47 protein-coding genes and 1 pseudogene (1 of these 48 running past the window's edge) are annotated in these 57,671 nt (G+C 61.6%); 20 read left to right on the top strand and 28 right to left on the bottom strand.

The genetic code is table 11. The features are described from left to right. The 11 genes from prc to rmf all read left to right on the top strand — a co-directional run. Positions 1 to 914: the final stretch of a carboxy terminal-processing peptidase gene (gene prc, locus AB5Y72_RS14375; RefSeq protein WP_042076241.1), read on the top strand. It extends 1,102 nt beyond the left edge of the window; the window shows 914 of its 2,016 coding nt (coding positions 1,103-2,016); its start codon lies beyond the left edge, outside the window; its stop codon occupies positions 912 to 914. Between the two features lie 138 nt (positions 915 to 1,052). Continuing rightward, positions 1,053 to 3,674, top strand: a complete 2,622-nt coding sequence (pepN, locus tag AB5Y72_RS14370; protein WP_368199101.1) for an aminopeptidase N — start codon at positions 1,053 to 1,055, stop codon at positions 3,672 to 3,674. A gap of 72 nt (positions 3,675 to 3,746) precedes the next feature. Continuing rightward, positions 3,747 to 3,968, top strand: coding sequence for a DUF2835 family protein (locus AB5Y72_RS14365; RefSeq protein ID WP_325782680.1), 222 nt, complete (start codon positions 3,747 to 3,749; stop codon positions 3,966 to 3,968). Between the two features lie 274 nt (positions 3,969 to 4,242). Further along, positions 4,243 to 9,084, top strand: a complete 4,842-nt coding sequence (locus tag AB5Y72_RS14360; protein WP_368199100.1) for an NAD-glutamate dehydrogenase — start codon at positions 4,243 to 4,245, stop codon at positions 9,082 to 9,084. A 59-nt stretch (positions 9,085 to 9,143) separates the two neighbouring features. After that, complete coding sequence (gene pyrD, locus AB5Y72_RS14355) at positions 9,144 to 10,154, top strand: quinone-dependent dihydroorotate dehydrogenase (protein WP_042076248.1); 1,011 nt, start codon at positions 9,144 to 9,146, stop codon at positions 10,152 to 10,154. 85 nt (positions 10,155 to 10,239) lie between these two features. Further along, complete coding sequence (locus tag AB5Y72_RS14350) at positions 10,240 to 10,776, top strand: cell division protein ZapC (protein WP_042076249.1); 537 nt, start codon at positions 10,240 to 10,242, stop codon at positions 10,774 to 10,776. Between the two features lie 273 nt (positions 10,777 to 11,049). Then, positions 11,050 to 13,218, top strand: coding sequence for a bifunctional 23S rRNA (guanine(2069)-N(7))-methyltransferase RlmK/23S rRNA (guanine(2445)-N(2))-methyltransferase RlmL (gene rlmKL, locus AB5Y72_RS14345; protein ID WP_209792365.1), 2,169 nt, complete (start codon positions 11,050 to 11,052; stop codon positions 13,216 to 13,218). Then, on the top strand, positions 13,218 to 13,445 hold the full coding sequence (locus AB5Y72_RS14340; RefSeq protein ID WP_325782682.1) for a glutaredoxin family protein: 228 nt from the start codon (positions 13,218 to 13,220) through the stop codon (positions 13,443 to 13,445). Before rlmKL ends, AB5Y72_RS14340 begins: the two co-directional genes overlap by 1 nt. A gap of 72 nt (positions 13,446 to 13,517) precedes the next feature. Then, positions 13,518 to 15,428 (top strand): ABC transporter ATP-binding protein, encoded by a 1,911-nt coding sequence (locus AB5Y72_RS14335; protein WP_325782683.1) that lies wholly within the window; start codon positions 13,518 to 13,520, stop codon positions 15,426 to 15,428. An 8-nt stretch (positions 15,429 to 15,436) separates the two neighbouring features. Then, complete coding sequence (locus tag AB5Y72_RS14330; protein ID WP_325782684.1) at positions 15,437 to 17,080, top strand: DUF3466 family protein; 1,644 nt, start codon at positions 15,437 to 15,439, stop codon at positions 17,078 to 17,080. A 160-nt stretch (positions 17,081 to 17,240) separates the two neighbouring features. Next, a complete protein-coding gene (gene rmf, locus AB5Y72_RS14325; protein WP_010674759.1) occupies positions 17,241 to 17,417 on the top strand; it encodes a ribosome modulation factor in 177 nt (58 codons plus the stop codon). An 87-nt stretch (positions 17,418 to 17,504) separates the two neighbouring features. On the opposite strand, the gene fabA is transcribed toward rmf, so the two are convergent. The 4 genes from fabA to AB5Y72_RS14305 form a co-directional block, all read right to left on the bottom strand. Next, entirely contained in the window at positions 17,505 to 18,065 is a 561-nt protein-coding gene (gene fabA / locus AB5Y72_RS14320; RefSeq protein WP_042076258.1) for a 3-hydroxyacyl-[acyl-carrier-protein] dehydratase FabA, read from the bottom strand. Between the two features lie 78 nt (positions 18,066 to 18,143). Next, the gene (locus AB5Y72_RS14315) at positions 18,144 to 20,120 is read right to left on the bottom strand and encodes a Lon protease family protein (RefSeq protein WP_325782685.1); all 1,977 of its coding nucleotides are present in this window, start codon (positions 20,118 to 20,120) and stop codon (positions 18,144 to 18,146) included. A gap of 234 nt (positions 20,121 to 20,354) precedes the next feature. Continuing rightward, a complete protein-coding gene (locus AB5Y72_RS14310) occupies positions 20,355 to 21,632 on the bottom strand; it encodes a site-specific integrase (protein WP_325782692.1) in 1,278 nt (425 codons plus the stop codon). Positions 21,633 to 21,925: 293 nt separating this feature from the next. Further along, positions 21,926 to 22,231 carry a YebG family protein gene (locus AB5Y72_RS14305; protein WP_325782693.1) on the bottom strand — a complete coding sequence of 102 codons (306 nt, stop codon included), beginning with the start codon at positions 22,229 to 22,231 and terminating at the stop codon, positions 21,926 to 21,928. A gap of 252 nt (positions 22,232 to 22,483) precedes the next feature. Here AB5Y72_RS14305 and AB5Y72_RS14300 point away from each other — a divergent pair, with 252 nt between their 5' ends. The 4 genes from AB5Y72_RS14300 (at position 22,484) to rsmF (ending at position 27,892) form a co-directional block, all read left to right on the top strand. After that, positions 22,484 to 23,128: a paraquat-inducible protein A gene (locus AB5Y72_RS14300; protein ID WP_209792353.1), complete on the top strand. Its 645-nt coding sequence runs from the start codon at positions 22,484 to 22,486 to the stop codon at positions 23,126 to 23,128. Beyond that, positions 23,106 to 23,714, top strand: coding sequence for a paraquat-inducible protein A (locus tag AB5Y72_RS14295; RefSeq protein WP_325782694.1), 609 nt, complete (start codon positions 23,106 to 23,108; stop codon positions 23,712 to 23,714). The genes AB5Y72_RS14300 and AB5Y72_RS14295 overlap by 23 nt, the downstream gene beginning before the upstream one ends. 52 nt (positions 23,715 to 23,766) lie before the next feature. Continuing rightward, positions 23,767 to 26,319, top strand: a complete 2,553-nt coding sequence (locus tag AB5Y72_RS14290) for an MlaD family protein (protein WP_325782695.1) — start codon at positions 23,767 to 23,769, stop codon at positions 26,317 to 26,319. A gap of 142 nt (positions 26,320 to 26,461) precedes the next feature. After that, on the top strand, positions 26,462 to 27,892 hold the full coding sequence (gene rsmF, locus AB5Y72_RS14285) for a 16S rRNA (cytosine(1407)-C(5))-methyltransferase RsmF (RefSeq protein ID WP_325782711.1): 1,431 nt from the start codon (positions 26,462 to 26,464) through the stop codon (positions 27,890 to 27,892). 211 nt (positions 27,893 to 28,103) lie between these two features. On the opposite strand, the gene AB5Y72_RS14280 is transcribed toward rsmF, so the two are convergent. The 16 genes from AB5Y72_RS14280 to AB5Y72_RS14205 form a co-directional block, all read right to left on the bottom strand. Then, a complete protein-coding gene (locus AB5Y72_RS14280; RefSeq protein WP_325782696.1) occupies positions 28,104 to 28,361 on the bottom strand; it encodes a RepB family protein in 258 nt (85 codons plus the stop codon). Between the two features lie 171 nt (positions 28,362 to 28,532). Further along, positions 28,533 to 29,537, bottom strand: coding sequence for a site-specific integrase (locus AB5Y72_RS14275; RefSeq protein WP_368199120.1), 1,005 nt, complete (start codon positions 29,535 to 29,537; stop codon positions 28,533 to 28,535). A 324-nt stretch (positions 29,538 to 29,861) separates the two neighbouring features. Beyond that, on the bottom strand, positions 29,862 to 30,641 hold the full coding sequence (locus AB5Y72_RS14270; protein WP_042076296.1) for a TatD family hydrolase: 780 nt from the start codon (positions 30,639 to 30,641) through the stop codon (positions 29,862 to 29,864). 12 nt (positions 30,642 to 30,653) lie between these two features. Beyond that, the gene (gene holB / locus AB5Y72_RS14265) at positions 30,654 to 31,601 is read right to left on the bottom strand and encodes a DNA polymerase III subunit delta' (protein WP_325782697.1); all 948 of its coding nucleotides are present in this window, start codon (positions 31,599 to 31,601) and stop codon (positions 30,654 to 30,656) included. After that, on the bottom strand, positions 31,586 to 32,227 hold the full coding sequence (tmk, locus tag AB5Y72_RS14260; RefSeq protein ID WP_325782698.1) for a dTMP kinase: 642 nt from the start codon (positions 32,225 to 32,227) through the stop codon (positions 31,586 to 31,588). Before tmk ends, holB begins: the two co-directional genes overlap by 16 nt. Continuing rightward, positions 32,227 to 33,228: an endolytic transglycosylase MltG gene (mltG, locus tag AB5Y72_RS14255; RefSeq protein ID WP_042076299.1), complete on the bottom strand. Its 1,002-nt coding sequence runs from the start codon at positions 33,226 to 33,228 to the stop codon at positions 32,227 to 32,229. The genes tmk and mltG overlap by 1 nt, the downstream gene beginning before the upstream one ends. Continuing rightward, positions 33,218 to 34,072, bottom strand: coding sequence for an aminodeoxychorismate lyase (pabC, locus tag AB5Y72_RS14250; protein WP_042076301.1), 855 nt, complete (start codon positions 34,070 to 34,072; stop codon positions 33,218 to 33,220). Before pabC ends, mltG begins: the two co-directional genes overlap by 11 nt. 17 nt (positions 34,073 to 34,089) lie before the next feature. Then, positions 34,090 to 35,331, bottom strand: coding sequence for a beta-ketoacyl-ACP synthase II (gene fabF / locus AB5Y72_RS14245; protein WP_042076303.1), 1,242 nt, complete (start codon positions 35,329 to 35,331; stop codon positions 34,090 to 34,092). An 81-nt stretch (positions 35,332 to 35,412) separates the two neighbouring features. Beyond that, positions 35,413 to 35,649, bottom strand: a complete 237-nt coding sequence (acpP, locus tag AB5Y72_RS14240; protein ID WP_005300909.1) for an acyl carrier protein — start codon at positions 35,647 to 35,649, stop codon at positions 35,413 to 35,415. Positions 35,650 to 35,806: 157 nt separating this feature from the next. Next, positions 35,807 to 36,541 carry a 3-oxoacyl-ACP reductase FabG gene (gene fabG / locus AB5Y72_RS14235; protein WP_325782699.1) on the bottom strand — a complete coding sequence of 245 codons (735 nt, stop codon included), beginning with the start codon at positions 36,539 to 36,541 and terminating at the stop codon, positions 35,807 to 35,809. Positions 36,542 to 36,554: 13 nt separating this feature from the next. After that, positions 36,555 to 37,490 (bottom strand): ACP S-malonyltransferase, encoded by a 936-nt coding sequence (fabD, locus tag AB5Y72_RS14230; protein WP_325782700.1) that lies wholly within the window; start codon positions 37,488 to 37,490, stop codon positions 36,555 to 36,557. Between the two features lie 65 nt (positions 37,491 to 37,555). Beyond that, entirely contained in the window at positions 37,556 to 38,515 is a 960-nt protein-coding gene (locus tag AB5Y72_RS14225; RefSeq protein ID WP_042076307.1) for a beta-ketoacyl-ACP synthase III, read from the bottom strand. A 9-nt stretch (positions 38,516 to 38,524) separates the two neighbouring features. Beyond that, positions 38,525 to 39,541, bottom strand: coding sequence for a phosphate acyltransferase PlsX (gene plsX, locus AB5Y72_RS14220; RefSeq protein WP_325782701.1), 1,017 nt, complete (start codon positions 39,539 to 39,541; stop codon positions 38,525 to 38,527). 9 nt (positions 39,542 to 39,550) lie between these two features. Then, the gene (gene rpmF / locus AB5Y72_RS14215; RefSeq protein ID WP_005300935.1) at positions 39,551 to 39,718 is read right to left on the bottom strand and encodes a 50S ribosomal protein L32; all 168 of its coding nucleotides are present in this window, start codon (positions 39,716 to 39,718) and stop codon (positions 39,551 to 39,553) included. A gap of 20 nt (positions 39,719 to 39,738) precedes the next feature. Then, positions 39,739 to 40,260, bottom strand: coding sequence for a 23S rRNA accumulation protein YceD (gene yceD, locus AB5Y72_RS14210; RefSeq protein ID WP_029314532.1), 522 nt, complete (start codon positions 40,258 to 40,260; stop codon positions 39,739 to 39,741). A 185-nt stretch (positions 40,261 to 40,445) separates the two neighbouring features. Continuing rightward, positions 40,446 to 41,105 (bottom strand): START domain-containing protein, encoded by a 660-nt coding sequence (locus tag AB5Y72_RS14205; RefSeq protein WP_318163301.1) that lies wholly within the window; start codon positions 41,103 to 41,105, stop codon positions 40,446 to 40,448. Positions 41,106 to 41,279: 174 nt separating this feature from the next. Between AB5Y72_RS14205 and AB5Y72_RS14200 the strand changes: the two genes are divergently transcribed. After that, positions 41,280 to 41,861 carry a nucleoside triphosphate pyrophosphatase gene (locus AB5Y72_RS14200; protein WP_325782702.1) on the top strand — a complete coding sequence of 194 codons (582 nt, stop codon included), beginning with the start codon at positions 41,280 to 41,282 and terminating at the stop codon, positions 41,859 to 41,861. 58 nt (positions 41,862 to 41,919) lie between these two features. Here AB5Y72_RS14200 and rluC read toward each other — a convergent pair whose 3' ends face one another. Next, a complete protein-coding gene (gene rluC, locus AB5Y72_RS14195) occupies positions 41,920 to 42,864 on the bottom strand; it encodes a 23S rRNA pseudouridine(955/2504/2580) synthase RluC (RefSeq protein ID WP_216990266.1) in 945 nt (314 codons plus the stop codon). A gap of 414 nt (positions 42,865 to 43,278) precedes the next feature. On the opposite strand from rluC, the gene rne reads away from it, so the two are divergent. Continuing rightward, positions 43,279 to 46,440, top strand: a complete 3,162-nt coding sequence (rne, locus tag AB5Y72_RS14190) for a ribonuclease E (protein WP_325782703.1) — start codon at positions 43,279 to 43,281, stop codon at positions 46,438 to 46,440. 563 nt (positions 46,441 to 47,003) lie between these two features. On the opposite strand, the gene AB5Y72_RS14185 is transcribed toward rne, so the two are convergent. Next, positions 47,004 to 47,267 (bottom strand): hypothetical protein, encoded by a 264-nt coding sequence (locus tag AB5Y72_RS14185; RefSeq protein ID WP_325782704.1) that lies wholly within the window; start codon positions 47,265 to 47,267, stop codon positions 47,004 to 47,006. On the opposite strand from AB5Y72_RS14185, the pseudogene AB5Y72_RS14180 reads away from it, so the two are divergent. Further along, positions 47,266 to 48,230: pseudogene (locus AB5Y72_RS14180) on the top strand (IS1595 family transposase). The gene AB5Y72_RS14185 and the pseudogene AB5Y72_RS14180 overlap by 2 nt on opposite strands. Positions 48,231 to 48,280: 50 nt before the next feature. Here the strand turns inward: AB5Y72_RS14180 and AB5Y72_RS14175 are convergent. The 4 genes from AB5Y72_RS14175 to apbC form a co-directional block, all read right to left on the bottom strand. After that, the gene (locus AB5Y72_RS14175) at positions 48,281 to 49,753 is read right to left on the bottom strand and encodes an inorganic phosphate transporter (protein WP_042076316.1); all 1,473 of its coding nucleotides are present in this window, start codon (positions 49,751 to 49,753) and stop codon (positions 48,281 to 48,283) included. A 305-nt stretch (positions 49,754 to 50,058) separates the two neighbouring features. Further along, on the bottom strand, positions 50,059 to 50,640 hold the full coding sequence (dcd, locus tag AB5Y72_RS14170; RefSeq protein WP_010674732.1) for a dCTP deaminase: 582 nt from the start codon (positions 50,638 to 50,640) through the stop codon (positions 50,059 to 50,061). Between the two features lie 63 nt (positions 50,641 to 50,703). Further along, positions 50,704 to 51,348: a uridine kinase gene (gene udk, locus AB5Y72_RS14165; protein WP_042076317.1), complete on the bottom strand. Its 645-nt coding sequence runs from the start codon at positions 51,346 to 51,348 to the stop codon at positions 50,704 to 50,706. A 108-nt stretch (positions 51,349 to 51,456) separates the two neighbouring features. Then, positions 51,457 to 52,539, bottom strand: coding sequence for an iron-sulfur cluster carrier protein ApbC (apbC, locus tag AB5Y72_RS14160; RefSeq protein WP_042076319.1), 1,083 nt, complete (start codon positions 52,537 to 52,539; stop codon positions 51,457 to 51,459). A 185-nt stretch (positions 52,540 to 52,724) separates the two neighbouring features. Between apbC and metG the strand changes: the two genes are divergently transcribed. Then, the gene (gene metG, locus AB5Y72_RS14155; protein ID WP_042076320.1) at positions 52,725 to 54,758 is read left to right on the top strand and encodes a methionine--tRNA ligase; all 2,034 of its coding nucleotides are present in this window, start codon (positions 52,725 to 52,727) and stop codon (positions 54,756 to 54,758) included. An 88-nt stretch (positions 54,759 to 54,846) separates the two neighbouring features. On the opposite strand, the gene AB5Y72_RS14150 is transcribed toward metG, so the two are convergent. Further along, complete coding sequence (locus tag AB5Y72_RS14150) at positions 54,847 to 55,587, bottom strand: CHAD domain-containing protein (protein ID WP_042076322.1); 741 nt, start codon at positions 55,585 to 55,587, stop codon at positions 54,847 to 54,849. A gap of 9 nt (positions 55,588 to 55,596) precedes the next feature. Beyond that, positions 55,597 to 55,869 carry an acylphosphatase gene (locus AB5Y72_RS14145; protein ID WP_042076323.1) on the bottom strand — a complete coding sequence of 91 codons (273 nt, stop codon included), beginning with the start codon at positions 55,867 to 55,869 and terminating at the stop codon, positions 55,597 to 55,599. A gap of 85 nt (positions 55,870 to 55,954) precedes the next feature. Here AB5Y72_RS14145 and AB5Y72_RS14140 point away from each other — a divergent pair, with 85 nt between their 5' ends. After that, entirely contained in the window at positions 55,955 to 57,385 is a 1,431-nt protein-coding gene (locus AB5Y72_RS14140) for a methyl-accepting chemotaxis protein (RefSeq protein WP_325782707.1), read from the top strand. The last annotated feature ends 286 nt before the right edge of the window (positions 57,386 to 57,671 follow it).

The following is a 57,671-nucleotide window of genomic DNA, read 5'->3' as shown; positions in this document are numbered from 1 at the left end:
TCTACGTCAACCTGCACGACGACGTGATCAAGGAGCTCTCCAGCCTCAACAAGCAGAAGATCGACGGTCTCATCGTGGATCTGCGCGGCAATGGCGGCGGTGCCCTGACGGAAGCCTCGGCCCTGAGCGGTCTCTTCTTCACGAGCGGTCCCGTGGTACAGATCCGTGATCACATGGGTCGCATCACCGTCAACGGCGACGACGACGGCAACGTCTATTACGGCGGCCCCATGTCGGTGATGATCGACCGCTACAGCGCCTCGGCCTCCGAGATCTTCGCCGCCGCCATGCAGGACTACGGCCGCGCCCTGATCCTCGGCGAGAACTCGTTCGGCAAGGGCACTGTGCAGCAGCATCGCAGCCTGGCCAAGGTCTACGACTTCTACGAGCAGCCGCTCGGTCACGTGCAGTACACCATCGCCAAGTTCTACCGCATCGACGGCGGCAGTACCCAGAACAAGGGGGTGGCACCGGACATCGCCTTCCCCACGGCGGTGGCACCGGACGAGACGGGGGAGAGCCGCGAGTTCAACGCCCTGCCCTGGGACAAGATCGCCTCGGCCAGCTACGAGCGGTTGGGTGACTTCTCCCGCCTGCTGCCCAGGTTGAAAACGGCCCACGAGGCGCGGATCGCCAAGGATCCCGAGTTCGCCTACGTGCTGCAGGACATCAAGGAGTATCAGGTGGACAAGGACAAGAAGTCGGTCTCCCTGAATGAAGCCGTGCGGCTGGACGAGCAGGCCACGCAGGACGAGAAGGCGCTGGTGCGAGCCAACGAGCGACTGGCCCGTCTTGGCAAGCCGGCGGTGAAGAGCCTGGATGAGCTGCCCACCGACTTCGAGGCGCCCGACGAGTATCAGGTCGAAGCGGCGAACATCACCGCGGATCTGGCGACCCTCAGCAAACAGGGCTGATCCTCGGCAGCGGTATCCGCAGTCTACAAGGGCGACGTTGGTCGCCCTTTCTTTTGCCTGAATGCAAACTATTTGACCCTGCCGATCCGTTGTGACAGCCTCTGACACGTCGATAACAAAGCGTGGAAGCACACAATAATGACCGATCACTCCCAGGCCATGACGGCCAAATACCGCCAGGACTACCGGGCGCCCCTCTACTGGTGCGACAGCATCGATCTCGATTTCCAGTTGCAGGAGCCCCTGACCCGGGTCACCGCCATCTCCCGACTGCGTCGCAGCGGCGATCACAACGAGCCCCTGGTGCTGGACGGCGAGGGACTCACCCTCGTCAGCGTTAGCGTGGACGGCGTGCCCTATCAGCAATACGAGCAGGGAGAGCGCAGCCTGACCCTGTTCAACCTGCCGGCCGAGTGCGTGCTGACCTTGGTCACCGACATCGATCCCGCCGCCAACACGGCGCTGGAGGGGCTCTACAAGTCCGGCGACGCCTACTGCACCCAGTGCGAGGCGGAGGGCTTTCGTCGCATCACCTATTACATGGACAGGCCGGACATCCTGGCCCGTTACAGCACCCGCATCAGCGCCGACAAGGCCAAGTACCCCTATCTTCTCTCCAACGGCAACAAGGTGGCGAGCGGCGATCTGGAGGGTGGCCGCCACTTCGTGCAGTGGCAGGATCCCTTCCCCAAGCCCAGCTACCTGTTTGCCCTGGTTGCCGGTGACTTCGACGTGGAGCGCAACCAATACGTCACCCGGAGTGGTCGCAAGGTTGCTCTCGAGATCTTCGTGGACAAGGGCAACCTGGACCGCGCCGGTTTCGCCATGGAGAGCCTCATCAAGTCCATGCGCTGGGACGAGCAGCGCTTCGGCCTCGAGTATGACCTCGACATCTACATGATCGTGGCGGTGGACTTCTTCAACATGGGCGCCATGGAGAACAAGGGGCTCAACATCTTCAACTCCAAGTTCGTGCTGGCCAACCCGGCCACCGCCACCGACGCCGACTACCACGGCATCGAGCGGGTCATCGCCCACGAATACTTCCACAACTGGACCGGCAACCGTGTCACCTGTCGCGACTGGTTCCAGCTCAGCCTGAAAGAGGGGCTGACGGTGTTCCGGGATCAGGAGTTCTCCTCCGATCTGGGTTCGCGCGGCGTCAACCGCATCAACAACGTGCGCACCGTGCGCGGCCCGCAGTTTGCCGAAGACGCGGGCCCCATGGCGCACCCCATCCGCCCGGATGTGGTGATCGAGATGAACAACTTCTACACCCTGACCGTCTACGAGAAGGGCTCGGAAGTGATCCGCATGATGCACACCCTGCTGGGCGAGGCCGCCTTCCAGGCAGGGATGAAGCTCTATTTCGAGCGCCACGATGGCTCGGCCGCCACCTGTGACGACTTCGTGCAGGCGATGGAAGACGCCTCCGGGGTGGATCTCGGCCGCTTCCGCCGCTGGTACAGCCAGTCCGGCACCCCTGAGCTGACCGTGACCGACGAGTACGATGCCGCCAGCGGCGTCTACCGCCTCCATGTGCGTCAGCACACCCCGCCGACCCAGGATCAGCCGCAAAAGCTGCCGCTGCACATTCCCCTCGATATTGAGCTGTACGACGAGCAGGGGACCGTGATCCCGCTGCAGTATCAGGGCAAGGCCATCGGCCAGGTGCTGAACGTGCTGGAAGCACAGCAGACTTTCGAATTCGATCGGGTGCCGGTCAGGCCGGTGCCCTCTCTGCTGCGGGACTTCTCCGCCCCGGTCAAGCTGCACTATGACTACAGTGACGAGGCGCTCGCCTTCCTGATGCGCCATGCCCGCAACGAGTTTGCCCGCTGGGACGCGGCCCAGATGCTGGTCAACAAGGCGGTGATCGCCGGGGTGGCCCGGGTGCAGCAGGGGCAGGAGGTGCAACTCTCCGGGGCGCTGCTCGGTGCCTTCGTCGCCATCTTCGACGACGCCGCGCTGGACCCGGCCCTCAAGGCGGAGATCCTGGCGCTGCCGGGGGAGGCGACCCTGGCCGAGCTGTTCGAGGTGGCGGACATCGACGCCATCCATCGGGTGCGCAATGCCATCCATGACCAACTGGCCGAGGCCTTCGGTGCCCGGCTGGCCAGCACCTATGAGGGGCAGCGCCTGACGGGCTATCGGGTGACCCATGCCGACACCGCCAAGCGTGCCCTCAAGGCCGTGGTGCTCGGCTATCTGGCGGCCCTGGCTCCAGAGCAGGCCGATGCCCTGGTGCGGGAGCAGTACCAGGGGGCCGACAATATGACCGACACCCTGGCGGCCTTGCAGGTGGCCAACGCTCATCTGCTGCCGTGTCGCGCCGCACTGATGGCCGACTTCGAGGGCAAGTGGGCCCACGACGGCCTGGTGCTGGACAACTGGCTGCGTCTGGTGGGCAGCAAGCCCGCCGCCGATGTGCTCGGCGACGTGAAGCAGGCGATGGCGCACCCCACCTTCAGCATCCGCAACCCGAACCGGCTGCGGGCGCTCATCGGCAGTTTCGCCACGAACCAGGTACAGTTCCACGCCGTGGACGGCAGCGGTTACCGCTTCCTGACCGACCTCTTGAGCGAGCTCAACGAGGTGAACCCCCAGGTGGCGTCCCGTCTGATCACCCCGCTCATCCAGTTCAAGCGGCTCGACGAGGGTCGCAAGGCGCTCATTCGCACCGAGCTGACCCGTCTGGCCAGGCTGGACGGGCTGGCGCGGGATCTGTTCGAGAAGGTGAGCAAGGCGCTGGCACAGTAAGCCCATCGGCAGCGGGCAGGGGAGCCAGGCTCTCCTGCCCGTTTTTCATGACTATTCCCGGGAGGAGGGAACATGCGGCAATACACCTTTCGGCTGGCCCTCGGGCGCGACGAGATCATGCTGATGTACCAGGGGCACGTCAGGCGGCTGGTGGTGCGCACCGAGCAGGGGCTGACCCTGGAGCTGGGGTTGGAGAAGCTGCGCGGCTTCGTGTCGGACTGCGGTGTATACGGCTACTTTCGGCTGAAAACCCAGGACGATCATCGCTTCATTTCTCTGGAACGCATAAATTAACAAAAGTTGAACATTATTCCGGGTAAATATCTGCTTTAAGTCACTATCTATCCGGTAAATTCCTCAGCATCCAGTGTGATTTTCTAAAATTTGCCAACTTGGCAAAATTTATCACAACCTAAGCCGTGATCTGTCCCTTGTTTTTAACATCTCGTTATCACCTTTGCTCGCCTTCCTCGATCCAAGCCATTACACTTCGCTGCAACTCTGTACCGGTGGGCATCCTGGGTGGATGTCGCCGTGTCTGTGATGTCGTCCGATAAGGAAACTAGCAATGGCATTGAAAGACGCCCCTACCTCAGTTCTGCTCGAAAACGTTCTCAGCCTGGTCCATCAGAAATTGCCCAAAAACAGCGCTTCCCTGGTCGAATGCTTCGTCGCCAAGTTCTACGGCAACATGGCGAGCACCGATCTGCACGATCGCAATGACAGCGATCTCTATGGCGCCGCCCTCAGCCTGTGGAATGCGCTCAACCTGCGCACCGGCACCGATCCCTACATCCGGGTCTACAACCCCGAGCTGACTCGCCACGGATGGCAGTCTCCCCATACCATCGTCGAGATCATCCTGCAGGATTCCCCCTTCCTGGTTGACTCCATCCGCATGGCCCTCAAGCGTCGCGGCATCACGGCGCACATGATGCTGCACCAGCCGCTGCACCTGATCCGCAGCGAGGGGGGCAAGATTGGCGCCATCCTGGATCTGGGCAACACGGCGTCCCAGACCTCGGTGGAGACCGCCTTCCTCATCGAGATCGATCACCTGACCGAGGAGGAGGAGATGGAGGCCCTGACCGCCGAGCTCAACTCGGTGGCACGGGAAGTGGCCCTGGCGGTGGGGGACTGGCAGCCCATGCTGGCGCGCCTGAACGAGATCATCGAGGAGCTGCCCAAGCGCAAGCACCCGGTCAGCCAGGCCGAGGTGGACTCCTGCGTCGCCTTCCTCAAATGGGTCGCCGCCCACAACTTCACCCTGATGGGATATCGTCGTTACGACGTCAAGGCGGTGGAGGGGGATCACGAGATCCTGCCCCGGCCCGAGTCCAGCCTGGGCCTGATGAAGAACTCCATCAAGGACGAGGGGCAGCGCCTGGGCATCATGCCGGCCAGCGCCCGCCACGCGGCCCTGAGCTCCTCCTTGCTGATCCTCACCAAGTCCAACAGCAAGTCCAGGGTGCACCGTCCGGCCTACGTGGACTACATCGGCATCAAGCGTTTCGATGAGCACGGCAAGGTGGTGGGGGAGGATCGCTTCATCGGTCTGTATGCCTCCTCCATCTACAACACCAGTGCCACCCAGATCCCCCTCATCAGTCACCGCCTCGAGCGCATCATGGCCGCCTCCGGCTTTGAAACGGGCTCCCACGCCTACAAGGCGCTGCTGAACGTGCTGGAAACCTACCCGCGCGACGAGCTGATCCAGGCCCGGGAAGAGGAGCTGCTGGCCACCGGTCTCGGGGTGCTGGAGATGCAGGAGCGCGACATGCTGCGCCTGTTCGTGCGCCGGGATGTCTACGGCCGTTTCTTCTCCTGCATGGTCTACGTCACCAAGGAGCGCTACAACACGGCGCTGCGCATCAAGACCCAGCAGATACTGCAGAAATATTTCGGCAGCAGCGAGGAGGTGGAGTTCAACGTCTACTTCACCGAGGGCGTGCTGGCACGGACCCACTACATAGTGCGGGTCAACAACAACAACGTGGATGTGGATGTGAACGAAGTACAGAACAACCTGATCGAAGCCGCCCGCAGCTGGGATGACCGCCTGGACTCCGTGCTGCTCTCCCACTATGGCGAGGCCCGTGGCAACGAGCTGCGCCGTCGCTTCAGCACCGCCTTCCCTCGCGCCTACAAGGAAGACGTGCTGCCGGGCTCCGCCGTCGCCGACATCATGGCCCTCGACGGCCTGAGCGAGGCCGAGCCGCTGGGCATGCTGTTCTATCGCGCCCAGGAGGAGGAGAACGATCGCCGGGTACGCCTCAAGCTGTTCCACCGCGCCGAACCCATCCACCTCTCCGACGTCCTGCCCATGCTGGAAAACATGGGGCTGCGCGTCATCGGCGAGACGCCGTACCAGGTGCGCACCCCCACCGGCGAGGTGTTCTGGATCCTGGACTTCTCCATGCTGCTGCGCGGCGATCAACCGTTCGATCTGGAGCAGAGTCAGCAGCGCTTCCAGCAGGCCTTCGCCGCCATCTGGAACAAGCAACTGGAAGATGACGGCTTCAACCGTCTGGTGCTGGGGGCCGGTCTCAGCGGCCGCCAGGTCTCGGTGCTGCGTGCCTATGCCAAATACATGCGCCAGACCGGTGTCTCCTTCAGCCAGTCCTACATCGAGGAGACCCTGACCCGTTATCCGGATATCGCCGAGCTGCTGTTCACCCTGTTCGAGCAGCGCCTGGACCCTGCCGGCAAGCAAGACGCCAAGGTACAGGCCAAGCTGCACGAGCAGCTCGCCGCCAAGCTCGATCAGGTGGCGAACCTGGACGACGATCGCATCATCCGCCGTTATGTGGAGATGATCGACGCCACCCTGCGCACCAACTACTACCAGCTGGACAAGGAGGGCAAGATCAAGCCCTACATCTCCTTCAAGCTGGCGCCTTCCAGCATCACCGACATGCCGCTGCCGCTGCCGAAGTTCGAGATCTTCGTCTACTCCCCGCGGGTGGAAGGGGTGCACCTGCGCTGGGGCAAGGTGGCCCGTGGCGGCCTGCGCTGGTCCGATCGCAAGGAGGACTTCCGTACCGAGGTGCTGGGTCTGGTGAAGGCGCAGCAGGTGAAGAACACCGTCATCGTGCCGGTGGGCGCCAAGGGCGGCTTCTACTGCAAGCAGATGCCGGCGGGCGCACCCCGTGCCGTCATCCAGGAGGAGGGCAAGGCCTGCTACCGCCTGTTCATCCGCGGCCTGCTGGACGTCACCGACAACATCATCAAGGGTGAGGTGATCCCGCCGAAATCCGTGGTTCGCCACGACGAGGATGACTACTACCTGGTGGTGGCCGCCGACAAGGGTACCGCCACCTTCTCCGACATCGCCAACGAAATCAGCCTGGAATACGGCCACTGGCTCGGCGATGCATTCGCCTCCGGCGGCTCGGTCGGCTACGACCACAAGAAGATGGGCATCACCGCCCGCGGTGCCTGGGAGTCGGTCAAGCGTCACTTCCGCGAGATCGGCGTCAACTGCCAGACCACGGACTTCACCTGCGTCGGCATCGGCGACATGGCGGGGGACGTGTTCGGCAACGGCATGCTGCTCTCCGAGCACACCCGGCTGGTGGGCGCCTTCAACCACATGCACATCTTCGTCGACCCGACCCCGGATGCGGCCAGAAGCTTCGTCGAGCGCCAGCGCCTGTTCGAACTGCCGGGCTCGAGCTGGGATGACTACAACCGTGAGCTGATATCGCAAGGGGGCGGCATCTTCCTGCGTTCCGCCAAGTCCATCAAGCTGAGCCCCGAGATGCAGACCCTGCTCGGCACCGACAAGGCCAGCATGGCGCCGAACGAGTTGATCAAGGCCCTGCTCTGCCTCAACGTGGACCTGCTGTGGAACGGCGGCATCGGCACCTATGTGAAGAGCGCTCGCGAGAGCGACGCCGACGTCGGGGATCGCAGCAACGACGTGCTGCGGGTCAACGGCCGCGATCTGCGTGCCCGCATCGTGGGCGAGGGGGGCAACCTCGGCTTCACCCAGCTGGGCCGGGTGGAGTACGCCAGCCAGGGCGGTCGCATCAACACCGACTTCACCGACAACGTGGGCGGGGTGGACTGCTCCGACAACGAGGTGAACATCAAGATCCTGCTCAACCAGCTGGTGGCAGCCGGCGATCTGACCCTCAAGCAGCGCAACCAGATGCTCTACGAGATGACGGATGCGGTGGCGCAGGTGGTCATCACCAACGCCTACCGCCAGTCCCAGTCCATCTCGGTCACCGCCTTCCGCGGCGCCGAGCAACTCAAGGAGCAGCAGCGCTTCATCCAGGGGCTGGAGCGCGAAGGCAAGCTGGACCGTGCCCTGGAGTTCCTGCCCTCCGACGAGGAGCTCTCCGAGCGGATGGCGGCGGGGCAGGGGCTGACCCGTCCCGAGCTCGCCGTGCTGGTGGCCTACGGCAAGATGGTACTGAAAGAGCAGCTCAACTGCCCGGAAGTGACCGAGGAGCCCTTCCTCGCCAACATGCTGGTCACCAGCTTCCCGGCCCAGCTGCAGCAGCAGTTCGGGGCCCAGCTTGCCCAGCACCCGCTGCGGGGCGAGATCATTGCCACTCGCGTTGCCAACATGCTGGTCAACGACATGGGGCTCAACTTCGCCAGCCGGATGAAGGACGAGACCGGCGCCTCGGTGGCGGAAGTGGCCTGCTGCTTCGCCATGGCCCGGGAGGTGTTTGGCCTCGGTACCCTGTGGCGCGACATCGAAGCCTGCGACAACCTGGTGGACGCCAACACCCAGCTCGAGCTGATGTTCTACAGCCGTCGCATCGTGCGCCGGGCCACCCGCTGGTTCCTGCGTGCCCGCAACCGCAGCTGGAGCATCGGCGAAAACATCGCCTTCTTCCGTCCGGCCTTCGAGACCCTGGGGGAGCACCTCTACGAGGTGATGGACGAGAGCGAAGTGGCCGAGCACAGACAGGCGGTCGCCGCCCTGATGGCCAAGCAGGTGCCGGAGGCCATCGCCCGTCAGGTGGCGCACATGAGCAGTCTCTTCTCCTGCCTGGATCTGGCGCAGATCGCTGCGGAGCACAAGACCGACATCCTGCGCGCCGCCAACGTCTACTACCGTCTCGGTGCCAAGCTGGATCTGCACTGGTTCCTCGAGCAGATCAACCATCAGCCGGTGGGCAACCACTGGCAGGCGATGGCGCGGGCCTCCTTCCGCGAGGATCTGGACTGGCAGCAGCGCAGCCTCACTTCCGTGGTACTGGAAGGGTGCAAAGAGCAGGGGGAATGCGCTACCATACTGGCCGACTGGATTTCGGAGCATGAGCAGCTCTTGTCCCGTTGGACCCACATGTTGGCCGACTTCAAGACCACCAGCACCCACGAGTTCGCCAAGTTCTCCGTGGCCTTGCGAGAGTTGAACCTGCTCCAGTTGAATTGCCGAACTTCGATATAACGTTTATTGGCATCATCAAAGCCCCGGCCAGTCGCCGGGGCTTTTTTTAAGGAGCAAGCATGCTGTACCCCCTCGCCAGGCATTTCCTGTTCAAGCTCAATCCGGAACAGGCCCACGATCTCTCCATCAAATATTTGCCCCGCCTTCTCGGTACACCGCTCGATTGTTTCTTCCGCCATTCACTGCCCCAACGCCCCGTCACCTGCATGGGGCTTAATTTTGCCAATCCGGTCGGTCTGGCGGCCGGGCTGGACAAGGATGGCGAGTGCATCGATGCCTTTGGGGCCATGGGATTTGGCTTTATTGAAGTCGGTACCGTGACCCCCAGACCCCAGAGCGGCAATGACAAGCCGCGCCTGTTCCGGGTTATTCCGGCAGAGGGGATCATCAACCGGATGGGATTCAACAACAAGGGGGTCGATCACCTGGTCGCCCGGGTACGGGAAGCCAAATATCAGGGCGTCATCGGCATCAATATCGGCAAGAACAAGGATACACCCATCGAGCAGGGCAAGGACGATTACCTGATCTGCATGGACAAGGTGTATGACCATGCCGGTTATATTGCGGTCAATATCTCCTCGCCAAACACCCCGGGTCTGCGTCAATTGCAATACGGCGATGCATTGGATGAATTGCTGGCCGCACTGAAACAGCGCCAACAGGAGCTGGCGGAAAAATATAAAAAGTATGTGCCGCTGGCCGTTAAAATTGCCCCCGACTTGAGCCAGGATGAAATTAACCAGGTGGCGGCCTCCCTGATCAAAAACGGCATCGATGGGGTCATCGCCACCAATACCACCCTCGAGCGCGACATGATTTACGACATGCCCCACGCCGGCGAGGCGGGGGGCCTCAGCGGCCGTCCGCTCCAGCATAAGAGCACCGAAGTGATCCGTCAGCTGGCCAAGGCCCTCGATGGTGCACTGCCCATCATAGGGGTAGGGGGCATCGACAGCGCCATGGCGGCCCGGGAGAAACTGGCGGCGGGTGCCACCCTGGTCCAGATTTACAGCGGCTTTATTTATAAGGGGCCGAGCCTGGTGAAAGAGATCGTCACCAATATATAAAAAATAACCGGCGGCCCTTATTTAACGTTGCTCAAATTCTCGACATGGAATAAAGTCGAGGGACGGCTTAGATAAGGGCTCCACCATGTGCATCCAACCCAATGACAATTGGCAGTGGCATTATGACGCTCAGGATGATCGTCTGATGCTGGATTTATCCGATCGCATGATATTTGCCACCGAATATAAAGGTCGGCAACTTGTCCCCAGCTCCTTCACAACCCAGCCTTTTTGCGTGGACGATGCCGCCCTCTATTACCAGTTGATGGACAAAGCCGCCGAACTTGATTGGAGTGTGCCCCATCAGGTGCAGCTGGTACTCAATGCCATCGCCGTCAGCCGCTTTTATAAACCCTTGATGCCACAAAGCTGGTTCTTTCATGAACAGCAGACTCACTTTATTCCGGATATGGGCGCCCTGGTGTGGATGGAGACTCCCCATGGCCGGGGGGAATTCATGGTCATCGAAGCCGGCGAGCAGGCCAGCGTCTGTCTGAATCTGACCGAGGAACTGGTGCTGACCACCAGCAAGACGCTGCCACGGTTTGCCGTGATCAAGGTGATGAATAACCGGATGCAATCCAGAGTCCGGGTGCAGGCACAATATCGCCACGTCAGCTGACCTCGAATATTGCGAGCGTAGCAGGTTGAAATATGAGCAGGCCTGCAGCCATCCTGTCCCGTTATTTGCCGCCGTACTGCCAATCTGTGTGATTTTTGCCCCCGGCGGGCAGACCTTCGATATCGTTCCCTTGAAATAAGGAGGCATCGCCCGTTCATTCCGGAGATCCTGCTGCCTGCGAGGGGGGGAGGGCGACCTCATGCCGTACCCGGCGCCGTTAATATTCGTGTGATGCCCAAGGTTCGGGTGCCGAGCGCGGGCCGATAAGGTATAATGCGGCACTATTTTTATGGCATCCCCGTGAGCGTGATGAAAGAATTTTTTGCAACCTGCCCCAAGGGGCTGGAAAACCTGCTGGCCGTCGAGCTGACCAATCTGGGCGCGGAGCAGGTCCGTGAGACCGTGGCCGGCGTCCACTTCAAGGGCGAACTGGCCATCGGCTACAAGGCCTGCCTGTGGAGCCGCTTCGCCTCCCGCATCGTGCTGGTGCTCTCCGAATTCCAGATGAACGACGATCTGGATCTCTATCTGGGAGCCCACACCATCCCCTGGGAAGAGCACTTCTCCGGCACCGCCACCATAGCGGTGGACTTTACCGGGACCAATGCTTCCATCCGCAATACCCAGTACGGGGCGCTCAAGATCAAGGATGCCATCGTCGATCGCTTCACCAAGCGCGGCCACGTGCGCCCGGACGTGGACAAGAAGTCCCCGGACATCCGTATCATGGCGCATCTGGGCAAGGGCAAGGCCAATATCACGCTGGACCTGTCCGGTCCCGCCTTGCACCAGCGTTTCTATCGCCAGGGCACCGGTGAGGCGCCGCTCAAGGAGAACCTGGCCGCGGCCATGATCGCCCGCAGCGGCTGGGCCGGCGAGCCCATGATGGATCCCATGTGCGGCTCCGGTACCCTGCTCATCGAAGCAGCCTTCATCGCCGCCGACATGGCGCCGGCCCTGCGCCGCGAGCGCTTCGGCTTCGATCGCTGGCTGCAGCACGATGGCGAACTGTGGCAGAGCCTGATGATGGAGGCCCAGGTGCGGGCCAAACGCGGCATGCAGCGCTGCGAGGTGAAGCTGTTCGGCTGTGATGCGGACTCCCGCGTGCTGGCGAAGGCCCGTGACAATGCGAAAGCCGCCGGCGTGGCCCACCTCATCACCTTCAAGCAGGCCGACGTCACCGCCTTGGAGAACCCGCTGCCCATGCCGGCCGAAGGGGAGGCGCGCCAAGTGGGCATGCTCATCTCCAACCCGCCCTATGGCGAGCGTCTTGGCGAGTTCCCGGCGCTGCTGGAAGTGCACCAGGCGCTCGGCGATGCCCTGCGCCGCAGCTTCCAGGGCTGGCGAGTCACCATCCTCTCCGCCTCGCCCGAGCTGCTGAGCTGCCTGCGCCTGCGCGCCGACAAGCAGTACCGCCTGTTCAACGGGGCGCTCGAGTGCCAGCTGCGCAACTACCAGATCGCGCTGGACTCCGTCGCCTCCCAGAAAGAGGTGGCCCAGGACTTCGCGAACCGCCTGCGAAAGAACCTCAAGGCCCTGGAGAAGTGGGCCAGCAAGGAAAACCTCGACTGCTATCGCCTCTATGACGCGGACTTGCCGGAATACAACGCCGCCATCGACCGCTACCGGGATTATCTGGTGGTGCAGGAGTATGCCGCGCCCAAGGACATTCCCGCCCAGAAGACCCGTCAGCGTCTGCTCGACATGGTGCAGGCCGCCATCAAGGTGACCGGCATGGACGGCGAGAAGGTGATCCTGAAGGTGCGCGAGCGTCAGGAGGGCAAGCAGCAGTACCAGAAGCTCTCCGAAGAGCAGCACCGGATGGAGGTGCAGGAGTACGGGGCGCGGCTTTGGGTCAACCTCTACGACTATCTGGACACCGGCCTATTCCTCGATCACCGTCAGACCCGCCGCATGCTGGGCCAGATGGCCAGGGGCAAGCGCTTCCTGAACCTGTTCGCCTACACCGGCAGCGCCACGGTGCACGCGGGGCTGGGCGGCGCCCGCGAGACCACCACGGTGGACATGTCGCGCACCTACCTGAACTGGGCGCAGGACAACATGCGCCTGAACTCGCTGGTGGGCCGTGAGCACAAGTTCGTCCAGGCGGACTGCCTGAAGTGGCTCTCCGAGGCGGATGAGCAGTACGACCTCATCTTCATCGATCCGCCCACCTTCTCCAACTCCAAGCGGATGGACGAGAGCTTCGACGTACAGCGGGATCACCTGCTGCTGATGCAGCACCTCAAACGCCTGCTGGCAGCCGATGGCACCCTGGTCTTCTCCAACAACAAACGCCACTTCAAGATGGATCTGGCCGGACTCGAGGCCATCGGTCTCAAGGCCCAAAACATCACCGGCAAGACCCGGCCCAAGGATTTCGAGCGTAACCAGCATATCCACAACTGCTGGATCATCACCCACGCCGAGGCGCAGGGCTGATGCTGACCCTGTTTCACACCGACGGCTGCCACCTGTGCGAGCAGGCCTGGGCGCTGGTGGTGCAGGCCGGGCTGGCGGGGCAGACCCGCCGCTGCGACATCCTGGACGATGACGCCTGGCTCGCGGCCTACCGGGTGCGGATCCCGGTGCTCTGCGATGAGGCCGGCCGCGAACTGGGCTGGCCCTTCACCCTGACGGAGCTCCAGGCGTGGCAGGCCCAGGGGTGATACCGATTTGACGATGAAACGGGGGCAGATCCAGTCTGCCGCCCGTTTTTTCATAAGCAACAAGGAACAAACATGGCTCTTTTGACATTGCACGGCGCCTCCCTGTCGTTCAGTGACTTCCCGCTGCTGGATCAGGCCGAGCTCACCATAGAGCGGGGCGAGCGCCTCTGCCTGGTGGGGCGCAACGGGGCGGGCAAGTCCACCCTGATGAAGGTCATCGCCGGCGAACTGCCGCTGGACGACGGTCGCCTGGTGTTGCAGCAGGACTTGAAAGTGACCCGTCTCGAGCAGGATCCCCCCGCCTCGAGCGAGCTCACCGTGTTCGATTACGCCGCCGAAGGGCTAGCCGGGGTGGGGGAGCTGCTCAAGCAGTATCACCATGTCTCCATGGCGCTGGCGAGCGACCCCTCCGATGCCAACATTCGCACCATGAGCCAGTTGCAGGAGCAGCTTGACTATCAGAACGGCTGGCAGTTCGAGACCCGCATCAACCAGGTGCTGACCCTGCTCGATCTCGACCCCGACGTGACCCTCGACAGCCTCTCCGGCGGCTGGCTGCGCAAGGTGGCCCTGGCCCGCGCCCTGGCCTGCGATCCGGATCTGCTGCTGCTGGACGAGCCGACCAACCACCTGGACATCGACGCAATCAACTGGCTGGAAGAGTTTCTCAAGGACTTTCGCGGCGCCATCGTCTTCATCTCCCACGACCGGGAGTTCATCCACAAGCTGGCGACCCGGATCATCGATCTCGATCGCGGCGTGATCACCTCCTGGCCCGGCAACTATGACGACTACCTGCAGGGCAAGGAGGAGTGGCTGCGGGTCGAGGAGCTGAAAAACGCCGAGTTCGACCGCAAGCTGGCCCAGGAGGAGGTGTGGGTGCGCCAGGGGATCAAGGCCCGCCGCACCCGCAACGAGGGGCGGGTGCGCGCCCTCAAGGCGATGCGCATGGAGCGAACCCAGCGCCGCGAGCTGCAGGGCAAGGCCAAGCTGCAGCTGGACGAGGCGGGCCGCTCCGGCAAGCTGGTGTTCGAGACCGAGGGACTGGGTCTGGACTTTGGCGATCGCACCCTGTTCCAGGGGCTGGATTTGCAGGTGCTGCGCGGGGACAAGATAGCCCTGGTCGGCCCCAATGGCTGCGGCAAGTCGACCCTGATCAAGCTGCTGCTGGGCCAGCTCGAGGCGAGCCGCGGGTCGGTGCGCCAGGGAACCAACCTGGAGGTGGCCTATTTCGATCAGTACCGCGAGCAGCTCGATCCCGAGAAGACGGTGGTGGACAACGTGGGGGAGGGCAAGCAGGAGGTGATGGTGCGCGGGCGTTCCCGCCACATCCTCGGCTACCTGCAGGACTTCCTGTTCGAGCCCAAGCGGGCGCGTACCCCGGTGAAGGCCTTGTCAGGGGGCGAGAAAAACCGTCTACTGTTGGCCAAGCTCTTCCTCAAACCCAGTAACTTGTTGATTCTCGATGAACCAACCAACGACCTGGATGTCGAAACGCTGGAATTGCTGGAGGAGCTGCTCACCGATTACCCGGGTACCCTGCTGCTGGTCAGCCACGATCGCCGTTTCATCGACAATACGGTGACCGGTTGCTGGCTGTTTGAAGGGGATGGGCGGATCAGCGATTATGTCGGGGGCTATGCCGACATGATGGCCACCCGCGCCCAGCAGGCTTCCCTGCTGGCGGCCAAGGCGGCGTCGGTCAAGGTGGCAGAGCCTGTCGCGCAGGCGGCAGAGCCGGCGAAAAAAACGCGCAAACTCTCTTACAAGTTGCAATTGGAGCTGGATAATCTGCCTGCCCGGCTGGAGCAGCTGGAAGCCGAGCTCGATGCCCTGCAGGCCGAGATCAACCACCCCGGTTTCTTCTCCCTGCCCGCGGAGCAGACCCAGCCCAGACTGGATGCATTGAATGCGGCAGAAGCCGCATTGGAACACGCCTTCTCCCGCTGGGAGGAGTTGGAAGCGTTGAAACATCAAGACTAAGGAAGTAGATGAAAAAGCAATTATCCATGCTGGCCATCCTGGTCGGCGCCAGCCTCAACGCGCAGGCGGCACAAAGCTCCTTTTTCACCATCGTCGATGACGAAGTCAAAGGCTATGCTAGCGCGATCAGCGCAGATGGCAGCAGCCTCGTCGGGATCAACACCAAGAACAACATGGCCGAGTACTTCTCGACCGTGCGCTCTGCCGACTTCCTGGTCGATCGTTTCCGTTTCGAGCAGGGCTGCTTCCTGTCTAGCTCCGTCTGCGACTCCTTCTGGGATGACAATGCCGGTTTTGCCTACCAGTGGCGCCGTGACTTCCTCGACAAGGTCGATCAGCGCAACAACCTGGGTTACGTGCAACAGAGCGAGACCGACGGCCTGGTGACCGCGCTGGGGGAGGTGCCGGCGGATCGAGTGGGTTACAAGATGGATGGCAAGCTGCGCACCGCTTTTGCCATCGTCAATGACGGCAATCCGGTCGCACTGAAGGATGCGGCCAGCACCCATGGTGTGAGCGTACCGGCGGCCATCAAGAAGCTGGACAACGGCCAGTATCTGGTGACCGGCACCGCCGCTACCGACAAGTATCGCCACAAGGTGGGCGGCGATTTCTACAAGTGGTGCTTCGAGGGCAACGACGATGAGTACGGTGACTTCCGGTACTGCCCAGGTGCCGATACCCAGGCCAGCTTCTGGCTGCTCAATGGCTCCGGCGGCCTCAGCAAGCTGATGCAGGCACCCGACTATGCCCATCGACGGGATGAGGTGCTGCAGACGGCCTCCGCGCTCGGCGCGGCCGAATACAACGGCACCCTCTATGGCGTGGGTTACAGCTCCACCGGCGAGGTGGGGTCGGGGGACCTGGATGGCCGCAACCTGGCCAGCTACTGGGCTCTGGATCTGAACGCCGGCACAGTGGGCGCCACCAAGGTCATTCCGCTGCCGGATGGCGAGCCGGGCAAGGACGACGGCGTGCTGCAACATAGCTGGGCAGTGGCGGTCAACGACAACGGCTACGTGATAGGCAACCAGCGCTACCGCATCAACAAGGGTCAGAACCGCCCGGTGGAGATGTTCCTGTTCAATCTGGGCAAGCCCGGCACGGCGGCCACTCTTCCCCTGCAGGACAAGCCGCTCTCCGGCTCCGGCTCCGAGGCGGCGGCCATCAATGACCACAACATGGTGGTCGGCTGGCGCGACTCCCGTCATCAGACCCAGCCGGTGGTCAACGGCACCAACCGCATGCAGGAGGCCTTCCTGCTCAACGCGGCTGCCCCGAGCAACAGCTGGTATCTGAACGACCTGATCTGCGGCCTGAACGATGCGGGTGCCAAGCAGTGCGCCCAGAACGGTTACTACTACCACATCGCCTATGCCAGCGGCATCAGCAGCGATGGCACCATAGCCGCGACCGCCTACCGCTACGCCAGCGAGAGCGATCTGAACAACCGCACCAATGCGACCGTGGTGGCCGTCAAGCTGACGCCGGCGGTGGCGGACTACCAGGGCAACACGCCGGCCAGCTATGTGGTCAGCAATGCCCCGGTCAACAACCAGACCGGTCAGGATGGTGAAGGTGGCGGTGGCAGCCTGTTCTGGTTGACTCTGCTGGCCTTGCCCTTTGCCTGGCTGCGTCGTTACCAGCGATAAAAATGTGTCATGAAAAATTAATGCGCTTCAGTATCTTGTGTCACAACCCCTGAATAGCATGGAAATTTTTGTTTGACCCTGCCTCCCCCCTGGGGTAAAGATGAAGGCGACCGGTGAAAAACTGGTCGCTTTTTTTGTTCCACGAAGAGGGTCGTAGATGATGAAGAGACAGAAACGGGACCGTCTGGAGAGAGCTCGCGCTCGTGGTTATCAGGCTGGCGTAGTCGGCAAACAGAAAGAAGCGTGTCCGTATCAATGCCTGGATGCCAGAGGGCACTGGCTTGGTGGTTGGCGCGACGCCATGGAAGGGCGAGGCTCAGGCCTCTTCATGAAGTAACCGATACTTCATCACTCATTTCAAACAGGAAAGGGGCCTTGGCGGCCCCTTTACGTTATCCCTCTGGCACTGAACCAGAGCGGAAGATCAGAATGCGGTGGTGTCTTTGAACAGACCCACTTTCAGGTCGGTCGCGCTGTAGATGGGACGACCGTCCACTTCCACCACGCCGTCGGCAATGCCCATGACCAGCTTGCGATTGATGACGCGCTTGAAGGTGATCTTGTAGGTGACCTTCTTGGCGGTCGGCAGGATCTGACCGGTGAACTTGACTTCACCGACACCCAGCGCACGGCCTTTGCCAGGGCCGCCTTTCCAGCCCAGGAAGAAACCGACCAGTTGCCACATGGCATCCAGCCCCAGGCAGCCCGGCATGACGGGATCACCGGGGAAGTGGCAATCGAAGAACCAGAGGTCCGGGGTGATGTCGAGCTCGGCCAGGATTTCGCCCTTGCCATGCTCGCCGCCGTGGTCATTGATCTTGACGATGCGATCCATCATCAGCATGTTGGGGGCGGGCAGCTGGCTGTTACCCTCACCAAATAATTCGCCACGGCTGCAGGCAAGCAGCTCTTCACGGGTAAAGGACTCTTTGCCTTGTTCGCACAGGGAGAGGCGGGGATTAGTGGTGTCGTTGTCTAGGGTCACGCTGTTTATCCTTCATATGGGTCAAAGCCGGGCCAATTTAGCGTACAGTTGTTCGCCAAACAACTCCGATCACTTCATTCAATGGCCGAATAGCCGGTCGAGCAGGCGCCGCAGCAGGCCGCTCTTGGCGGTCGTGCCATTGAGCTCATCCAGCCGCTCCTGGATGCGGCCAAACAGGGTATCCGGCATGTCGGGTTCACCCGCGACGCAACCGGTCAGCAGTTCGATGGCCTCTTCCACGTGATCCACCGGATGGATATGGAACTGGCCAGCCTCGACGGCGGCGATCACCTCGTCGGAGAGATTGAGCTGCTGAGCGTTGGTGCCGGGCAGCAAGATACCTTGCTTGCCGGTGAGACCGTGGATCTTGCACACCCGGAAGAAGCCTTCGATCTTCTCGTTCACGCCGCCCACCGCCTGCACGTTGCCAAACTGATCGACCGCACCGGTGACGGCAAAGTGCTGATAGATGGGCTGGCGGGCGAGGGCGGAGAGCAGGGCACACAGACCAGTCAGGGAGGCGCTGTCGCCATCGATCTCGTGGTAGGACTGCTCGAACACCAGGTTGGCCGAGAGGGGGGAGGGGTTCTCGGCACCGAACTTGTTGGAGAGGTAGCCGTGGATGATCATCATCGCCTTGGCGTGGATGTGGCCGGCGAGTTCCGCCTTGCGCTCGATGTCCGCCACGTCCCCGTCCCCCAGGTGAACGGTGGCGGTCAGGCGCACCGGCTCGCCGAAGTCGTAGGGGTGACCCGCGACCTGGATGACGGAGAGGCCGTTGATCTGGCCGACCTCCTCACCGTCGGTCTGCAGCAGGATCTGGCCGTCGATGACCCCCTGATCCGATTGCTCCACCAGGTAGTTGAGACGGTAATCCTGCTCCTCCAGGGCGAGCATGATGTGCTCATCGGTCACGCTGCCTGCTTCCAGCTCGCGGGCCAGGCTGTCGGCCATGCGCATGATGGCGCCGAGCTGCACCTCTTCGATGGAGAGCCACTCCTGATGATCGCACAGGCGGCTGGCGTGGCGACAGAGGGCGAGAAGGGCGCTTGGGGTGAAATCCAGCAGCGCCCAGCGCTCGCGCAGCCAGGCCAGATATTGCAGAAATTCGGGCAAGTCCTCTTCGATATTGACCTCGGAAACCAGGTCGGCGCGCAGGAAGATGCGTTCCGCCATGTCTCGGTCCAGCATCTGGAATTCGGCCACCTCCAGTCGATCGCCCACCAGGATCAGCTTGAACCGGATCGGTGTCGCCTCCGGGGTGAAGAACGGCGTCAGCGTCTTGCCTTCCTGATAGGCATTCCAGTCCAGCTCGCCTTTTTGCATGGCGTTCTTGAGCTTGAACCAGAGGTGGGGTTGATCCAGCAACTCGTCGAGTTGCAGGATGAGGTAGCCGCCGTTGGCTTCACGCAGCAACCCCGGCTCCAGCAAATGCTGGTTGGCATAGACCGAGCCTTGTTCTGTCTGGTAGTTGATGGAGCCGAACAGGGTGTCCCAGTTCAAGTCGCGACCATAGATGACGGGGGCCTGCTGATCTTCATGATGAATGAGCAGGTTGATGAGCACGGGGTGCTGGAACTCGAGCCCCTGGGCCACATGAGCGGCGAGATCGGAGAGAAAGTCCACGATCTTGGGGTCGTTGTTCTGTTTGCGGATAATCCGGGTGACGAGGCGCTCTGCATCCAGGTGATGGCTCATCAGCTTGAGCAATTCACCGACCATTTCGCAGAATTCGAAACCGGAGCCCGGTTGCAGCCTGAGCCAGATGGGCTTGAACGGGTTGTTCAGGTTCTCGGTGTAACAGAGATCGAACAGATCGCCATCCTTGCCATTGGAGGTGGCGATCAGGGTCTGGCAGACATTCTCATAATCCGCACCGGGGAAGCCGTTGAGGATCATGACCGGGCAGTCACCGTCAAAACTGGCCAACCGCTTGATGCCCGAAATGGCTCTGGGCTGCAGGGCGGCAAAAGGGATGGGGTCGAGCTCGCTGAGCGCGGGAAACTGCTCAATCGTGAAAGCGGGTTTTAGTTGTTCTGATGTTAATTCAGCCACTTAAGACATCCGGTCGGGAATAGGATCAATTGTCAGCATTATACACAGTTCAATTGAGGGGAACAGGAAACAAGCATATGTTATTTAACATAATATACATTATACGCGGTTAATGGATTTCAGGGAAACCAACGGGCGATGGTTCGCCACCTCAGTATGACTTTTGTCGTGTCTTGATCTTGATGAACAGGTATTCGTGACTTGTCATCTGTTATCTCTCACCGCTCACGACCTCTACTCGATCAGCCTGTCCAGCGGTTTGCGACTGGCGCTCTCGTGGCGTTCACTGTTGCCGGTGTGCAGATATTTGGAGGTGGTGTCTATGCTGTCGTGTCCGGCGTCGGCTTGCACGTGGGACAGAGGCCGGCCATGCAGATTGATGTCGTGGGTGATGCCGGTGTGACGGATGGAGTGCGGTGTCAGGTTGCGCATCTCGGCGGCATCCTGGGCAAAGCCATCCTGCTTGGCCAGGCGGGCCGCTTGCTCGAAGACCGCCATCACCAAGTCGCGCAGTTGGCGGATCCCGAGATTGGCATTGAGCTCGCCTTGCTCCCGGCCATGGGCGGCCGCCTTGTGGCGCACGAACAGCGGCGTCTGTTCGCCCGGGGTTGGCAGCGGCGAGAGCCCAAGAAAGGTGCGATAGCGTGCCAGCGCCTCCAGCAAGGCCTGGGAGACGGCCACGGTGCGGCGTTTGCCGCCTTTGCTGCGGGGTATGTCATAGCCCCAGACCCCGGTCTTGCTGTCGCGGCGAAACTGGCTCATGACGGGACTGAAGCCGGGTCTGGCCGCCACCTCGGAGATCCGCAGATAACAGGCGTACATCAGGCAGATGAGAAACCGACTGCGCTCATGCTGAGCCGGACATTCGGTTGCCAGCCGTTCGGCGGCCTGCATCACATAGGACCACTGCAGTTCGGTGAAGGATTGGGCCTCTTCGCCCGTATCCTGGCTGTCCGGTCGCTTCACCCGTTGCAGCAGGAGTGCCGGATTGCGGTCCATGTACTCCTCCTGAATGAGAAACTGGAAGAAGGCGGACAGGATGGCGAGCTTGGTTTTCATCGCCTGTTCGCTCAGACGATACGGCAGTTCCCGGCCGAGCTCACGTTTGCCCAGAAACGGACGCCACTGGGGATTGGGCAGCCTCTCCCCCCACTCCTTGTCGAATACGAACTGGGCGACGTTGCGATAGGCAATAAGCTCGGACGGCGGTGCCTGACAATAGTCGAGATAGCGCATCATGATGCGCCTGGTGAGGTCTTTCGGGCTGATGGCCACCTCGCAGAAGCACCAGTGCAGGAAGGTGGTCAGCTCGCTGCGGTAGGTCTTGTAATTGTTTTCGCTATGGCGCTGCTCCAGCAGCCAGTCGACGGCCAGCTCGTAGACGAGGCCCGCATCGGGCACAGTGCCAAGGCTCAGGGTGGCCAGGTACTGGTTGACCTGAGGGTTGCCGGCCTCCAGATGATTGACGCCATCGAACAGCGGCATGGCGGGTGGCAGTGAGGGATCTGTCATGGTGGTACTTGTGGTGTCGTTTGAATGAGTATGGGTGGGCGCCACTGAACCCTGATGCCGATAAATGGGGTTATCGGCATCAGGGCCTGAGGGCCTGCCGGTTGTCTTGAGGTCGATGACCTGGAGATCCCGGTGTGGCCCCCATCATGACGAATACCAGGATTATTCAATGAATATGCAGCTTGGTTGGAAAATTCTCGGGGTAAATACCATTTAAAATGACTTGAATTGCTTTTTAAGTGCATATCCAGAGGGCCGCCGTTTTCTCGCAGCCCCCTGCCCGTTCGTTCGTGTCAGGCCACGCTCTTGAGGGCCTTGCCCTTCGGCGGCTCGGCATCCGCCTTCTCTTCCCTGGGGACACTTCCCTGCCCTTTGCCCCCGCGCAGCACGTTCTGCAGCTGATCCCGCTGCTCGGCCAGGTAAAAGGCCAGGCTCTCCTGCTGCTCTGGTGCCAGCGTGATGGGGGCACCTGCCAGCAGCGTCATCAGTTCGTCGGCGGTATCCAGCAGCTTGTCATAGGCATCGGCCTCTTTCTTGCTGGCAAAGGTCATCTTCTCCACTCCCCCACGGACCACAACATACTTGATTTCAACGGCCATAGCGGCGTCCTCCTCTGATAGTGCACATGAGTATATGTATGGATATACAGTATTGCAAATCAGGATACGGAGGACGCGCAACCCAGCCCAGTGACGCTGAGCGAGTTGCGTTGACACCCCCCCTCGCCTGTCGCCCGTTCTTCAGCCTTTTGCGCAGGCTGAAGGCCTTTCTTGCGACAAGTCGGTGGTACGGCAAGACAGCGAAGGTGTTTTAGGGTAAATTTTATCAATTCCTTCAACAGGTTGAATCGTATGTCGGATCCGCACTCCGTGATCGTCTGTCCGGCCTGTGACTTGCTGATCGAACGCAAGTTGCTGCCGCTGCGCCGTCACGCCCATTGTCCCCGCTGTCACCAGCACCTCTACGGGCGCTATGCCTTTCGCCCTTCCCAGTTGATGGCGCTCACCATCACGGGTTTCCTGTTGTTGCCCTCCGCCTTTTTTGAGCCCCTGATCTATCTGCGTCTGGCCGGGGTCAACTCCGATGCCAACCTGGTCAAGGGCATACTCATGCTGTTTGCAGAGAGCGAAGTCTGGGTGGCGAGTCTGGTGCTCTGGTGCGCCGTGCTGGCGCCGACGGGGCTGTTGCTCGGAATTTTTGCACTCGCCTCCGGGCTGGCCAAGCGCTGGCACCTGCTGGCGCCAACGCTGAAGTCGGTCGAGGTATTCCGGCACTGGGCCATGCTGGAGGTCTACATCGTCAGCCTGCTGGTCGCCCTGTTCAAACTGATCGACATCGCCGACGTGCGTCTGGGAGGCGGTTTGCTGAGCCTCGGCTGCCTGATGCTGCTCAACATGACGCTCTTGATCCTGTTCGATCCCGCCCCCTACTGGGAGCGGATACCGCTGCAACCAGCCTCTCTGGAGCCGGAACATGCACCCGACCAGCGCCCGTGAACTGGGGCTTTGCCGCTGCCATACCTGCGGCTTGCTGGTGCGTTACCAGAGCGCCATGAGCTGCCCGCGCTGCCACACCTCCTTGCAGATGCGCATCCCCCATTCGCTTGCCTGGTCGTGGGGCCTGCTGGCGCTGGCCACCTTCATGCTGCTGCCGGCCAACCTGCTGCCCATCACCCACTTCTACAACAAGGGATTATTGCAGTCCGATACCATTTTCAGCGGTATCATGGCGCTCTATCGCAGCAAGATGTCCGGCATCGCCACCATAGTGCTGACCGCGAGCATCATAGTCCCCATTGGCAAGATCCTGGGCCTTGGCTGGATCTGCTGGCAGTTGCAGCGCAGCAAGCCGGTGCGGCGCAAGCGCCAGCTCATCATGTACCGCATCATCGATTTCATCGGGCGCTGGTCCATGCTGGATCTGTTCGTCATCTCCCTGATGGTGGCCCTAGTGGATCGCGGCGTGCTGCTCAACGTGCGTGCAGGCCCTGGGGCGACGGCCTTCGCCGGCGTGGTGGTGCTCACCATGATGTCGGCCCGGATGCTCGATACCCGCATGTTGTGGGACAAGGCGGCCCGTTAATCTCTTTTGTCTCGGATGTGCCGTGCCATCACGGCCAATGTAAGGAGTCGGTATGATCGGGGCTGAACCCGTCATTAAGAAACATCGCTGGTTATCCCCGGTCTGGCTGTTGCCCTTCATCGCCCTCTTGCTGGCGGGAGGCTTCATCTATCAGCAGTGGGCGAGCAGTGGCCAGCTGATCCGCATCAACTTTGCCCAGGGCAACGGCATCTTGCCGGGCAAGACCCAGCTGCGCTATCAGGGGGTGGCCATCGGCGTGGTCCAGGAGCTGGAGCTGGCGCAGGATGGTCGAAAGATAGCCGTTCTGGCCAAGGTCGACAGCCGCGCCCGCCCACTCATTCGCAAGGGGTCCGACTTCTGGCTGGTGAGCCCCAAGGCGTCGCTCACCGAGATTTCCGGCCTGGATACCCTGGTGTCCGGCAACTACATCAACCTGCAGCCCGGGCGGGAGAACAACCCGCTGGAAGATGAATTCGACGCCCTGGACGGTCCTCCCCCCGGCTATCAGGCCCAGGGGCGCACCCTGCACCTGACGGCCGACTCGCTGGGGTCGGTCGGCATCGGAGCCAAGATCTACTTCCGGGGCCTGGAGGTGGGCAGCGTCATCAACACCCGCCTCGGGGAAGAGAACCAGCACGTGATCCTGGATCTGGTGATAGAGCCGCGCTTCGAGCATCTCGTCAAGGTGGACAGCCGCTTCTGGAACATCAGCGGCATCAAGGGTTCCTTCAGTCTGGCGGGCGTCAGCGTGGAGGCCGGCAGCCTCACCTCCATCCTGAGCGGCGGCATCGCCTTCGATTCTCCCAAGGCTTCTCCCGTAGCCGAGAAGGGGCTCAACTTCGTGCTCTACAAGGGACTGGCCGAGGCGGCCAGGGGCGAGCGCATCACCATCCAGGCGGGCGATCTGCCCATTAAGGAGGGCATGCCCATTCTCTATGAAGGGATAGAGATTGGTCGGGTCGACCCCATTCGACTCACCGAGCAGGGCCGGGTCGTCACGGCGCTGATCAACCCCGAGCAGGCGTTTCGGATGACCGGCAAGAGCCGCCTCGTCTGGGAGACGGTCTCCCTCTCCCCGTCCGGGCTCAAGCATGCGGATCGCCTGCTGGCCGGGCCCGCCATCCGCCTCGACTATGCGGCGGGCGAGCGGGTCAGCACCATGACGCTGGAGAGCCAGGCCCAGCGCGGCGGCATCCCGCTGACCCTGCAGGCGGATGACCTCGCGGGATTGACCGAGGGGGCGCCGCTCTGGTTCAAGGGCCTGCAGATAGGCCAGTTGGGGGCGCTGACCCTGGACGCCGGCGGCAATGCCAGCGTCGATCTGCTGGTGAACGAGCGGTATCGCCACCTGCTGCAGCGGGCTCGCTTCTATCGCGCCTCCCCCTTGCAGGTCGAGGCGGATCTGAGCGGCGTCAAGGTGGAAACCAGCCCGGCGAGTGCCTGGCTGGGGGGCGGGATCAAGCTGGTGCAGGCACCGGAGGGCGAGCGCATCGATCGCCTCTACCCCAGCCAGGAGCTGGCCCTGCTGGGCAGCCGCCACGCCAAGCCAGAACGCTGGGTGCTGCGCGCCGAGCAGGCCGATGGAATAGGCGTTGGCTCCCCCGTCCTCTACCTGGGGCTGGAGGCGGGCAAGGTCAAGGCGCTGAAGGCCGAGGGCAGCGGCGTGGCGATCACCCTGGAGATCGATGCCGTCTATGCGCCCCTGCTCAGGCAGCAGCCCCAGTTCTGGAAGAAGGCCGCCATCGACGGCAAGATCCGGCTCGACGGGGTGCAGGTCAAGATGGGGAACCTCGCTACCCTGCTGCGCGGCGCAATCGAGTTCGACAGGCTCGGCACCGGTCGCAGCAGCCATCAGCTCTTTGACAGCAAGGAACAGGCCGGTACCCAGGTGCGCACTCTCACCCTGACCGCCGATCACAACCCGGGGCTCGGGGTGGGCAGCCCCATCCGCTATCGGGGGGTGGACATCGGCAAGGTGGAGCAGGTCGAACTGGATCCCTCCCTCGAACAGGTTCGTTTCAAGGCCGAGCTGGATCAGCAATATGCCGCCCGTTTCCTGCAGTCCGGGGCGCGCTATACCCTGGTGCAGGCCAAGGTCGGGCTCGGCGGGGTCGCCCATCTCGACACCCTGATCAAGGGCGCCTTCGTGGAGGCGAGCCCCGGTCAGGGGGCGGGCAAGGAGCGCTTCCCCCTGCACCAGAGCGGCCCCGTCGGCCTGGCGCTGACCCTCAAGAGCCCCTCCGTCGATGGCATCGGCGTCGGCAGCCCCCTGCTGTTTCGCAAGATGGTGGTGGGCAGCGTCACCGGCGTGACCCTGGCCCGGGATGGCAGCGAGGTGCTGATCGACGTGAACGTCGACGGGAATTATGCCCACCTGGTGCGCGCCAACAGCCGCTTCTGGAACGTCTCCGGCGTCAAGGCCGACATCGGCCTGACCGGCGGCACCATAGAGGTGGAGACAGTGCAGAGCCTGCTGGCCGGCGGCATTGCCTTCAATACCCCGGAGCGGGAGATGGGCGCCACCGTCAAGGCCGGCCATCGTTATCCGCTTCATCCCAAGGCCGAAAAGGAGTGGCTGGCGTGGAGCCCCCGCATCCTGCCCTGAGCCATCCCGCACTCGTCAAAAACCGGCCCTGTGCCGGTTTTTTTATTGATTGGCCTCCTGCGGCCAGAGCAAAGGCGCCTGAAGAACAGGCCGGTGCTGTGGTAAGATGTCGCCCCTCATTTTGGGTCAGCGAGATTGCGCCGTGCACGACAACACCTACCTCCCCGATCACTTCCTGCGCCACATTGCGGCCTTCATGCCGCCCCACCTCTCCATGGAGGACTTCGTGGCGAGTTGTCGGCGACCGCTGCGGCGCAGCATCCGGGTCAACACCCTCAAGATCTCCGTGTCCGACTTTATCGCCCGCATGGTGCCACTGGGCTGGCAGCTGGATCCCGTGCCCTGGTGCGACACCGGCTTCTGGCTCACTCGCAGCGATGAAAGCGTCCCCCTTGGCAACACCGCTGAGCACCTGTGTGGCCTCTTCTACATCCAGGAGGCGAGCTCCATGCTGCCGGTGACGGCGCTCTTCGCCAGCGATCGGATCAAGCACGATGGCATGCTGCTGGATGCGGCGGCCGCTCCCGGCTCCAAGACCACCCAGATCGCGGCGCTGATGGAGAACCAGGGCATGCTGATCGCCAACGAGTTTTCCAGCAGCAGGCTGAAAGTGCTGAGCGCGAATCTCCAGCGTTGTGGCGTGACCAATGTCGGCATGACCCATTTCGATGCCAAGGTCTTTGGTCAGTGGCTGCCGGAAACCTTCGACGCCATTCTGCTCGACGCCCCCTGCTCCGGCGAGGGGACGGTGCGCAAGGATGAAGACGCCTTGCGCAACTGGAGCCTCGAGAGCATCGAGGAGATAGCGGCGGTGCAGCGGGGTCTGCTGGAGAGCGCCTTCCACGCCCTCAAACCCGGCGGTGTGCTGGTCTACTCCACCTGTACCCTAAGCCTGCAGGAGGATCAGGCCGTCTGTCAGTCGCTGCAGGAGAAGTTCGGCGATGCCCTGAGCGTTGACTCCCTGGCCGACCTTTTCCCCGATGCAGAGAAGGCCTGTACCCCGGAAGGATTCCTGCACGTCTGGCCCCAGATCTTCGACAGCGAGGGCTTCTTCGTCGCCAGGCTGCGCAAGCACCACTCGGTGCCCAACACCATGTTCAAGTCGGGCAAGCTCGGCAAGTTCCCCTTCTCTCCTCTGCCTGAGAAAGAGGCCGACCCCATGTTGCGGGAGATAGCGGCGAGCTTCGGCATCGCCCCCAGTGGCCGGCTGTTTGGGCGCAACGACGAGATCTGGCTTTTCCCCCGCGCCTTCGAGCAGGTACAGGGCAAGCTGCGCTTCGATCGCATCGGCATCAAGCTGGCGGAGACCTTCAAGAAAGGGTATCGACTGACCCATGAATGGGCGCTGGCCTACGGCACGCTGGCCACACGGGGATGCGTCGAGCTCGATGCCGCCAATGCGCGGGAGTTCATGATGGGCCGGGATGTCTGGCCCGAGCAGGATGCGGGGAGCGGCGAGGTGATCGTCCGCTATCAGGGGCACCCGCTCGGCATGGGTAAATGGGTGGGGAGTCGTATCAAGAATGCCCTGCCCCGCGAGCTGGTACGGGACAACAACCTGTTCAATGAGTGAGGCCGGCACCCAGGAGTGAAAATGGCGCCTGTTCGAGTCTGAAAAACCCACACTCTGGTTGAACTTTTACCCGGTTCTTGAAATGCCTCTAGCCTTGTCTAAGCTTAAGGCTATCCGCATACCAGTTAGCGCACGGCTCTGCAAGGAGCCAATTCCCCTATGCCAGGTACAAGGAATTCGTACCTGGCTTTTTTTATGCTCCGTCTCTTCCCTACTCCAGGGCCTCCACCGGCGAATGCTCGGCGCGCACCCGGGGGACCAGCTCGTTCTGGTAGAGCAGATCGATCGCCTGCTCGATGAGGGAAGCCTGGCTGTCCTCCAGATGGAGACCCAGCTCCTGCAACCGTTCGGCGTGACGATTGCTTATCCAGCATTGCAGCCGGCTATGGGTCTCCTGCTTGCGCTTCACATGCTGGCGCTGCCGTTCGGCATTGTCTTGTGCCCCGGCGCTTTTGATTTCCTGGCTCATATGTCCTTGCTGAATTGGATAAACTCGACACGTTATCTCTCACGCCTTCCTGTACGGAGAGCAGCGGGAGGCAAATCCTCCCCTGCGGATAGGTACGCGGAGAAGTGCGGCAAATATATCATCAAATCAACTAGATGCCATTTAACATAAGAAACAGAGTGACGCGGTTTATCACAGCAGGCCCGCGAGGGCGTGATCGGAGAACTTGTGTGCGTCGTCGAAGTACTCCTGCAGGGTGCGCATGTCCTTGTGGCGAGTCACCTCGATGATCTTGTTCATGGGCTTGCCCGCCGTCACCGCCGAGGTGATGAAACCTCGGCGCAGGCTGTGGCCGCTGACATGGAGGTCGTCGATGGCCTGGCCGGTGCGACGCTTGATCATCAGGTTGATCCCCTGTGGTCCCAGGGGATCGGCCGTGAGTTGTCCCCAGCGGTTCATCCGGCGAAACAGGGGGCCCGCCTCTATCCGGCTCTTCTTCAGCCAGCGCAGCAGCGCCGACACCGGGCAGTAGTGCTGGCCCGGGATGAGGGCGATCTCGGACTCATGGAGCTGATGCTTGCTCGGCTTGAGGCGAAGCCGTATCCCCTGCCCCACGAACTGCAGGTCATCCACCTCGATCCTGGCCGCCTCCGAGCGGCGCAAGGCGCCGCTGAACATCAGGAGCAACAGGGTGTAATCCCGAAGCCCCGCCAGGCTGTTGGTATCTATCTCGTCCAGCACGCAGGCGAGCGGTGTCAGGGTCAGCGCCCCCGTCTTGCGTTTGCGGTTGTCACCGAGACGCACTATGCCGCGCATCATCTCCTTGATCTCCGCATGCTCGGTCGGCATGGGATGGATGCCCTTCTGCTTGAAGGCATAGCGAATACCGGCAAGCCGTCGTACCAGAGTGGCTGGTTTGCGAGGCTCCCCGTTGCGAAGCTCCCCGTTGCGAAGCTCCCCCTTCCCCTCTTCCTTGTCCAACCATACCCAGTCCGCCAAGATGCCGTCCGCCTGATCCGCGAGAAAGTTCATGATGTCGTGGTGAGTGGTCTGCAAGGGATCCAGTCCGTGCAACTGGCACCAAAAGACAAAGATACGGGTATCCGCCTGGTAGGCATTGAGGGTGGAGCCGGCTTTGGCACTGCGTAAAAAACGTCTGGCCCGGCTATTGAGCTGTGAGTCGAATACGGCCTGCAGCGAGTGCTGTGCCGGACTTGGGAAGGTGGAGTGGGTCACTTAACTCTATGATTTAATGTGAAGTTGAGGAGGATCTTACAGGATCTTGCGGATCCATCAAGTATCGATAATGAATATTATCGATATTTTTAGAGGTATGTATTTAAGCAGCTTCCAACCTCCTCTCATTTCATCGACAAATTTGATACCGGGTATATTGTTATTCAGGTAGCTATCCCGTCGGAGAGTATTTGTGAGAGATAACGACATAGCCTATTGATATTATTGAGGGGGTTGCCGTAATGATTTGAAATAAACAGCCCCGATATTCGGGGCTGTTTATGATTATTTCTTCGCCAGCTTGAATAATTCGAAGAAATTGCGGCTGGTGGCCTCGGCCAGCTCGGCGAGCGGGATCTGGCGCAGGTCGGCGATAAACTGGGCAACGTCCCGAACGAAAGCCGGTTCATTTTCCCTCCCCCTGTGGGGAACGGGGGCAAGGTAAGGGGAATCCGTCTCGACCAGCAGGCGCTCCAGGGGCAACGCCTTGACCACCTCCTGCAAGGCTGCGGCATTCTTGAAGGTGGCTATCCCTGAAATGGAGATATAGAACCCCATTTCCATCGCGGCCTGTGCCATCTCGAGGGACTCGGTGAAGCAGTGCAACACGCCGCCCACCTGGCTGGCCCCCTCCTCCCGCATGATCTGCAGGGTATCCTCCTGGGCATCCCGGGTGTGGATGATGAGGGGCTTGTTCAGCGCCCGCGCCACCCGGATATGTTCCCGGAAGGAGGCCTGCTGCACCTCCTTGTTCTCCGGCGAATAGAAGTAGTCGAGCCCGGTTTCACCAATGGCCACCACTCTCTCATCCGCAGCCTGGGTCAGCAGCAGTTCACCATCCACGCCGGGATCCTGATTGAGGGGATGCACCCCGCAGGAGGCAAACACCTGGGGATAGGGCGCGATGGCGGCCAGCATGGTCGGAAACTGCGCCTGGGTCACGCTCACGCAGAGAAAATATCCCACATCCTGTTTTGCCGCCTTGGCCAGCACATCGGCCATGTCGGTCTGCTTGCTGCCATAGCTCAGGCGATCGAGGTGGCAATGGGAATCAACGAGTAACATAGACAACCTTGTTCATAACCAGCGGTGGAGCCAGTTCATCAGATGAATGGTGGGATTGGAGAGCTGCCCCGGCTGACAGGCCTCCTTGAGCGCGACGAGTTGCTGCTCCGCCTCGAGCAGCCGCTCGCTGCCGTGACGCTCGGCCAGTTGCTGGCTGAGGGTCGCCAGATCCGGCATCGCCAGCTGGTGATGGCCACAGCCCGCCTGGGTCTTGAGCGCATCGCATAGGAAGAGCTGCAGCCAGTGCAGCCTGACCTGGCAGTCCTCCGCCAGCTGGGCGCAGACGCTGGTCGCCCGGGTCGGCGTCTGGGACAGGGAGACGAAACTCTCCAGCAGCTCCCGGCGGGCAGCGTCCTGCTGCTCCTCGATATAGCGCAGCACCCGCAGCGGCGCTCCCTGGCAGATCCGCACCTGAGCCTGAGTAGCCTGATACCCCTGTTGTGCCAGCCAGGCCAGGGTCTCACCCTCCGACGGCAACCGGCAGACATGCTTGTGACAGCGGCTGAGAATGGTGGGCAACAGACGGGAGATCTGGGAGGCGATAAGCAGCAAGAGGCTGTCACCCGCCGGCTCCTCCAGGGTCTTCAGCAAGGCGTTGGCGGCGGATTCGGTCATGCGCTCGGCATCGTCAATGATCACCACCTTGCCGCGGCCGAGCTGGGCCGTGCTCTGCAGACGGCTGCAGAGCTCGCGGATGGCCTCGACCCCTATGGTCTTGCCCTCGGGCCCCAGGGTGCCGAGATCTGGGTGATGGCCCTTCTCGAACAACTGGCAGGAGTGACACTGGCCGCAGGGCTCGCCCCGTTGCGGTTGCTGGCACAAGTGCAGTCGGGCCAGGCGCTCGGCCAGCAGCTCCTTGCCAAGACCGGGATCCCCGAGCAGCAGCCAGGCGTGCCCGAGCCGTCCGGCCTGGGCCGTCTGGCTCAGGGCATGCCAGTCCGGGATCAGCCAGGGATGCATAGCCCCTCGCTTGCGAGGTAGTGATCCAGCGCGGTCTCGATGGCCGCCTTGACCCGGCCCGGCGTCTGGCCGGCATCGATCACCAGGATGCTGTCATCCTTTGCCGCAAGTTCCAGATAGCGGGCACGGGTGCGCTCGAAGAAGCTGAGCTGCTCCAGCTCGATCCTGTCCAGCTCGCCGCGGTGGCGGGCCCGCTGCAGACCGATGGCGGGATCGATGTCGAGATAGAGGGTCAGGTCCGGCTTGAAGTCGCCGAGTACCGCCCGCTTGATGGCTCCGATGAGATGGGCATCAATGCCGCGCCCGCCACCCTGGTAAGCCTGGGAGGAGAGATCGTGCCTGTCCCCCACCACCCAGATCCCCTCGGCCAGCGCCGGCTTGATGCGGGTCTCGACCAGCTGGACCCGGGAGGCGTACATCAGCAGCAGCTCGGCCTCGACGGTCAGACGCTCGTCGTGCACCTCCTTGACGATGGCGCGCATCCGCTCCGCCAGCGGTGTGCCGCCCGGCTCGCGGGTGCACTCGATGCGCTCGATGCCGTGGGCCCGCAAATAGTCGGTCACGTAGCGCACAGCGGAGCTCTTCCCTGCCCCTTCCAATCCTTCAATCACGATAAATTTAGACATTAGGGCTTCTTCAATATGTATTCGCGTACCGCCCGATTGTGTTCATCGAGGGTCTTGGAGAAATAGTGGGCCCCGCCTCCCTTGGCGACGAAGTAGAGATAGTCGGTCGACTTGGGATTGAGGGCCGCCTCGATGGACGCCTTGCCCGGCATGGCGATAGGGGTAGGCGGCAGGCCATCGATCACATAGGTGTTGTAGGGGTTCACGTCGGTCAGATCGCTGCGGCGAATGTTGCCGTCGTACCTGTCTTTCACCCCGTAGATGACGGTGGGATCGGTCTGCAGCTTCATGCCGAGGCGCAGGCGATTGACGAACACAGAGGCGATCTGGGCCCGTTCATCCGGCTGACCCGTCTCTTTCTCTATGATGGAGGCCATGATGAGCGCCTCATAGGGGGTCTTGTAGGGCAGATTGGCCTGACGCTTCTCCCAGGATGCGTCCAGGAAGGCTTTCATGTCCTGGTAGGCGCGGCGCAGGATGGAGATGTCGCTGGCATGGGTGGTATAGGCGTAGGTTTCAGGCAGGAACCAGCCCTCCAGCTTGCCATTCTCGATGCCGAGCTCCTGGGCCAGATCCGCCTCGCTCTGCTCCACGGTGAGGCGCTCCAGATAGGGGGCGCTGGAGAGCTGCTTCAGCCAGTCTTCGAAACGGGAACCCTCGACAAAGGTCAGGCTGAAGTGAAACTCCTTGCCGGAGGCGAACAGGGAGAGGGTCTCCTTGAGCGGGGCCCCTTCCTTGATCTCGTAAGTGCCTGACTTGATGGCCACCAGTTCAGGATGGCCGCGCAGCCAGAGCCGCACCGCCCAGGGACTGGTTTCCCCCTCCCCCAGCTCGGCAATCAGGCGCGCCGCGTGGGCGCCTTTCTCGACGGTAAAGAGGCGGGTCGGCCCCTTGTTGGTGAGCGTCTCCACCTGCTGCCATTTGTAATATACGTATCCCCCCGCGGCGGCAACGGTCAACGCCGCCCCCGCGAGCAGGGTGTAGAGCCGATTAAACTTCAATGACCAAACGCTCCTGTAAACGGCGGATCAATACCGGGCTGGGATAGTGCACATCCCCGATGCTGGTGATCGGCACTATGCCCATCAGGGTATTGGTCAACCATACTTCTTCGGCCTGCCACAGCGACTCCAGCGGAGCCTCCACGACACGCAGTTCAATGCCCATCTGTTTAAGCATCGTCATCACTCGCTTGCGCATGATGCCATCGATCCCGGCGCGGGAGAGATCCGGCGTGAACACCGTCCTGCCGCGACGCCAAAACAGATTTGCGCTGACCCCTTCTACCAGAAATCCCCGGCTGTTCAAGACTATACCTTCGACCCCGCCGCGCGCCGCAAGTTCGCGTTTCAGCATCACTTGTTCGAGGCGCCCCAGCGTCTTGAGGCCCGCCAGCATGGGGGCCTCACCGAGCGGCTGCTGACAGACAAGGGCCGCGATGCCGTGCTGCTGCCAGCCAGGATAATGCTCCGGGTAGGGGGCGAGGGAGACGATGCGGGTCGGTGCATCGCAGCCGCCGCTGTCATAACCCCGTCCGCCAACGCCTCGGGTCAGTACGACCTTGACGACAGCCTGCGTCTGTCCTGCCGCCATTTGCGCCACCTCGGCGGCAAGGGCATCCCAGGGTTGTTCGGCAAGGCCGAGCCTGGCGTTGGCATGCTGCAACCTGGCCAGGTGCGCCGGCCACCAGACCACCTCCCCTGCTTTCACCAGCATGGTGGTGAAATGACCGTCACCATACGCCAGACCACGATCCCTGGCGCTGAGGCTTTCTGTCGCTATTCCATTAATCAGCAAGGGGATCCCTCCGATAAAAAAGGCCCGATACTGGGTATCGGGCCTCATGGTTCGCCCAAGGCGAATTATACGCGTTTGAAGATCAGGGAGCCATTGGTGCCGCCAAACCCGAAGGAATTGGACAGGGCATACTCGAACTGGCCTGCCTTGGCCACATGGGGCACCAGATCCAGATCGCACTCCTCATCCGGGTTGTCCAGGTTGATGGTGGGGGCCACCATCTGGTCGCGCAGGGAGAGCACAGTGATGATCGCCTCGATGGCGCCCGCCGCCCCCAGCAGGTGGCCTGTCATGGACTTGGTGGAGCTGACCATCAGGGACTTGGCATGTTCGCCAAACACCTTCTTCATGCCGCGCAGCTCGGCCACATCGCCGAGGGGGGTAGAGGTGCCGTGGGCGTTGATGTAACCCACCTGCTCGGGCGCGATGCCGGCATCCTTGATGGCGTTCTTCATGGCGCGCGCGCCACCGTCACCGTCAGAGGGAGGCGCCGTCATGTGATAGGCGTCACCGCTCATGCCAAAACCGACCAGTTCGGCATAGATCTTGGCACCACGGGCCTTGGCGTGTTCGTACTCTTCCAGCACCAGTACGCCGGCACCGTCACCCAGCACGAAGCCGTCGCGATCCTTGTCCCAGGGACGGCTCGCCTTGGTCGGCTCGTCGTTGCGGGTGGAGAGCGCCTTGGCAGCGGCAAAGCCACCCATGCCCATGGGGGTGGAGGCCTTCTCGGCACCGCCGGCGACCATCACGTCCGCGTCACCGTAGGCGATCATCCGGCCTGCCATGCCGATGGCATGGGTACCCGTGGTACAGGCGGTGGTGACGGCGATGTTCGGACCCTGCAGGCCTTTCATGATGGAGAGATGACCGGACACCATATTGATGATGGTGGACGGCACGAAGAAGGGGCTCAGCTTGCGGGGGCCGCCGTTGACGAGACTGCTGTGGTTCTGTTCGATGAGACCCAGGCCGCCGATGCCGGAACCGATGGCGACGCCCACCCGCTCCGCGTTCTCTTCGGTGATGGCCAGGCCGGAATCGTCCAGGGCCTGCACGCCCGCCGCCACGCCGTACTGGATGAAGAGATCCATCTTGCGGGCTTCTTTGCGGTTGATGCCGAACGCTTCGGGGTCGAAATCTTTGACCAGGCCGGCGAAACGGGTCGCATACTCGCTGGCATCAAAATGGTCGATGAGGGAAATGCCGCTCTGCCCCTTGAGCAGGGCTTGCCAGCTGGATTCGGCAGTGTTGCCCACCGGGGAAAGCATCCCCAAGCCGGTCACCACGACTCTGCGTTTTGACACTGAGGTAGTCTCCGAGAGGTGTTTTGAAAGGGGTAAACATAAAAGAAGCGGCCCTTGGGCCGCTTCCTTCAGAACAGGAACTTATTCCTGATTAGCGGTGATGTAGTCGATAGCCGCTTGAACAGTGGTGATCTTCTCGGCTTCTTCATCAGGAATTTCGGTATCGAATTCTTCTTCCAGCGCCATTACCAGTTCAACGGTATCCAAAGAGTCAGCGCCCAGGTCGTCGACGAAGGAAGCAGCGTTCTTCACGTCTTCTTCTTTAACACCCAGTTGTTCGATGATGATTTTCTTTACGCGTTCTTCGATGTTGCTCATGACCTGAATTTTCCTTTAAAAATACGCTATTGCGTCTGGTTGGGGTAGTGTATTCAATTGACGTGAGTTTGCAAGTGACTTGCCGCTGGTCAAACCACGAAATTCGCCAAACTTCGGCGTATTATCGCAAATTTGAACAGAACTCACGACAAATTGATTACACCATGTACATCCCGCCATTAACATGCAGGGTTTCGCCGGTGATATAGGCGGCATCATCCGATGCCAAGAATACCACAGCGGCAGCAATTTCCTTCGGATCGCCCAAACGGGCGGCAGGCACCTGGTTCATGATGCCGGCGCGCTGCTCTTCGTTGAGCGCCTTGGTCATGTCGGTCTCGATGAAACCGGGAGCAACCGCGTTCACCGTGATGCCACGGGACGCCACTTCACGGGCCAGCGACTTGGTGAAGCCGACCAGACCTGCCTTGGCAGCAGCATAGTTGACCTGACCGGCATTGCCCATGGAACCGACCACGGAGCCGATGCTGATGATGCGACCGTTGCGCTTCTTCATCATGGCACGCAGCACCGGTTTGCTCAGACGATAGAGAGAGGTCAGATTGGTATCGATGATCTCGTTCCACTCGTCATCCTTCATCCGCATCAACAGGTTGTCGCGGGTAATGCCAGCGTTGTTGATCAGGATGTCGATGTCACCGAAGCGTTCCTTGATGGCGGCAAAGACAGTCTCGATGGATTCCTGGCTGGTCACGTTCAGTGCCATGCCACAGCCCTGCTCGCCCAGATAGGCGCTGATGGCCTCGGCACCGCTCTCGCTGGTCGCCGTGCCCACCACTTTCGCACCACGGGCAGCAAACGTCTCGGCAATCGCACGACCGATGCCACGACTGGCACCGGTGACCAACACAACCTTATCGGTAAAACTCATGACTTGCTCCTGTTTACTTGATCTGGGCCAGTGCCTGCTCGAACGAGGCTGCATCGTTGGCGTGAATGCCTTCCACCCGCGCATCGATGCGCTTGGCCAAGCCAGTCAGCACCTTGCCCGGCCCCATCTCGATCTCGAGGGTAATGCCGTCGTAGGCCATCTGCTCGACCGTCTCTGTCCAGCGAACCGGGCTGAACAGCTGGCGCACCAGGGCCTGCTTGATGGCGGCCGGATCCTGCTCACAGGATACGTCGACATTATTGATGACGGCGATGGCGGGAACCTTGATCTCGATCCCATCCAGGGCGGCGGCCAGCTTTTCGGCGGCCGGTTTCATCAGCGCGCAGTGAGACGGCACGGAAACCGGCAGCGGCAGCGCACGCTTGGCGCCCGACTCCTTCATCAGCACGTTGGCGCGCTCGACGGCCTCTTTGTGACCGGCGATGACCACCTGGCCCGGGGAGTTGAAGTTGACCGGAGAGACCACCTGACCTTGCGCGGCTTTCTCGCAGTTGGCGGCGATGCTGTCATTGTCCAGCCCGATGATGGCTGCCATGGCACCGGTGCCTTCCGGCACGGCTTCCTGCATGGCCAAACCACGCAGCTCGACCAGCTTGACCGCATCGGAAAACGCCAGTGCGCCGCTGCACACCAGGGCGGAGTATTCCCCCAGGCTGTGGCCGGCCATCACGGCGGGAGTTGCCCCACCCTGCTGCAGCCACAGGCGCCACAGGGCGACGGAGGCGGTCAGCAGTGCGGGCTGGGTGCGCCAGGTCTTGTTCAGATCCTCGGCCGGCCCTTCCATGACCAGGGCAAACAGGTCATAGCCCAGCACCTGGCTCGCCTCGGCGAAGGTCTCTTTAATCACGGCGTGTTGCTCGGCCAGTTCGGCCAGCATGCCGACGCTCTGGGAGCCTTGTCCCGGGAAGGCAATGGCAAATCGGGTCATCATTGATTCCTTTAAGGTAAGACGAATTCGGTAAGCGGGCGCCCGGAGTCAGACGCCGCTCGGTATCAGAGGCGAACCAGCGCAGAGCCCCAGGCAAAACCGCCGCCGAAGGCTTCCAGCAGGACCAGCTGGCCGGGTTTGATGCGGCCGTCACGCACCCCTTCATCGAAGGCGATGGGCACGGAGGCCGCGGAAGTGTTGCCGTGACGATCCAGGGTCAGGATCACCTTGTCGAGCCCCATGCCGAGTTTCTTGGCGGTGGCGTTGATGATGCGGAAGTTGGCCTGATGGGGCACCAGCCAGTCCAGCTCGCTCGGCTCGATGTCGGCGGCGGCCAGGGTTTCGGTGACGATTTCGCTCAGGCGAGTGACCGCCACCTTGAAGACGTCGTTCCCCTTCATGTACATGTAGGCTTCGAGCTCGGCCCCCGGCATGCCACGACGGGGTTGCGGCAGCTTGAGCAGCTCCCCGTAACGGCCATCTGCATGCAGGTGGGTGGAGAGGATCCCCGGCGTCTCGCTCGCGCCGATGACCACGGCCCCTGCCCCATCCCCGAACAGGATGATGGTGCCGCGATCCTCGGGATCACACATGCGTGAGAGCACGTCGGCGCCCACGACCAGTACGTGGCGAGCGGCGCCGGATTTGACGAACTGATCGGCGATGGCAAGGGCATAGGTAAAGCCGGCACAGGCGGCGGCGACGTCAAAGGCCGGGATCCCCGGCACCTCGAGCAGCCCCTGCAGTTCGCAGGCGGCGGCAGGGAAGGCATTCTCCGCACTGGTGGTCGCCAGCACTATCATGTCCAGATCCGCCGCGGTCAGACCTGCGGCGTCCAGCGCCCGCAAGGCCGCCTGGTGAGAGAGGGTCGCGACGGTTTCGTCGCTGCCCGCGATGCGGCGTTCACGGATCCCGGTGCGTTCCACGATCCATTCGTCACTGGTTTCAACCATCTGCTCAAGATCGGCGTTGGTACGGACCGAACTCGGCAGATAACTGCCAGTACCCAGAATTTTGCTATGCATAGAGTTTTATTAATCCCTGTCGGAAAAGACAGATTCAAGGCGATCTGCAATGTGCAACGGAAGTTGGTGTTTGGCTTCTTGTGCGGCCAGCAGAATCGCATGACACAGAGCGCGGCGCTCGGCCCGCCCATGGCTTTTTACCACAATGCCGCGCAATCCTAACAGACTCGCGCCATTATACTGGTCGGGGTTCAGGTAAGAAAAACGCCGTTTGAACATAAATCCCGCGAGTCGACCAAGAAAACTGCGCTTTTTGCGCGGATATCCGGCCAGTTCGGCCATCATCCGCACCACGCCCTCGGCGGTCTTGAGCGCCACGTTGCCGACAAAACCGTCGCAGACGATGACGTCACAGTCGCCGCTGAAGATCCTGTCACCCTCGATGAAACCGGCGAAATTGAGGGCGTTGCACTGGCGCAGCAGCTCCGCACTGTGGCGAACCAGGTCGTTGCCCTTGATCTCCTCCTCCCCCACGTTGAGCAGCGCCACCCGGGGGGAAGGGATCCCTTCGACCTTTTCGGCGACCACGGCCCCCATCACCGCAAATTGCAGCAAGGTATCGGCATCGCAGCTCACGTTCGCCCCCAGATCCAGCATCACGGTGCGCTTGCCATTCACGGTCGGCAGCGCCTTGATGAGGGCGGGTCTGTCGACGCCAGGCAAGGACTTGAGCACGCACTTGGCCATGGCCATCAGGGCACCGGTGTTGCCAGCGCTGACGCAGGCATCGGCGGCGCCGCTCTTGACCAGATCCAGGGTCACGCGCATGGAGGAGTCTTTCAGGGTACGCAGCGCCACGATCGGCTTTTCGCCCATGCCCACGACTTGGGAGGCATGCACGAGACGAACGCGGGGATGGTTGAGCAAGCCGTGTTGCTGCAACAGAGGAGCGGTCTGGTGTTGATCACCGACCAGGACAAGGCGTAGCTGGGGCAAAAGAGACAGTGCCTGCACGGCGGCAGGCACTGTTTCCGAGGGGCCGATATCTCCCCCCATTATGTCTAGCGCGACAGTTTGCGTAGACAAAGGCAATCCTTAAGCGATTACCTTTTTACCGCGGTAGAAACCATCGGCAGTCACGTGGTGACGACGATGAATTTCGCCACTGGTCTGATCAACAGTCAGGGCTGCGGTGGTCAGTGCATCGTGGGAACGACGCATGCCACGCTTGGCGCGGGTTTTACGGTTCTGTTGTACGGCCATGGTAGGCTAACTCCTAAAATTCACTTACGTTTGAGCGCTTCAAGAACTGCAAAGGGATTCGGCCGCTCATCAGCAGGTTCGATTTCACCCCAGGTCATCTCCATGTTTCCTCGCGGGCAGACATCCACTGGATGCATGGCCACCTGAGGCAACGAGAGGATGAGCTCATCCTCCAGGATTTGATGAAGATCTATCTCGCCGTTTTCGTCCAACTCAATGGGCTCATAAGCTTCCGGCAGTTCTTCCTCGTTTGTCCTTTCGAACAGCGGAGTGTAGATAAAACTAGCTTCACAAAGGTGTTCGAATGTCTCTCCACAACGCTGGCAAACCAGGTCGACCTTGGCATGGGCAGTGCCTTTCATAACGGTCAACTTCTGGACATCTTTGCCAAAGTGCAGGGTGACATCCACATCACTTCGCAAGCCTTCGGTTGATTCCTCCAGCCTGGGCATCTGCGACTTTTCCACTATCCCGACATAGTCGAGTAGCTTCAAGGCATTACGGACTGGATCAACCTTAACGGGCAACTTCACCTTTTGCATAGGGCGCGAATATTATAGGTCCAACAAGGGATAGTCAAAGGAAAAAGTCCTTACCACCGATGATTTTAACTGCACAGGTCCCTGCGGGGAGGAACTTGCGCTCATCGGTGGCCGATTATGCCATAAACCGCAGGATCCCGCACAGGATCCTCACCACCTCCCAGACCGGATATGGGGGCACTGTCTCACTCCGAAAGTGGCGGGCAGCGCTGGCTGGCGCCGAGCAGGTGCTGCGGATTCGCTACCCTGGGCTGCTCTTCCATCAGCCGGCGGATGGCCTGAAAACTCTCAAGGGCTCCCTTGATGGCCATGGGATTGGCCAGCCAGCCCGGCAGGTTGCTGCCCGGGTTGGTATAGGTCTCGAGTCTGATCAGGGTGGTGCCATCCGGCCTGGGCTGCGCCTCCCACCGACCCGAGCTTTCCTGGATCCGGAATCGCCCGGCCCGCACTGGCAGCGCATTGGGCTCGGCCCAGACCTCGAGCGTCAGCCCGCAATCGGCTCCCCTGCTCAGATGGGAACGGGTGATCAACTCCCTGTCCTGAACCGGCCAGGGGGCAGACAATCGGGTGTACACCAGATCATCGTCGGGACCGGACCTTGCCAGCAACCTGACTTCGCGGCTTCGGGGCAGCCACTCCTGGTGGCGCGCCGTGTTGCGCAGCACCTTCAGCAGCGCGGCGGGATCCGCATTGACCTGCATCTCCAGACGCAGCGCCAGAAAGGGCGACGGAGGTCGAGCCTGAGTCCAGAGCAGGATCCCCTCCTTCCCCGGCCGTAATTGCCACCCCTCCCCCCAGCCTGCGAAGGAAAGCAGCATCAGGGCCAGCACCGCGTATCTTGCCATCTCTCTCGGCCTCATCGTATCGCTCTATGTCATTGTCAGCCGCCGGGACGCCTGCTTCCAGCCCGGCTCCTAAGTCGCCCACTCAGAGGCAGGCAGATGATCGACGCAATTTGCGCAGCCCTGTTCGCACGGATAGAATCAAGCAATTGATTTATAAATGGATATCATCAGAAGATGCAAACGCCCTTGATCCTCGCCTCCACCTCTCGCTATCGCAAGGCGCTGCTGGAAAAACTTGGCCTGCGGTTTCAGTGTGCCTCACCCGAGGTGGACGAGACCCCTCGACCCGGGGAAACGGCAGACACCCTGGTCCGCCGGCTGGCCCATGCCAAGGCGAGCGCCATAGCACGTCAGCATGATCAGGGGTTGATCATCGGATCGGATCAGGTGTGTGTCTGCGACGGGCGTATTCTCGGCAAGCCTGGCACGGTGGAGAATGCGGTGGCGCAGTTGATGCTGGCCCAAGGCAGGAGCGTCACCTTTTACACCGGGCTGTGCGTGATCAATGCTGCGAATGGCCATGCCGAGCAGCTCGTCGAGCCTTTCACCGTGCATTTTCGCTCCCTCGATGAAGCCGCCATCCGCCGCTATGTGGAAGCCGAACGTCCCCTCGATTGTGCCGGCAGCTTCAAGTGCGAGGGGATGGGCATAGTGCTGTTCAAGGCCTTGGAGGGGCGAGATCCCAATGCCCTGATCGGGCTCCCCCTCATCGGCCTGATCGACCTGCTGGCATTGCATGGACTTGATCTGCCTTGAGACAAGGGCTGTGCCAACGATGAAAAACGGGAGCCAAGGCTCCCGTTTTTCATTCGTGTCAGCGTGGCAGCTTGGCGAGGAACGCTTCGAGCTCCGGCGACAGCGGCGCCTCCACCTGCATCTCCCGATCATCCACCGGGTGCGTGAAAGTAAGCTTCCAGGCGTGCAGGAACAGACGCTTTAGCCCCTGCCCTCGCATCTTTTCATCGAACGCGGCCTCACCGTACTTGTCATCGCAGGCGATGGGGTGGCCGGCATGCTGGGTATGCACACGGATCTGGTGGGTCCGGCCGGTGATCGGGCTGCACTCCACCAGGGTTGCCTCGGCAAACTGGCGGGCAATCCGGAAACGGGTCTCGGAGGGCTTGCCATCGCTGCTGACCCGCACCACCCGCTCGCCGGATTGCAGATCGTTCTTGCGCAGCGGCGCATTGACCACCTTGACGTGGGGTTGCCACTGGCCACGCACCAGCGCCAGGTACTGCTTGCGCATGGTCTTGACCCGCAGTTGCTCGTGCAGGCTGCGCAGGGCGCTGCGCTTCTTGGCAACCAGCAGCACGCCGGAGGTGTCGCGATCGAGTCGGTGTACCAGCTCCAGGAAACGGGCCTCCGGGCGCAGGGCGCGCAGCCCCTCGATGACGCCAAAGCTCAAGCCGCTGCCACCGTGCACCGCCATGCCGGACGGCTTGTTCAGCACTATCATGGCGTCGTCTTCAAACAGGATCTGGCTCTCCAGACGCTGGATGCTGCCGAGGTTGGCGGAGGGCAATTCGTTCTTCTCGGCGACGCGCACGGGGGGCACGCGCACCTCGTCGCCGGCACAGAGCTTGTATTCCGGTTTGATGCGCTTCTTGTTGACGCGCACCTCCCCTTTGCGAAGGATGCGATAGATCAGGCTCTTGGGGACGCCCTTTAACTGAGTCTTGAGAAAATTGTCGATGCGCTGCCCGTCATGCTCAGCTTCGATGGTGAGCAGCTGCACTTGTTGATGTATCTGTGTCATGGCGCGGATTTTAACACCGCCGACAGCCCTTGGCTGCATGCTTTGTTAAAAAATGGCGTCTTGCTATAAAAGTGATTTAAATGGGATAATAAACAAGGTTTTGTCATTGTGTTCAAGCCTTGTACTAAGTGGCCAAAATGTATGCCACCCAATCCCGAAACACCGTGTATACAAGAACATGACGGTTCCCGGGTGCGAGGTACAACGCATGGAGAACGCAAACAGAGCCGACGTAAATTGTCTCCACACCGGTATCCTTAATTCACGCCCTCTCGAGATGGCTGAACCAGAGTGCCCTTAGTTTGCGCCTCATGCATACCCCAACCGGGAGGTTGTCCAAGCATGCTGAAGACCCGAGGCCGGCGCCGGCAGGATCCTGTGGAGGAATCAAAATGACAAAATAATGAGAACTCAATGAAAAGAATGCTAATCAACGCGACTCAGGAAGAGGAGTTGCGCGTAGCGCTGGTTGACGGACAACAGCTCTACGATTTGGATATTGAAAGTCCGGGGCATGAGCAGAAAAAAGCGAACATTTACAAGGGCAAAATCACCCGCGTAGAACCCAGTCTCGAAGCTGCTTTTGTCGACTATGGCGCCGAGCGCCACGGTTTCCTGCCGTTGAAGGAAATCGCCCGCAATTACTTCCCCTCCGGTTACTCCTATCAGGGTCGTCCCAACATCAAAGAAGTGGTCCGTGAAGGCCAGGAAGTGATCGTCCAGATCGACAAGGAAGAGCGTGGCACCAAGGGTGCGGCCCTCACCACCTTTATCAGTCTGGCCGGCAGCTACCTGGTGCTGATGCCGAACAACCCCCGTGCCGGCGGTATCTCCCGTCGCATCGAGGGTGACGAGCGGACCGAGTTGAAGGAAGCCCTGAGCGGTCTGACCGTGCCGGACGGCATGGGCCTCATCGTGCGTACCGCCGGTGTGGGCAAGTCCCCGGAAGAGCTGGAGTGGGATCTGAACGTCCTGCTCAACCACTGGGACTCCATCCACAAGGCGTCACAACAACGTTCCGCCCCGGTGTTGATCCACCAGGAGAGCAACGTCATCGTGCGCGCCATCCGTGACTACCTGCGTCGCGATGTGGGCGAGATCCTGATCGACAATCCGGTCATCTTCGAGCGCGCCAAGTCGCATATCGAGCTGGTCCGTCCCGACTTCCTCAATCGCGTGAAGCTGTACAAGGGTGATGTCGCCCTGTTCAACCACTTCCAGATCGAGAGCCAGATCGAATCGGCCTTCCAGCGCGAGGTGCGTCTGCCCTCCGGTGGCAGCATCGTCATCGATCCGACCGAGGCCCTGACCTCCATCGATATCAACTCCTCCCGCGCCACCAAGGGCGGCGATATCGAAGAGACAGCGCTGCAGACCAACCTGGAAGCGGCCGACGAGATTGCCCGTCAACTGCGCCTGCGCGACCTGGGTGGCCTGATTGTCATCGACTTCATCGACATGACCCCGGTGCGCCATCAGCGCGAGGTGGAAAACCGTCTGCGTGAAGCCGTGCACCAGGACCGCGCCCGCATCCAGCTGGGCCGGATCTCCCGCTTCGGTCTGCTGGAGATGTCTCGCCAGCGCCTGCGCCCCTCCCTCAACGAGTCCAGCAGCCATATCTGCCCCCGTTGCCAGGGCCAGGGGGTCATCCGTGACAACGAATCGCTGGCCCTGTCCATCCTGCGCCTCATCGAAGAAGAGGCCATGAAGGACAACACCGAGCAGGTTCACGCTCAGGTGCCGGTCGATGTGGCCGCCTATCTGCTCAACGAGAAGCGCACCTCCATCGCCAATCTGGAGCAGCGCAATGATGTGCGTGTCTACATCATTCCGAACCAGCATCTGGAAACGCCGCACTATGAAGTGACCCGCATCCGTCAGAACGAGATCCCGGAAGCGGCCAGCTACGAGCTCAAGACCGAGATCGCCAAGCCGGTCTATCAGCCTCGCCAGGCGCAGGTGATCGAACGCGAGCAGCCGCTGTTGCAGGGCTTCGCCCCGGCTCCCCAGCCGGTCGCCCCCGTCGCCGCCCCGACGCCTGTTGCGGCTCCCGCTCCGGTTGCAGAACAAACCGGCTTCTTTGGCAAGCTGGCCAAGGCCTTCTCCGGTCTGTTCGGCTCCTCCACCGAGGCTGCTCCGGCCGAGACCAAGGCGACAGCCGAGAAACCGGCCGCCCAGCGCGACGCGCGCAAGGACGAAGGCCATCGCCATCAGCGTGATGAGTCCCGCAGCCGTGGCCAACGTGGCCGTCGCGACGACAACCGCGGCAACCGCAATGCCGAGGCCGGTGAGAAGCGTGAAGGCGCAGCCAGCCGCGAGAGCGGTGATCGCAATCGCCGTTCGCGCAAAGAGCGTGAGCCTCGTCAAGAGCGGGAACCGCGCCAGGAACGGGAAGCCCGTGGTGAAGTGCGCAGCGAACAGCGCATGGAACGTGAGCCCCGTGAGCCTCGTCAGGAGCGTGAACCTCGCGCCCCGCGCCCGGCCCGTGAGCCGCGCGCTCCCCGTGAACCCCGTGCCGAGGTCGTGGTTGAGGCGGTAGAGACCCAAGCTGCTATTGCCGCTGTCGATGCCGAACCGCGCCAGGAGAAAGAGCAGAAGGTGGCCGAGCGCCGCGAACGTCGTCAGCTGCGCAAGCAGATCCGCGTCGATGTCGCCGCAACCGACTCCCCTGCCCTGCCGGTTGATGAGCAGGCAGGCGATATCGCCGTGGTGCAAGCCGCAACCGTCGAGCAGCAGGACGAGCAGGGTGAAGGCCAACGCCGCTCCCGTCGCACGCCTCGCAGCCAGCGAATCGAAGGCCAGCGTCGCAAGCGCATCAACGAAGATGCACGCGGTCAGCGTGACGACGAGCCTCAGGGCGAGGTGCAACTCACCACAGCCGCCCAGGCGGATGCGGCCCAGGTCAAGGTGGAAGAGCCCGCCGTGCCTGTCGTCACCATTCCGAGCGCGGAAGCCGTGGCTGCAGCGCTGCAAGCCTCTGCCGCCCTGACCGAGCACGTGGTTGCCGAGGCCATTGCCGAAGAAGCTGCCGAGCAGGCACAAGCCGCCTTGGCCGTCAAACCTGTCACCGAGACTGCAGAGCGGGCGGTTGAACCGGCAGCCGTAGTCGCAGTAGCTGCGGTCGAAGAAGCAGCTGACGTCGTGACTGCCGAACCCGTGGTTGCCGACGTGGTGGTCCGGGCCGATGATGCCCAGCCCAGTGCTGCCGTCGTTGCCGAACCCGTGATGAACGAGGTCGTCGCCGAGGTGGAAGCGGCCCCCGCCGTTACCGCCGAGCCTGTGGCCCCAGTTGTAGCAGCTGAGGCCGAAGTCGTCACAACCCCCGAGGTTGTGGTGGCCCAGCCTGCGCCCGTTGCCGTACCTGCGGCCAAGACCCTGAGCAAGGGTGCCGGCGTGCTGGCCCGTGCTCGCATGGCCTCTGCCCCCATGGCAACACCGGCGGCCGCCCCAGCACCGGCCCCTCGCGAACCGGTTGAATACGAACCTCTGGTGCGCAGCGCAGTGACGACCTCGGGTCGTCACGGTGGCAGCACCGCGGCCAGCAACGTGGCAACCAGCCCGGCCGGTCGCCCCTGAGCGGACTCGCTAACCTGATCAAAGGGCCACACACTGTGTGGCTCTTTTTTTGCGCGCCGATCTGTCTCTCCCTGTCCCAGCCCCCCCTTTATCATCGTGATGGCGCCCGCTCTCAATACCAGGGCAAGTGCCAGCGTTGTCAACGATCCCGACTTGCCCTTCTGGCAGAGTCGCGAAGAAGCCCTCGGTACCCCGCATCCTCTGATTTCACTCTCACCCTGATATCCTACTCGACACTCCTGAGCCCCCGTGCTTATCCCACTGAACCAGCTTGGCCATCCATGGCCCGGACAGAGGTCCAGGGCAAATGCCCGAACCATAAGCCCTGTTCGCCTTTGGAATGCCCTCTTTATCTCCCCTGTATGGGCGTCTTGGCTGTCCATCCAGGCCCCTGGATACGATATGTCCGCCCCCTCCATCTACTGAACGTGTCACCTCCCCGGCTTTCGAGTCGGCCAAGGCTTGCCAGGGTTGCAAAACAGGGGTTGGCCATGGAATAAGAGGAGTAATGGAGTGTAGATATGGTTTATTAAAAATTTAGTTTGATGGCATATAAAAGCCCATCAGAAGGCCACAACAACAGGAGTCAGGCATACAGCCATCACTTTCTTGCAAGGATCCGGCTTCACAGGGTCGCTCGCCGGCAGAATGTCGTGCCAAGGATCGGCGGCTAAAGCCTGGGAAGCCACCTGTCCGGCTCGAGGAACCCTGCCAGTCATCCCCATCTGGCTAATCCCCTTTCTTGACCCAAGAAAAAAGGCGCTGTCCCAATTACATGTTGAAAGGATAACCTTGAAGTAGGTCATCACCTTGAGGGCCTCCATCATGGATACCCAAGCCTTTCAACATCTACTCTCTCTCTCTTCCCACAGCTCACTTTGCGCCAGCGTCGCTTCGCGCAACATGAACTCTCCGCCCCTCACCCCATCACCTCTTTAGCCACCCAACTCCCCCCTTGCCAATGTTGCCCTCACTGCCAGGCCGAGGCCGCGCAGTTGGCTCCCTGGGGCTGGAGTCGAGGGCTACGTCGCTATCGCTGCAAGCAGTGTCTGCGTACCAGCTCCGTTCTCACCAAGACGCCACTGGCCCGACTTCGCAAGGCACAGTGCTGGGAATACTATGCCCAGGCCCTCATCGAAGGGCTGACCGTGCGACAGGCTGCCGTCCGCTGCGGGGTCTGTAAAAACACCGCCTTTTTGTGGCGTCACCGCTTCCTGAAGGCCATGGCGAGCCACCAGGCGGCACGGGAAGAGGGTATCGTCGAGGTCGATGAGACCTTCTTCCTAGAGTCGTTTAAAGGGCAACGTGGTTTGCCCCGCCCGGCCCGCCATCGTGGGGGTAAAGGCCGTACCCGAGGCACAGGGTCGGATTACATCCCGGTGATGGTGGTTCAGGACCGGGCTGGCCACCATGCGGATTTTCAGTTGGAGAAAATGAATGCCGAGACGGTGATAGCGGTTTTGACACCCCTTGTCTCGTCAGATGCGGTGTTGTGTAGCGATGGCGCCGGTGTGTATGCCAGTTTCAGCAAAGCACAGGGAGTGACCCATCAGGTCGTGCGCAATCGTCAAGGCGAGCGCGTGGTTGGCGCGTACCACATCCAGCATGTGAACGGGTACCACAGGCGGTTGAAAGAGTGGATGGAGCGGTTCCATGGGGTAGCGACCCACTATCTGAGGAATTATCTGGGTTGGCGAAGGATGCTGGAGCGCTATGGACGGGAAGTGACTATCCCACATTGCTTGCAGGAGGCGCTGGGGCGTCCCATGCAACATGTAATTGGGACATAGCCAGAAAAAAGGGCCCGTAGGCCCTTCTTATTCGAGAGAATGCTTGGCGGTTAGCCGCCAAACAGATGGTTGCTCAGCAGGAACAGACCGCCGGAGAGCAGCATGGTCAGCGGCAGCGTCAGCACCCAGGCCAGCAGTATGGTCTTGATGGTCTGGGTCTGCAGGCCCGACTTGTTCGCCACCATGGTCCCCGCCACCGCGGAGGAGAGGATATGGGTGGTGGAGACCGGCATGCCGGTCAAGCTGGCCACGCCGATGGAGGCGGCGGCGGTGATCTGGGCGGCGATCCCCTGGCTGTAGGTCATGCCAGAGGAACCGATCTTCTCGCCTACCGTGTAGACGATACGGCGCCAGCCCACCATGGTACCGCAGCCCAGGGCCAGGGCGATGGAGACGATGACCCAGGTCGGTGCATATTCGGCGGTCGCAGTCAGATCCTTGCGCCATTTGGCGAGATCGGTCAGCTCCTTGGCCGGCAGCGGCAGCTTGGAGACCTTGCGCGCGGTGTCGTCGATGCACAGCAGCAGGCGACGCACCTCGCGGCGATCGACCAGGCTCATCTCCTCGTAGGTGCGCACCTGGCCGAGACGATTGTCGAGGGTGGCCATGGCCTGCAGGGCCTCGCCGGCCTCACAGTGGGTCATCAGCTCTTCCTGGGCCTGGGCCGGTACGCTGAAGTTCACCAGGTGGGAGACCTGATCATGGTTGCGCTGGTAGATCTCCATGATGCGCTGGTTGGCATCCTGGGTACGGTCCAGATCGTAGGAGCGGCTGTTCATGTCCAGGGCGAAATAGGCGGGGGCCATGCAGATCAGCACCAGCATCACCAGACCAATGCCCTTCTGGCCGTCGTTGGAGCCATGCACGAAGCTCACGCCCATGGCGGAGGCCACCAGGGTCAGACGTGCCCAGAACGGCGGATGCTTCTTGCCGTCCACCAGCAGGCGCTCTTCGGGGGTCTTGTGGATCTTGCTGCCCAGCCAGACTCGTTTCATGGCGAACAGCAGCAAGGCGGCGATGATGAAGCCCACGGTGGGAGAAATAATGAGAGAGAGCATGATGTCGATGGCTTTGCCGACGTTGATGCCCTCTTTCAGAGGTTGATGGCTGATCAGGGCATAGGCACCGCCAACCCCCAGGATGGAACCGATCAGGGTGTGCGAGCTGGACGCCGGAATGCCGAAGTACCAGGTCCCCAGGTTCCAGACGATGGCTGAAAACAGCAGGGAGAAGACCATGATCAGGCCCTGGGTGGAATCCATGCCGAGCAGCAGATCGATGGGCAGCAGATGAACGATGGCATAGGCCACCCCCAGTCCACCCAGCATGACACCGGCAAAATTGAACAACCCGGAAGCCACTACCGCCATATGGGCCGGCATCGCCTTGGTATAGATAACCGTTGCTACCGCGTTGGCGGTATCGTGAAAGCCGTTGATGAACTCATAGGCCAGCACAAAAAAAACGGCCAATACCAAACCGATTGACCACCACAAACCCAAACCACTAAACATTTCAAACATAAAAACGAACCTGTTTATGAGTTGCGGCGGATTATGCCAGAAGGCTCGATGCGCCATACCCGTTGTTGAAATATTTCAGTAAGAAAAAAAAAGGGCATTCCGTCAAAAAATGTCTTATGCCCTGACGGAATGAGACTTGTCATCGATTAATTAAAGCCCGTGGCAACCCGGTGAACGAGGTTCAAACAGGGCTATCAGTGGCAGCCCTCCCATGCCTGAACGCCGCTTCATACCTCCCGTCACCTGCCACAGGGTGAGAAAAAGGGTGCCGCGGCACCCTCCTTATATAAACAATGGCGTCAAGCTCAGTCCTGGTTGATCCGGCTGGCCACCGCCCCTTGCTGGCTCTTGTACTTGGCATTTTCCCGCTTGTTGTACGGGCGAGCAGCGGTGCCGGAGAGCATCTCGAAGTTCAGCGCCCCTATCTTCATCTTGGGGCGCAGGGCCAGGGGCAACTTGCCGCCGTTGTAGAACTCCAGCACGATGCGGCCGGACCAGCCCGGATCGATGCGGTGCGCGGTGACGTGCACCATGAGACCCAGGCGGGCCAGGGAGGAGCGACCATCCAGCCAGCCGACGATGTCGGCAGGCAGGGTCACGGATTCATAGGTCACCGCCAGTGCCAGCTGACCCGGGTGCAGATAGAAGGCTTCGCCGTCCGGCACGTGGATCTCCTCGCTCATCACCCGCTCGATGGCATCGGCCATCTCGGCACTGGTACCCCCGAGGTCGATATAAGGCGCGGTATGATCGCGAAACACCCGAAACTCGTTGCCAAGCAGCACGTCGACGCTGACGCCGCTGATCCGCTCAACACCGGGCCTCGGCTCGATGACGATCTTGCCTTCATCCAGATGCCGTTCGATATCGGTATCACAAAGACGCATTGGGCGACTCTCCTGACAAATGATTCATTTAAAAAAGCCGGGCATCACCCGGCTTGTTTTCTCTCAACCAATCAGCATGTGGCGGATACGCGCCTTGAGCATGTCGATGGCGATGCGGTTCTTGCCGCCACGGGGCACGATCACGTCGGCATACTGCTTGGACGGGTCGATGAACTGCATGAACATGGGACGCACCGTCTTCTGATACTGCTTGAGCACGGAGTCCATGGTACGGCCGCGCTCCTGCACGTCGCGCACCAGGCGGCGCAGCAAACAGATGTCGAGGGGGGTGTCCATGAAGATGGAGGCATCCATCAACTCGCGCAACCGGCTGTCGGTCAGCAGCAGTATCCCTTCCAGAATGATGACGCGGCGCGGCGCGAAGACGGTGACGTCACTCATCCGCGTGTGCTCGGTATAGGAGTACTGGGGGATATTGACCGCCTCCCCCTGCATCAGCTGGGTCAGATGCTCAACCAGCAGATCGTGATCCAGGGCGTTGGGGTGGTCATAGTTGGTCTTGACCCGCTCTTCCATGGTCAGGTGGGTCTGATCACGGTAGTAGCAATCCTCGGTGATCACACCAATCTGACCCGCCCCCAGCTCGGCCACCAGCTCTTCATAGATGGTTTGGGCGATAAGACTCTTGCCGGAAGCGGATGCACCAGCAATACCGATGATCACACACGAATGTTGAGTATCAGACATTGAAAATACCTAAAGAGAAGAGCACTGGGGATTGTTTAAACCGATCCATTATATGAAAAAGGGTGGGCCATGCCCACCCCAAATCCGCCTGTGACGACCGACAGCCGATTATTCGTCCAGCGCCACCGTGTAGAGCGGGGTCGCAATCGGTTTACCGCTGAAATAGAGCTCGGCCCCCACCCGGCGGGCCAGCTTCAGATAGGCCTGTGCCAGCTCTCCGTCCGGCGCCCCGAACACGGTCGGACAACCGTCGTCCATGTGCTGGCGAATGTCGATGTGCAGCGGCAGCTGGCCAAGCAGCGCCACTTGATACTGCTCTGCCATCTTCTTGCCGCCACCGGTGCCGAACAGCGCCTCGTGATGCCCGCAGGCACTGCAGACGTGGTAGCTCATGTTCTCGACGATGCCGAGCACGGGCACCTGGACCTTGTTGAACATGGCGATCCCCTTGCGGGCATCCGCCAGCGCCACGTCCTGGGGCGTGGTGACGATCACGGCGGCCGTGGTCGGCACCTGCTGGGCCAGGGTCAGCTGGATGTCACCGGTGCCGGGGGGCATGTCCACCACCAGGTAATCCACCTCGCCCCAGCGGGTCTCGTGCAGGATCTGCCCGAGCGCCTTGCTCGCCATGGGGCCGCGCCAGATGGTGGCATCCTGCTCGGCCACCAGATAACCGATGCTGTTGCTCTTGAGGCCGCACGCCATCACCGGCTCCATCAGCTTGCCATCGAAACTGACGGGACGCTCCTTGAGGGTCCCGGTCATGGTCGGAATGGAGGGGCCATAGATGTCCGCATCCAGGATGGCGACCCGCGCCCCCTCCTTTTGCAGCGCCAGCGCCAGGTTGACGGCGGTGGTGGACTTGCCCACCCCCCCCTTGCCGGAGGCGACCACCAGGATGTTGCGAATGCCTTGCACCGCAGCGAGCTGCTGGGCGCGCGGCATGCTGGCCACGTCGATCTCCCCCGTCCAGTCGATGCGGGTCGCGCCCGTGGCGCTGCGCAGCCGCGCATCGAAGGCGGCTTTTATCTCGTCAAACAGGGATTGGCCGGCAAAGGGCAGCACCAGCTTGATGGTCAGGGTCTGCCCCTGATGCGCTATGGTGCGCACAAAACCGGCTGCCACCAGATCCTTGCCCCACCCGGCCGGCTTAAATTCGGCCAGGATCAGTTTTACTGAATCAATCACCATTAACTCCCCATTATGTTGTCGTTATGCTGAGGTGAACGGTTACCGCACACAAATCAGTGGCTTGCCGACGTTCCAGCGATGCCGCCGGCCTGTGCCCTGCGGGCCACAACCCTAGGCAGGCCGCCCCCAATTCGGGTAACATGCACGGCACTGTATCATCCCAACAGGCACATAAAGAACGTATTATGGCAACTGATCCTCGTAGAATGCTGGTAACCTGCGCCCTCCCCTATGCCAACGGCTCCATCCATCTTGGCCACATGCTGGAACACATCCAGGCCGATATCTGGGTTCGTTATCAGCGAATGCGTGGCCATCAGGTGCATTTCGTCTGCGCCGACGACGCCCACGGTACCCCCATCATGCTCAAGGCGCAGCAGATGGGGATCACCCCGGAGGCGATGATCGCGGCGGTCTCCGAGGAGCATCAGAGCGACTTCGCCGGCTTCAACATCAGCTTCGACAACTACCACTCCACCCACAGCGACGAGAACCGCGAGCTGGCGGGCGTGATCTATGGCCGTCTCAAAGAGTCCGGCAAGATCAAGATCCGCACCATCTCCCAGCTGTTCGATCCGGAAAAGTCCATGTTCCTGCCGGATCGCTTCGTCAAGGGCACCTGTCCCAAGTGCAAGTCCCCCGACCAGTACGGTGACAACTGCGACAGCTGTGGTGCCACCTACAGCCCGACCGAGCTCATCGACCCGAAATCCGCCGTCTCCGGCGCGACCCCGGTGATGAAGGACTCCGAGCACTACTTCTTCGACCTGCCCCAGTTCGAAGCCTGGCTCGCCGACTGGGTGCGCGGCTCCGGCGCCATCCAGGAAGAGATGGCCAACAAGATGCAGGAGTGGTTCGAGAGCGGCCTGCAGCAGTGGGACATCACCCGCGACGCCCCCTACTTCGGCTTCGAAATTCCCGGGGCGCCGGGCAAGTACTTCTATGTCTGGCTGGATGCCCCCATCGGCTACATGGCCTCGTTCAAGAACCTGTGCAACAAGCGCGGCGACATCGACTTCGACAGCTACTGGAAGGCGGACTCCGACGCCGAGCTCTACCACTTCATCGGCAAGGACATCGCCTACTTCCACTGCCTGTTCTGGCCGGCCATGCTGGAAGGCGCGAACTTCCGCAAGCCGACCAAGGTCAACGTGCACGGCTACGTGACCGTCAACGGCGCCAAGATGTCCAAGTCCAAGGGCACCTTCATCAAGGCATCCACCTATCTCAAGCACCTGGATCCGGAGTGCCTGCGCTACTACTACGCCGCCAAGCTCAACAGCCGCATCGACGATCTGGATCTCAACCTGGAAGACTTCGTGCAACGGGTCAACGCCGACGTGGTCAACAAGCTGGTCAATCTGGCTTCCCGCAACGCCGGCTTTATCGCCAAGCGCTTTGACGGCAAGCTGGCGGCTACCTGCGCCGAACCCGAGCTCTATGGCGAGTTCGCCAACGCCAGCGCCGCCATCGCGGAAGCCTACGAGAGCCGCGAGTTCAGCCGCGCCATCCGCGAGATCATGGCGCTGGCCGACAAGGCGAACCGCTACGTGGACGACAAGGCCCCCTGGGTCATCGCCAAGCAGGAAGGCGCAGACGCCGAACTGCAAGCGGTCTGCTCCGTCGGCATCAACCTGTTCAGGGTGCTGATGGCCTACCTCAAGCCGGTCATGCCCGAGCTCGCCGAGCGCGCCGAGGCCTTCCTCGGCGAGACCCTGACCTGGGACGGCATCGCCGCCCCCCTGGTCGACCACACCGTCGCCCCCTTCAAGGCGCTCTTCTCCCGCATCGAGCCGGCCAAGATTGATGCCATGATCGAGGCCTCCAAGGAAGATCTCGCCAAGGAGCAGGTGCCGAAGGTGACCGGTCCCCTGGCGGACGACCCCATCAGCGACACCATCGCCTACGAGGACTTCGCCAAGATTGACCTGCGGGTGGCGCTGATCAAGAAGGCCGAAGCAGTGCCGGAAGCGGAGAAGCTCCTGAAGTTGCAGCTCGACATCGGGGGCGAGACCCGCCAGGTGTTCGCCGGCATCAAGTCCGCCTACAATCCCGAAGACCTGGAAGGCAAGCTGACCGTGATGGTCGCCAACCTGGCACCGCGCAAGATGCGTTTCGGCATGTCCGAGGGCATGGTGCTGGCGGCCGGCCCGGGCGGCAAGGATCTCTGGATCCTGGAGCCCCAGGACGGTGCCCAGCCGGGCATGCGCGTCAAGTAAGGGCAAGCCCCGCAGATGAAGAGAGAGGCCGATGGCCTCTCTTTTTTTTTTTTGCATTCCTTTTTATCAGCCGCGCCGGCCTGGCGAACTACCCCTGGCGCAGCAACGCCATCCTGAGCCCCACCAGCTCCGCCTGCTGGCAATCGAGCTGGCGCAGCTGGCAGCGCATCGCCTCTTCCAGGGTTCGCCTCCGCTTGCCACGCCCCTTCTGATCCCCCAGGCGCCTGAGCCATTGCCGCGTATCCTGCAACTGGCCCAGCCTGTCCTGCCACTCCACCAACATGGGCAGCCAGGCCGGATCTCCCTCCCCTTGCCCGATCAGCAGCTCCACCCCGTAACGGATCCGCTTGAGCACCAGCCGCAGCCTGTGCCAGTGGCGCAGCCGCGCCTTGCGACCGTCAGAAGAGGACAATCCGGGCGCCGCCAGGGCATCGGCCAGGCTGAGCGCCAGATGCAGCTGAAAGAGCGGCAAGGGATCCACCCCGGCGGGCACCTCCTCCAGCCTCGCCAACCAGCGCGCCAGGCGTCCCGCCAGCCCGGGCACCCTGGTGGGCACCAGTTCCTGGTGGGAGGGGCCGCCAAAATGTGCCGAATAGACCTGGGCATCGCGCAGGGCGGAGAGCCGTCCCACCGCGCGGCTCAACCGCGACTCCAGCTCAGGGGCGTGGATGAGGGGCCGCCACAGGGCGAGCAGGGCCAGCAGACGGCGGGCCGCAATCCGGTAGGCGTGCACCTCGTCCGCCCCGACCCGCTGGCGCAGGGCCTGCGTGGCCGACCCGTACTGTTCGATGAGCCGGCGGGCCTGCTCGACCCCCAGTGTCGTCATCATCCGCCCCGCTCAGTTGGTATGAAAGCCTGACCCGGTAGGAGGCAGCGCGTTGGCGCACTCCATCCTGGTCACGGTGGCGGTACGGGGTCCGTGCTCCAGCCAGCCCAGCATCATCTGCACCTTCTGTTCAGGTCCGGCGATCAGGATCTCCACCGACCCATCCTCCAGGTTGTAGGCATGACCCCGCAACCCCAGCTGCAGCGCCCGCTCCCGGGTGAAGTAGCGAAACCCCACCCCCTGAACCTGGCCCCACACCCGAACAACAAACGATTGCTCTCCCATTTATCACACCTTTCCCTTAAGTAATTTTTCCCCGGGGCGATAATGAACGCGACACTCTCCTCCCCTTGCAGGACGCAATATCATTATGAAAGAAGTTAAATTCCGGTGGGTTGACCGTTATCTCATTCACCTCACGATCAGCGAGAAATTTCTCATCACCTTCTGGTGTCCCCTGTTGTTCATCGCCTTCCTCACCTGGTACCTGCTGGCCGACAGCCATGATCAACAGATGCAGCTCAGGCTGGATCAGCTCAAGCAACGGGTCGAGACCACGGCCCAGCTGGTGAGCCAGCAACCGACCCTAACCCTGCCTGCGGATCTCGTCCTGACGCCGACCGCCACGGCCGGCCTGAACCAGCAGGGAGAGCTCTATCACTACGGCGTCAGCGCGGGTCAGGCCGGCTTCGTGACCGGCACCCTGGACACCGCCCGCTACTCCATGTGGGATGGTCAGGGCAGCACCCTCACCATCATCGCCGTGCTGGCCGCCCTGCTTGCTCTCATCACCCACTATCTGATGACCTTCGTCTCCGGGGCGCTCTACTCCACCAACAAGGCGCTGCAGACGGTGGCGGGCGGTGATCTCACCTTCCGCCTCAACTTCTTCCCGGTACGGGACGAGTTCTCCATCCTGGCGGGCAGCATCGACAAGTTCACCGATCGCCAGCACAAGATAGTACAACTGGTGGAAGAGTCCGCCGAGGCGCTCACCCTGGCGGCGGACGAGTTTCGCGAGCACGCCAGCGATGGCGAGACCCAGGCCCGCGCCCAGCGCCAGCACATGGACTCCCTGGCCGCCGCCATGGAGCAGATGTCCGCCGCCATTCGCGAGGTGGCCCGTAATGCCAATGACACCCTGCAACAGACCCGCCAGTCCAGCGAGGAGGCCGCCAACGGGGCAGCGCGGGTCTCACGCACCATCAACGCCATCGCCACCCTGGCCGACGAGATAGGCAACGCCTCCGGCGCCGTGGAGCGGCTGACCCACAACGCCAACCGCATCAACGAAGTGGTCAACGTCATCAATGCCATCTCCCAGCAGACCAACCTGCTGGCCCTCAACGCCGCCATCGAGGCCGCCCGTGCCGGCGAGCAGGGCCGCGGCTTTGCGGTAGTGGCGGACGAGGTGCGCACCCTCGCCAGCCGCACCCAGCAGGCGACCGTGGAGATCCAGCAGATGATCGAGGAGCTGCAGGCCGGCACCGGCGCCCTCAACGACATCATGGAGAAGACGGTGGGCCGCGCCGCCAGCAGCCAGCAGCTCATCACCGAGGTAGGGCTCGACATCGACAAACTCAGCAGCCACAGCGACGCCGTGCTGGAGATGAGCACCCAGATCGCCACCTCGAGCGAAGAGCAGAGCTCGGTGGCCGAGGAGATCACCCGCAACCTGGACAGGGTACGCCAGGAGGCGTGCCAGGTGGAGGAGTCCGCCAGTGCCGCCGTGGCCGGCACCTCGGGCCTCAAGGCCACCGCCACTGAGCTGAATCAGGCCATGACGGGCCTGCGGATCTGAGGTTTTGCACCACAGATGAGAAGGTCATCCAGCGGATGGCCTTTTTCATTGACGCAATACGGTAATGACGGACTGTTTAGCAGTATCGCTGGCCCGTTGATCACTGGCATTGCCTGGTTTTGGTCCCCATCTTGCCGAGTCGTGGGGAGAACGGCGTAGAGAACCGGTGTTGGAAAACGAAGCGGGATATCGGCTGTATGGAGATGGTATTCACCTGACAGTTGCCCACAAAAGGGAGTGGTCATACGGCTTCAAACCGGATAACAAAACGGTACCCCTACCGTGT

This window comes from Aeromonas sp. R7-4 (assembly GCF_040908055.1).
Lineage (GTDB): Bacteria > Pseudomonadota > Gammaproteobacteria > Enterobacterales > Aeromonadaceae > Aeromonas > Aeromonas sanarellii.
The sequence above is the reverse complement of the archived record's forward strand: the minus strand, read 5'-3'. Positions and strand labels throughout refer to the sequence as shown.

What these genes read in the sequence shown, in the direction of transcription:
- pepN (WP_368199101.1), top strand. Translation starts at nt 1,053, where the DNA reads ATGACCGATCACTCCCAGGCCATGACGGCCAAATACCGCCAGGACTAC.
- AB5Y72_RS14365 (WP_325782680.1), top strand. Translation starts at nt 3,747, where the DNA reads ATGCGGCAATACACCTTTCGGCTGGCCCTCGGGCGCGACGAGATCATG.
- AB5Y72_RS14360 (WP_368199100.1), top strand. Translation starts at nt 4,243, where the DNA reads ATGGCATTGAAAGACGCCCCTACCTCAGTTCTGCTCGAAAACGTTCTC.
- pyrD (WP_042076248.1), top strand. Translation starts at nt 9,144, where the DNA reads ATGCTGTACCCCCTCGCCAGGCATTTCCTGTTCAAGCTCAATCCGGAA.
- AB5Y72_RS14350 (WP_042076249.1), top strand. Translation starts at nt 10,240, where the DNA reads ATGTGCATCCAACCCAATGACAATTGGCAGTGGCATTATGACGCTCAG.
- rlmKL (WP_209792365.1), top strand. Translation starts at nt 11,050, where the DNA reads ATGCGGCACTATTTTTATGGCATCCCCGTGAGCGTGATGAAAGAATTT.
- AB5Y72_RS14340 (WP_325782682.1), top strand. Translation starts at nt 13,218, where the DNA reads ATGCTGACCCTGTTTCACACCGACGGCTGCCACCTGTGCGAGCAGGCC.
- AB5Y72_RS14335 (WP_325782683.1), top strand. Translation starts at nt 13,518, where the DNA reads ATGGCTCTTTTGACATTGCACGGCGCCTCCCTGTCGTTCAGTGACTTC.
- AB5Y72_RS14330 (WP_325782684.1), top strand. Translation starts at nt 15,437, where the DNA reads ATGAAAAAGCAATTATCCATGCTGGCCATCCTGGTCGGCGCCAGCCTC.
- rmf (WP_010674759.1), top strand. Translation starts at nt 17,241, where the DNA reads ATGAAGAGACAGAAACGGGACCGTCTGGAGAGAGCTCGCGCTCGTGGT.
- AB5Y72_RS14310 (WP_325782692.1), bottom strand. Translation starts at nt 21,632, where the DNA reads ATGACAGATCCCTCACTGCCACCCGCCATGCCGCTGTTCGATGGCGTC.
- AB5Y72_RS14305 (WP_325782693.1), bottom strand. Translation starts at nt 22,231, where the DNA reads ATGGCCGTTGAAATCAAGTATGTTGTGGTCCGTGGGGGAGTGGAGAAG.
- AB5Y72_RS14300 (WP_209792353.1), top strand. Translation starts at nt 22,484, where the DNA reads ATGTCGGATCCGCACTCCGTGATCGTCTGTCCGGCCTGTGACTTGCTG.
- AB5Y72_RS14295 (WP_325782694.1), top strand. Translation starts at nt 23,106, where the DNA reads ATGCACCCGACCAGCGCCCGTGAACTGGGGCTTTGCCGCTGCCATACC.
- AB5Y72_RS14290 (WP_325782695.1), top strand. Translation starts at nt 23,767, where the DNA reads ATGATCGGGGCTGAACCCGTCATTAAGAAACATCGCTGGTTATCCCCG.
- AB5Y72_RS14280 (WP_325782696.1), bottom strand. Translation starts at nt 28,361, where the DNA reads ATGAGCCAGGAAATCAAAAGCGCCGGGGCACAAGACAATGCCGAACGG.
- AB5Y72_RS14270 (WP_042076296.1), bottom strand. Translation starts at nt 30,641, where the DNA reads ATGTTACTCGTTGATTCCCATTGCCACCTCGATCGCCTGAGCTATGGC.
- holB (WP_325782697.1), bottom strand. Translation starts at nt 31,601, where the DNA reads ATGCATCCCTGGCTGATCCCGGACTGGCATGCCCTGAGCCAGACGGCC.
- tmk (WP_325782698.1), bottom strand. Translation starts at nt 32,227, where the DNA reads ATGTCTAAATTTATCGTGATTGAAGGATTGGAAGGGGCAGGGAAGAGC.
- pabC (WP_042076301.1), bottom strand. Translation starts at nt 34,072, where the DNA reads ATGAGGCCCGATACCCAGTATCGGGCCTTTTTTATCGGAGGGATCCCC.
- acpP (WP_005300909.1), bottom strand. Translation starts at nt 35,649, where the DNA reads ATGAGCAACATCGAAGAACGCGTAAAGAAAATCATCATCGAACAACTG.
- fabG (WP_325782699.1), bottom strand. Translation starts at nt 36,541, where the DNA reads ATGAGTTTTACCGATAAGGTTGTGTTGGTCACCGGTGCCAGTCGTGGC.
- fabD (WP_325782700.1), bottom strand. Translation starts at nt 37,490, where the DNA reads ATGACCCGATTTGCCATTGCCTTCCCGGGACAAGGCTCCCAGAGCGTC.
- AB5Y72_RS14225 (WP_042076307.1), bottom strand. Translation starts at nt 38,515, where the DNA reads ATGCATAGCAAAATTCTGGGTACTGGCAGTTATCTGCCGAGTTCGGTC.
- rpmF (WP_005300935.1), bottom strand. Translation starts at nt 39,718, where the DNA reads ATGGCCGTACAACAGAACCGTAAAACCCGCGCCAAGCGTGGCATGCGT.
- yceD (WP_029314532.1), bottom strand. Translation starts at nt 40,260, where the DNA reads ATGCAAAAGGTGAAGTTGCCCGTTAAGGTTGATCCAGTCCGTAATGCC.
- AB5Y72_RS14205 (WP_318163301.1), bottom strand. Translation starts at nt 41,105, where the DNA reads ATGGCAAGATACGCGGTGCTGGCCCTGATGCTGCTTTCCTTCGCAGGC.
- AB5Y72_RS14200 (WP_325782702.1), top strand. Translation starts at nt 41,280, where the DNA reads ATGCAAACGCCCTTGATCCTCGCCTCCACCTCTCGCTATCGCAAGGCG.
- rluC (WP_216990266.1), bottom strand. Translation starts at nt 42,864, where the DNA reads ATGACACAGATACATCAACAAGTGCAGCTGCTCACCATCGAAGCTGAG.
- rne (WP_325782703.1), top strand. Translation starts at nt 43,279, where the DNA reads ATGAAAAGAATGCTAATCAACGCGACTCAGGAAGAGGAGTTGCGCGTA.
- AB5Y72_RS14185 (WP_325782704.1), bottom strand. Translation starts at nt 47,267, where the DNA reads ATGATGGAGGCCCTCAAGGTGATGACCTACTTCAAGGTTATCCTTTCA.
- AB5Y72_RS14175 (WP_042076316.1), bottom strand. Translation starts at nt 49,753, where the DNA reads ATGTTTGAAATGTTTAGTGGTTTGGGTTTGTGGTGGTCAATCGGTTTG.
- dcd (WP_010674732.1), bottom strand. Translation starts at nt 50,640, where the DNA reads ATGCGTCTTTGTGATACCGATATCGAACGGCATCTGGATGAAGGCAAG.
- udk (WP_042076317.1), bottom strand. Translation starts at nt 51,348, where the DNA reads ATGTCTGATACTCAACATTCGTGTGTGATCATCGGTATTGCTGGTGCA.
- apbC (WP_042076319.1), bottom strand. Translation starts at nt 52,539, where the DNA reads ATGGTGATTGATTCAGTAAAACTGATCCTGGCCGAATTTAAGCCGGCC.
- metG (WP_042076320.1), top strand. Translation starts at nt 52,725, where the DNA reads ATGGCAACTGATCCTCGTAGAATGCTGGTAACCTGCGCCCTCCCCTAT.
- AB5Y72_RS14150 (WP_042076322.1), bottom strand. Translation starts at nt 55,587, where the DNA reads ATGATGACGACACTGGGGGTCGAGCAGGCCCGCCGGCTCATCGAACAG.
- AB5Y72_RS14145 (WP_042076323.1), bottom strand. Translation starts at nt 55,869, where the DNA reads ATGGGAGAGCAATCGTTTGTTGTTCGGGTGTGGGGCCAGGTTCAGGGG.
- AB5Y72_RS14140 (WP_325782707.1), top strand. Translation starts at nt 55,955, where the DNA reads ATGAAAGAAGTTAAATTCCGGTGGGTTGACCGTTATCTCATTCACCTC.